Genomic DNA, 57,671 nt, shown 5'->3' with positions numbered 1-57,671 from the left:
CTTTATACGCAATGTACAGTTTCTTGAATTCCTCACGGATTGAACTATCCAAATTGCAAATTCTTGTTCGCAATTGTTCAAACAACTTTAACATGTCCCCCTGAAGGTATTCAGCATGATCGGCAAGCGAATAGATTTTATCTTTTTCAGTTCCTTTTTTAGTATACTTCAGCAATACGTCAGCATCTAGATGAGGTAGCTTCCACACATGGCGTGCCTGTTCTGCCAATGACATTGCGCGCTTACGAATCTCTGCTTCGTTCCAGGTATGTAATTGCGCTAACTCACGATTCAAACGAAGCGGACTATCGGCGAATCCTCCTGCTTGATCGCGCTTGACCTTAAACGGCTTATCGCTTAATTCTGAATTATAGCGTGTTAAGGTTAGATTACCAATCGTATGCAAATACGTTTTATGTACCTCTTCCCAATTGGAACCGAGCTCTTGTCTCCACTCGGGCGAAAGGTTCTCATTTTGAGGCATGATATGTTCGATCGTGTAGCTCTCAATATTGACGATCTCTTTCCGGTTATCATTCTCCAGCTTGCGAAGCAAATAATTGCGACTTCGGAAATTATAAATATCCTTAACAACAAATTCTCGTATAAACTCCTCGTCGTTAGGCATTCGTTTATATGAATTTTTCAGCAAAAATGCAGCCTGTATGCTCCCCAAATAATGATCTTTATCGATTTCCTTGCTTAACGTTGCAAAAGTCTTATTTAATGAGCTGGTCGGAACTCCGCAAATGGCTCGCCGAAACACGTAGGATTCAACTAACCGAAGAATAAATATCAATTCTTGTTTGCCAATCTTATTTGCTGCATAATCATCATACACTTCAAGCAAGAACGGATAAGAAACCTCTACTCGTAATGCATTGATATCTTTTAGAGCTTCTGTGATTTCTTTATCTGGGTCTTGTTGAAAGTTTAGAATGGCAAAATATTTAGAATATCGATAAATATCTTTCACAATTTCATGAAGACTTCTTCCCTCTTGGCTGTAGACATATGATTTGAAATCTGCATATACATTATTTTTATTAGGAATACGCCCTGTTTTCAGAGTTAAATAGTCTCGTATAAAACGATCAAACACCTCAGTTTCAGCCGTTCCAAAGGCCTGCTCCATGGGATACCAGTAGTTTTGGTAAAGTTCGTTCTGCTCCCTAGGTTCCAATCCCATCAATACATAATTGCGAATCAAGTCTGCCTGTGACAGATCAAGGCCGGTAGAATTCAAGCTTTCAAATATGAGTTGCGGATTATCGTGGTCACGATCAAGCGAGATATCGACAACAATTAATTTCATAAGCCCATGAAATAAGGCACTTAGACTCATATTCACCTTTCTTATTTCATCCAAAAAATAATGATAGTTCTCTATGATACGTTGTGATGGTGCAGTAGGCAGTTCTTTGTCCTCAATGAGCCGAATTAACGTTTCTTTGTCCGTTTTGGTCAATACCAATTTATGAAACAAGTCACCTTCTTCTTCATTGTTAACCAAATAATAGTTAATAATCTTCTTTTTCGTCATTTCAAATTCTTCATTCCGCTCTTCAATTACCTTCGCAAATGCTCTCAACAATAGGCTTAGTGTAGTCAGTCGTTGTTGTCCATCAATAACAAGCAATTGGGGTATAGAGGAAATTTGGTAGATCCCTTTTTCGACATATACGACTGAGCCAATAAAGTGTCCTTTGATGTTCTCATCATGTGCCGCTCTTAGAATATCGTTCCACAATTGTTTGCATTGATTGATGGTCCAACTGTACTTTCGCTGGTAAATCGGGATGATAAATTGCTTCGTTCCTTGCAAAAACTTTAGGAAATTCGTTTCCGAAGCCTTCATGGTTACTCACCTCATACTTCCAGATGCTCTTAGTTCAATAGTACCATAAATTAACTCCCCCCTAAATAAAAACTGCCGCTCAATGAGGAGCGACAGGAAATATATGCTTCTTCAATTTATCAGTTCTCCCTTCACCCCAACTCCATCTCCGGCAGCTCGTCGAGAGCCGCCGGTGCCTTCGCTTGAACAGGCTGGCCATTGGCGCGGACCAGGGTGTAGTATTCGTAGTCGCCGATGACGGTGAAGTTCCCGTCCATGACCCCGGGATAGGCGCGGTTCACGGAGTAAATCTGGCTCCGGTAGGCCTGTAAAGCCCGCCCCTTGTGCTGGCGGAAGCCGCGGATATCGGCTCGCGCCGTGATCGGGCAGGTCTGCTGCGGGCCGGAATCCGGACAATGGTCGTAGTAATGAGGGATCGAGGTATAGTAGAATAATGGCTTCCGGCCCTCCGGATAATGCGCTTCGGACAGCTCGACCGCCCTCGCCGTGGCCCGGGATATCGCGATATGATCGGGATGTCCGGTCACCCCGTCCGGCGGAAACGTTATAATGACCTCCGGCCTTAGCTCGACAATCGTAGTCTGAATCCGATGCGCCAGCGCGGACGGGTCAAGCGACTTCAGTTCTCCGTCCGGATACCGGTACAGCGCGAGTTCAGCGATGCCGAGTATGGAGCAAGCGTTCCGCAGCTCCTGTTCCCGGAACCAGGCCAGTTCTTCGCGGCTAGCGAATCGGAATTCCCCTGACCTCCCCTTGCATCCCGAGGTGGCGCATGCGAGAATCACGTCATGGCCTGCACTGCTCAGCTTGGCTATCGTCCCTCCGGCGGCAAAGGATTCATCATCGGGATGGGCCGTCTTCATTTCCCTTCAGCCTCCCGCTGTTGATCGGTTGCCCGCCTGAAATGTGGATGGCTCAACGTTATCATTGGCGTTTCCCCTCCCCTTTGTCTCCAAATAAGATAATCCCATGGCGATAACACCATAAATCGGCTCTCGGCGGGCCTCGTCCCATTGGACATGCGGAGCGTATGCTTCGATGCGCCGCAGCAGCGCTTCCCGGACATAACCTTCATGCTGCAGCACACCGCCCTGCATAATGGCAACAAAGGGGTCGCGGTGGAATGACAGATGACGAATCACTGCGGCTGCGGCGTAGAACAGCTCGTCAGCGGCTGCCGATAAAACCCGCTGCGCTTCCTTATCCCCTGCAGAGGCGGCCTGCCCGACCACGCGAGAGAGCTGGCCTACTTGCTCGATGGAATAGGCTGAACCGTACATCCAGTTGAATAGATCTTCTTCCCGCTCCATCCCTAAAAACGGCAGCACCCATTCTTTAAGCTTCGTGTCTGCTCCTCTTCCGTCGTAAGCCCTGAGAATCGACAACACCGCCTGCTTGCCGATCCAATAGCCGCTGCCTTCGTCGCCAACACGATGGCCCCAGCCTCCCGCTCTGGCCGTCCTTCCATTCTCGTCGATCCCGTATATAATCGAACCGGTTCCCGAAATCACCAATATCCCCGGCTGACCGCCGGTCGCGCCGAGCAAGGTGGCATAGCCGTCGTTCTCCACGATCAGGTGCCCGACTTGAAGCGGCAGCAGCGCGAGCGCCTCTTGCACCATTCCAGTGATAGCGACCCTGTCGGCTTCGGTATCCAGGCCGGCCAGGGCGAACACGGCGCATTCCACTTCCACGACGGTGCCCGCATTCGACTCGATACAGGTTCCGCCGCTGTGTTCCAGGTTCGCGCTCGCCCCGCGAATCGCCGCCGCGAGCCCGAGCATGGCTCCCTCTGTCCCGCTGCCGTGGTAATTGGACGGGCCGCCTTGCCCTCGTCCGAGCAACTGACCCTGCCTATCTGTGAAGACGGCAAGCGATTTGGTCCCCCCGCCGTCGACGGCCAGCAGGGGGATACGGCGTATTGCCATCAGCTCCCACTCCACTCCAGGATGACTTGATCCACATGCTGCATCGCCCGCTGAATCTTGTCCTGCGCCTGCCCAACCCATTTCAAATGCGCCTGCTGCTCATTCATCCGAATCTCAATCATGCGCTTGACTTCCTTCGGGCTCGGCCCTCCTGGCAACGAACGAATATCTACAAAATGCACAGGGTCGAGCGCCTCACGCAGCGTTTCTTCATTAAGCGTCGTCTCTCGCCCGATTTGGCGCCGCGCGCTCTCGTTGACGAGAGTGAGCGTAATCTGATCCGCCGCCAATCCTTGCGCCAAGGCCTGCTGCACCACGTCGCTGACGATGTGATGGGCTTGGCGGAACGACAAGCCATCCGTCCGAACCAGCGTATCCGCCAGCTCGGTCACCGTGGCGAAACTCCCCTGGGTGCGCTTCCGCAGCACCTCTTTGTTCACTTCCATCGTGCCGATGACGGCGGCGAACAGGCGGTAAATGTTGTCAATCATGCCGAGGCTTTTCCAGGCATAAGGCTGCATATCGTCCTCGGTATCCACGATGTCGCCGAACGGCGTATTGTGAATCATCGTCAGCACCGTGTTCGTATTACCGACGCAGCTCGACAGCAGGGCGCGCATATGCTCGAACGAGACAGGATTGCGCTTCTGCGGCATAATCGAGCTGATCTGTACATACGGGGCCGCCACATGCAGGGCGGCGAACTCCTGCGTGCACCAGAGCAGCATATCTTGAACGACCCGGCCCAAATTGATCGCCGCGAGCTGCAAGGCTGTCGCGATCTCGCCCAAATAATCGGCGCCGCCGATGGCGTCATAGGAATTATCGATGAGTTCGTCAAAAGCAAGCAGCTCCATCATCTGTTCCCGGCTGATTGCAAAGCCCGATGTCGTGAGCGCCGCGGCGCCCATGCTGCTGCGGTTGCAATTGGCGTAGGAGGCCATCATGCGCCGGATGTCCCGGTTGAGCGAATCGGCGACCGCCATCATATAATGCGCGAGTGTCGTCGGCTGCGCCTGCTGCGTATGCGTGTAACCGATCATCAGCGTCTCGGTGTGGTCGCTGGCGAACAGAAGCAGCTGTTCCTTCAGCTTCAGCGCGGAAGTCAGCGTCACGAGCAGCTTCTCCCGCAGCACCATCCGGTAGATCGCGATGCCCATGTCGTTCCGGCTGCGCGCCAGATGCAGGTTCCCGGCGATCTCGCCCGCATGCTCCAACAGTTGAGACTCGACCTGGAAGAACAAATCCTCGAACTGCCCCGTATAGCGGACTTGGCGCAGCGCCTCCGTATCGATGGCCCGTATCGCCCTGGCGATCTGCTTCGCTTCGTCAAGCGACACCAACTGCTGCCGCTGCAGCATGATGAGGTGGGCCTTGTTGATCGCCATCATCGGACCGAGCAAATGTGTTTTCGCTTCATTAAAAGCCGGTTCGAGCACCACCTCCGCGTACGTTTTGCCGGGAAATGCCGTTCCTTCAGCTTCCATCCATTTCTCACGATATCCCATAGCGTTCATGTCACTCCTTCTTCTTGTCTGTTCTCCTCGCCAGCCACTCCTGGATGAGCAAATTCATATTGCGGCTCGCTTCCTCCACGATGATCTGTCCCGCCTCAAGGGAGCACTGCCGAATGCGGCCGGTATAGCCATCCCACCCTTGCGGAGTTCCTTCAACCAATACATAGGGCACAGGACATAAGGGAGAACCTGCATCGAATTCCAGATCCGATTCCTGTACGGTTACCATTTCCGGGCGAAAGGCCTTGACGACAGACATTTCGTACGGTCCCCCATGTCCACGGCCAGCCGTTCCTTGAAAAAGCCCCATCCGCTGCGTGAACTCGACACTCGCCATCTGCCACCAGTTGATCAAAAGAAAGCTTGCGTCAGGATAGGTACCTGTCACCTGCTCAGCTGCGGTACGGGCTGGCCCCATATTGGCATCGTGTGCGTTCAGCAGCACGATATGGCGGATGCCGAGCCGGCAAATGCCTTCCACGACATCGGTGAGATAGTCGATAAAGACCGTAGGGCGAACCGGGATCGTGCCCGAATAATGCCGAGTCTTGCCGGGGCAGGCCGAGAACGGAACGGCCGGAAAGATCAAAGGATGCAGGGAAGGGTCAATCCGCTCCGCAAAGCTCTCCGCCAGGATCGTATCCGTCCCGAGCGGCGCATGCGGACCATGATATTCCACCGAGCCCAACGGGACGACGGCGAACCGCGTCTCCCTTGTCACTTCCTCGATGTCCCGCCCATGAACTCCGATTGCCTTCACTTGCTTTGCACCTCCTCTTTTGAGCGAAAATGGGAGAGGGCCCCGAAAGGAGCTGAAAGCTGGAGCTGTTCTCTTCCGCAACGAAAATTGGATGGTTGCTCGTGCTGCCGTTCTCTCGCGGAAATCCGTCCGAGTTGACGGCTTATGATGCCGTCTGTTCACGATAATCCGTTCGGGGCCCTCGCCGATGGTTCCATGCTGCGCAGATAGCCATATCCGGTTGACCGTTGTCAAGCAAGCTATCAGCCTGCTATCAGGCAACTATCGAAGCCGCATGGTTGCGAATGTGTGTACCGCTTTCCTATTGATGCTGGCTAATCATATTGACGAACATCCGTATGGAGCCCGGAACGAGCGCCGGAATCTGGCGGTACCAGACCAGGGAGCTGTACGTATACACCCCTTTGCCATAATGTGCGGTCAGGAACGTGCCCGTGAACTCCTTCTCCCCCGGGTCGCCGTTCGAGATGAGCGCCGAATACTCTTGGCCCCAATGCGACGGATTGTAGGCGGAGCGATCTTGAATCCAACCGTTCCAATCCTGATCCGTAATCTTGTTCGGCGTGTTGAATATCGGGTGATCCGGCGCCAGCATCGTCACCTTCGAATTCTCATCCGTGACGCGCCACTGAATCAGCGGCGTTCCGATCGTAATCGGATACGGAGCCAGCTCCGACGACCATTTGTCCTCCGGCTTATGATACTGGACGACCAAATTGCCGCCATCCTTGACATAGCTGAGCAGGCGCTGATTGCTCGGAATCAATTCCGGGCGGAAGGCGTACGCGCGAATGCCCAGCACGATCGTGTCATATTGGGACAGATCGCCGGATTCGATATCCTTCGCATCGAGATTGACGACATCGACGCCCGCCTGGCGCAAATATTGATCGATGTTGTCAAAGCCGCTGGACACGTAGCCGACCTTTAATTGGTCCGGCACCTTCAGATCGAAGGCCTGGATGCTGAGCTCCGCCGGCTGTACCAGATACGTCCTGCCGATATGAGGGTATTCGATCACCTGTGCCCCCTGCGTGCTAAGCACGGTGCCGTTCTTCGCTATCGCCTTCACGGAAAAGGTACCCGGCGCCACGTTCGATCCCGCCTTGACCGTAAATGCAGCGGATTTCGTTTCGCCCTTGGCGGCGAAGCTTAGCTTTTCCACGGCCGGCTCGACGTTCCAGCCTTCCGGCACGTTCAGCGACACGGACGCCTTGGAAGCGCCCGGCGTATAATTGCGCACGGTCACCTTCACCGGAATCGGTTCTCCCGTCCGCAGCGTATTCAGAATCGTTGAGCTTGGGCTTAGCGTCATCGAGTACGGCGGCAGCACGGCGACGGCGTTCTGCAGCGTAACGTCCAGCGTCGTGGCGGTGCCGTAGGCCTCATACTCGACCTGTCCCTGGAATACCGCAGGGTTATAAGGCTTGAACAGCGGTGCGTTCGCAGGAACTGTCACCTCGAACACGACGGATGCCGTCTCGTTGTAGCCCAATTGCTCGAAGCGGGCCGCTCCGGCCGGCGACGCCTTCCAGCCTGCGGGGACGCGAAGGCTTAAGTTAACGTTGCGCAAGGTCGTGGAACCGCCGTTGAAGGCCGAGACAACGACCTTCGTCGTCTGGCCCGCCACCAGTTCACTTTCGGCCGGCTTGACCTTCGCCACGATAGATGCCGCTTCCATGCTGGCCGTATTCAACTGCGCTTCCTTGACCTGAAGCCGGTGAAGCAGATCCTCCTTGGCTGCCGCCTCCAGATCGGATGCTTTGACGTCGGCCAGCGCGGTCTGTACATTGGCTTTCATCTGATGGACTTGCTTCAGAACGTTGGGGAAGCTCGGGTAGTCGGCAATCACTTGATTCGCGTCCTTGTGGAGGATTCGCAGATTGCGGACGACCTTGCCCTTGCTGTCTGTGCCCTTCGCCTCGATCTCTTGCGCCAAATCCTCGAAGGTGAAGGCGATGCCGTCGAAGAAATCAGCCTCTTTCTCCTTGGATGTGACCGTGCTTAGCTCGAGCTTGTAATACTTGCTGAACAGTTCCCCTTGTACGGGGCCTTCGTCATACACCCTGCCCATGCCCTGGCTTCGGTGCATGAAGCGGGATTCTTCTCCAAGCTGAAGATACGAGGCGCCGTAGATTTCATTGTATTCGCCGATCGGCGCATTCACGCTGTAATCCTTGGAGTTGGCCGGCACGTACAGCTTCTTGATTTGCCAGGGTTGAAGCCCCTTTTTCAGATGCTCAGGAAAAATGTCCGGATTCGCCGCATCCTTGAATGCCCTGACGGTAAGCACATTGATCGCGCGGTGATGTCCGTGCGTGGAGGCTTCGTTCAAGAACGAAGGAATGATGACATCCGGGCGCAGCTCGCGAATTTGCCGAATCAAGCGCTCGTAGACGACCGAGTCGCCCCATTGCTCCAGCGTCTCCTCCACGCTCTTCGAAAAGCCGAAATCGTAGATCGGATCGTCCAGCTTCTCGCCAAGTATCCCTAACGTCACGTTGGTGATGCGGGATGCTTCCTGCAGCTCGCGGGTCCGAATGACGCCGAGGGCCTGCCCCAGTTCGCTCCCGATCTCGTTCTGCCCGCCTTCCCCCCTGACCGCGATGACGCTGGAGGTGTTCACGCCTCGCCCCAAGGACAGGTAGGCCAAGGTCGCGCTGTGCTCATCATCGGGGTGAGCCCCCGTGTTCATGGCGCTCGCGATCGTCGTCAATGGCCGAATCGCCTTCCACAGATCGGCTATCCCGCGATCCGCATGCACGGGTTGGGCTTGTGCGGCTAGCAGGGTGCTGCCCGCCAGCACCACGCTCATGACCATGGAACAGAACCTCCAAGCTGACTTGCCTTTGATCATCAAATCCCTCCTCATAATGGTGGATTGTTTGTCAGCAGGGAATGGCCTGTTCCCCACTGCATATCATCACGTGGATGCGAACCCCTAGGTGTTCCCACGAAATGACCGTCTGTTCAACTAACCGCCCGTTACATAGCTGTGCTGTCCCCCGTTATTTTGCGCGAAATGAAGAGCACAATGATGATCAAGGAAATTTGGAGCACGCCGTACGCGCAAGCGGTGCCGAATTCGAACGAATACATCCGTTGAAAAATTTCGACGGACAACGGAGTGCTTTTGGCGGTAAAGAGCAAAATGGAAGATACAAATTCCCCAATGCCCTGCACGAACGCGAGCAGGGTTCCCGCCAGAATCCCGCTTAACACCATCGGGAACACGACCCGCCGGAAGCTGTACCACCACGATGCGCCCAGATTGCGCGCCGCCTCCTCGACCGATGCGTCCATCTGGATCAGGGTAGCGGAGGTGGAGCGGAACACTAACGGCAAATGGCGGACGAAATACGCCAACGGAAGTATCCAGAAGCTGCCGATCAACACCTGATTGAAGCTGAATACGGTGGGCTCGCTGAAGGCGGCGATCAGGTTGACCGCGACAACCGTGCCGGGCAAGGCCCACGGAAGCATTATCAGCGTGTCAAGCAGCGTTTTTCCCCGAAAGGACAAGCGAACCATCGCATAAGCGGCAGCGACGCCAAAGATCACATTGCCGATGGTGGCCACGAAGCTCATCTGGAAGCTGTTCGCAATCGGCCGCCACGTTTTGCTGTCGGTGAACAGCTTCACGTAATGGTCCACCGTATATTCGGGAGGCAAAATTTGCGTCGTCCACCTGCCGTCCGCCGAGAACGAGATCAGAACGAGCACGAGAATCGGAAGCATCAGCACGATTACCCCTGCGATAGACAGAAGCATGGCGACATATTTGCCCGCGGCGCTCTTCACTTCCGTCCGATGCACGCTGACCCCCTTGCTCATGTTCTGGTAATTGCGCAGGCCCTGATACCAGCGCATGACGAGCAGGAACACGATCGACACGACCGAGAGGATGGTGGACTGCGCTGCCGCCATATCGAGATTGCCATTCGTCCGGGACAAATAAATCTGCATCGTCATCGTCCGCTCAATGCCGAAAATAAGCGGAGCCGTATAGGAAGCCATCGCGATCATGAACACAAGCAGCGACGAAGCGACCAAGGCCGGGGTCAGCATCGGCAAAATAACGCGCCGCCATATGTAGAGCCGTCCCGCGCCGAGGCTGGCCGCCGCCTCTTCCAGCGACGGATCGAGATTGCGAATCGCCGACGATGCCGTCATGTAAAAATACGTATACATCGTGAACGTATGGACGACGAGCACGCCCCAGATGCCTTTTAACGCAAACGGCACCTGTTCAAGCTGAACCAGCTCCTTGAGCGCCCTTGGAATAATGCCGCTTTCCCCATAGAGAAACGTAAACGACAGCACGCCGACGAGCGGCGGCAAGGCCATCGGCACGAGCACGAGGACGGCCAGGATTTTGCGGCCGGGGAATTCGTAGCGTTCCAGTAAAAAGGCCATCGCAACACCGACAATCGCGCAGGTGATTACGCTTAACACCGAAATATAGATGCTGGTCCAGAGCGCTTCCAGATTGGAGGTATGCTCCAGGCTAAAAAAACGGGCATAGTTGTGAAGCGAGAGTTCATCCTCTGCCTGAATGCTTTGTATAAACGTCTGGAATAGCGGATACACGACATAAGCCAACAGCACCAAAAACAAGGGCGCGACCAGGACATAGACAAAATACGGTGACTGCGTAATGGAAATGGGCCTGAATGGAGCAATTCCCGGTTTCCTCGGTTTTATGTTCCGCTTCGTTATCATCGTTCATCCCCTCTCTATCCCAAAAAATAGATGCTTTCTTTTGGAATAAACAAGGAAATGGCTTCCCCTCTTCCGCGCACCTGATGCCCTTGATTGACGAACATCGCCTTCAATTGCCGCCCCGCCGCTTGCGACACATAGTTCACGCTCACGCCCGTAAATTCGGAGATGACCACGCTGCCGTGAACCACATTGTCCGTGGGCTCTCCCGGCAGCGATTCCCGGATCGATTCCGGACGGATGGACATCGTGACGCGCTTGCCCGCTTCCAGCTTGCAGTCCGGCGAAGCATTCGCAGCCAGCCCCGTGAGGACAAGATCCGGAGCGATGCGGATGGCCGCTTCTCCGTCTTCGATTCGCTCCACGGTTCCTTCCCACAGATTGGATTCCCCGATAAAAGACGCGACAAACTGGTTGATCGGGCGGTTATATATTTCCTCCGGGCTCCCTATCTGCTGCACCACGCCGCCCTGCATCACCATAATCCGGTCCGACATCACCATCGCTTCGGCTTGATCATGCGTGACATAGATCGTCGTGATTCCGAGCTCCAGTTGAAGTCTTTTAATTTCGATTCTCGTTTCTTCTCTCAGCTTCGCATCCAGATTCGATAACGGCTCATCCAGGAGCAGAATTTGCGGCTCGATCACCAGCGCGCGGGCCAACGCTACCCGCTGCTGCTGGCCGCCAGACAATTGATCGATGCGGCGGCTGCCGTACGCCTCCAGGTGAACTTGCTTCTGCGCGCGTTCGACGCGCTGCACGATGTCGGATTTCGCGACCTTTCTCACTTGCAGCCCGAATGCGATATTTTCGAACACCGTCATATGCGGGAACAACGCATAGTTCTGAAACACCATGCCCGTATTTCGTTTGTTCGGGGGGAGTGTCGTCACATCGTTGCTGCCGAACAGAATGCGGCCCTCGCTCGGATAGTAGAAGCCCGCAATCATTCGCAGCGTCGTCGTCTTCCCGCAGCCGCTCGGCCCAAGAAAGGTGAAGAACTCCCCGGGTTGAATCCGGACATGAACGTCCGCGACTCCCTTTACGTTTCCGAATTGTTTGCTCACATGATCCAGGTTGACCTCTATCAAGTTGCTTGCCCCCTTGGTAATGTGCTCAGGCGGAGGAACCCCCGCCCGAATGCCTTAGTTGGACCCTTTGCCCTTGATGCTCTCATCCCAATGCTGCATCCATTCCTTCTCCTTCTCCGCCATAACCGCCCAATCCAGCGGCAGCGGCTTCAACTCCAGTCCTTGCAGCCATGCCGGGAGCGTCTCCTTGCTAATATCCGTTCGCGTCGGAATCTGATATAGCTTCTCCGCCAGCTCCACCCGCAGGTTGGAGTCGAACAGGAATTCGTAAAATTTCTTCGCTGCTTCCATGTTCTTGGCGCCCTTGACTATGCCGACCCCATCGACCAGAATCGGCGCGCCGCTGGCCGGATAGATGAAGTCGAACGGCTGCTTCTGCAATTCCTTCTGGATCATGATATCCTGCAGATTCCACAGCGACAGCGTGCCTTCCTCGCGCGCCAGCTTCAGATACAGGTTGGTTGGATCCTGGGCGTATTCCTTCGTATTGGCGTCGAGCTTCTTCAGCCACTCATAGCCTAAGGCAGGATCGTTCGCATCTTGACGGTAGATCATGGCCGAATATATCGTTCGCATCGTTCCGGAAGCGAGCACGCCGCGAATAATGATTTTCCCTTTGTATTGGGGCTCCAGCAGGTCATCCCAATCTGGGGGCGCTTCTTCTTTTTTCAACGCCGCGGAGTTGTACATAATCACTTCCGGCAGCAGCATTTCGCCATACCAGCGATCCTCGTTGTCTTTGTACAGTTCCGGAATGCTGTCGGCGAAGCTCGGCTTCACGCTGTCGAGCAGCCCTTCATCCGCCGCCGTCATTAAGGCCGACTGCGTTCCGCCCCACCAGAAGTCCGCCTGCGGGTTCGCTTTTTCCCCGCGCACGCGCTCCAAAATTTGCTGCGCCCCCATCGTAAGAACCTCCACCTCGACCTCCGGATGCTTCTCCTCGAACTTCGGTATGATTTCCTCGACGACGTTTTTGTCCCGCGCCGTATATATCACGAGCTTCTGTTTCTCAGTGCCGTTATTTCCCGAGGGCTGGCCGCCTTCGGAAGCGGTGCTGCCGCTGCAGGCCGTCACCAACAGCATGACCATGCTGAGAAATGCCCCTATGAACCACTTGAGTGACTTTTTTGTATGCACCATCATTTACCTCCCTATAAAATCGAATTTTTTGTTTGTATGAAAAATTCTTCTTTTTCATACATCTTTGATCTGTTACAAAATAACTTAAAAGTTAATTAATAGTATTTCTTATTAATAAAAGCTCGCTGGAAATTATCAAAAAAAAGCCCGTCGCAGTCTCGGTACCTATTCAACTTTCATATCTAGCGGCTATCCCTTCAGAACTTTTTTTGGAATCTTGGTGTTTTTTCGCTGGGAGAGTTATCTTGAAGTTGCTGCTCTTCGTCATGATGAGGAATGTCTGAACCGCCCAAATGGAGGGCGGCAGGATGATGTGAAAAGAGCGGATAGAGTTGGTTGAGTACTACCTTTTTACATTTGAAGATGGTGAAAAAGCTTCAAGCGCGCAATGGATCGCCCCGATAAGTCCCGCCTGATCGCCAAGCGCAGCCATTTTGATCTCAGGAACGGAAGGTACCCAATCATTGAGCCATTGCCGGATGGCAGCGATCCCCTCGTCCCCGATATGCAGCATTTCTCCGCTCAGAATGAGCAGCTCTGGATCCATGACACTCGTAATATTGGCAATGCCATAGGTCCAGTGCCGGCACACGTCGTCGAGCAGTCTCCGGGCTCCTTCATGTCCGCGGCCCGCCTGATCGGCGATCTGCTTCATCATGCTCGTGTCCTCGTCAATCGCAGGAAGGACGCTTCTGGCTTTGTCGCGGATCGCCCGTACGGAATAATTCCGCTCGTATACGCCGTATTCTCCCTTGGCCTGCTTCCCGACGGGGCCGACGACCATATAACCAATCTCGCCGCTCGCTTCCTTGGCTCCGCGGTATAGCTGCCCGTCGATCATAATTCCGGCGCCGATTCCCGTACCCGCATACATATACACCAGATTGGAATGCCCGACCCCGATCCCCTTGTAATATTCACCGAGCGTCATCAGGTTCACGTCATTCTCAATCGCTACGGGCAGTCCGAGGACGGCCTCGATTTCGCGCTGCACCGGAAGCCCCATCCACCCCGTACTCGGAGCGTAGCTTACCGTTCCGGAGCTTCGCCGGGTAATGCCCGGCAATCCCAGCCCCATGCCAAGCAGCCATTCTTTGTGCAAGCCGCTCTCTTCAAGCAGGGCCGCCAGCCCTTGCTCCATGCTCTCGATGGCCGCTTCCCCATTCATCGGATGAGGCAGGCAAGCCGTGCGCTGGACTAGCAGTTCTCCTCGCAGATTAGCAATGGCCAATTGCAGGGTGCTGCCTTCGAACACCGCGCCGATAACGCCGTATGCTTGAAAGTTATATTCGAGCAGAATCGGTTTTCTCCCGCCCTTCGATTCTCCGAACCCCACTTCGTTGATTAACCCTTCCGCAATCATCTCATCAACCAAAGCGGAGACGCACGGACGGCTCAGCTCCGTTAATTTCGCCAAATCGGCTCTCGATACACGCGGGTGTTCTCTGAGCTGATGAAGAATTCCTTCCCGGTTCATCTGCTTCACCAGCTTGGCATTTCCCGTCTGGCCTCTGCTAATCAATTCACTCCCCCCTTTCCGCTAAGTTCGTAGTTTGTTAAAGTAATTAACAAAGTTTGGTTGCATCCATTCTATTGTATCCGCTTACAATATGTCAACCTTAATTTTTCAAGATCTGTAATTCTGTTCTTCTCTCGCCGTTCCTTGTCTGCATTTGTCTTCCCTTGCTTTCCCTTTGTCTTCCCTTTCCCTTACCTTCACCCGCAAGCTTCGACCCCCAGCGACCGGATCACCTCCTTTTCATCGATTCAGGTTCTTATGTAGTATACAAGATGCAGGAAAAAATGGGTGATCAACGAACAAAAATGGGAATTAGATTGCAACTGGTTCATAACTTCTATATTACTTCGGTTGATGGCGATGTCAATTCGCAGGTGATTTATAGACAGATTTAAAGACAGGGCGGAGGTAGAGCAAAGGCGAGCGAAGGCAGGTACCCGGGACACCCGATTGGGCAGAGCAGGTAGAAGCACGCCATATGCCCTATGCCCTATCCCATATTCTCTGATGGGCAACCATTTGGGCTCAGGTGCCCCGAAAATGCTGCAAAACTACATCTTTTCATAGACATCGATAATCGGAAAAGGGAATTCCTGCCTAGATGCAGGAATTCTAACCGTTATCGCTTGGATGTGAGCCAAAACGGGTAAAATCATGTAAATTTGCAGGAATTTCCTCGAACCTCCCCTTAGAAGAGGGAAAATACTGCACATTTGCAGTATTGCTGACCTAGGAGCTTCATCCCCATGTCCACCCAAGAAAAACTCGCCGATGACAACAAGTCACCGGCGAATTCGTCATTGCACGGCGGAAATGTGCTCTGTCTCGCCCCAGATCACGTCTCGTGAGCTTCCGCCGAAGCTATCGATAACATGGTCATCCGATGTGTCGGTATGCTCAAACACAAGCACGCAAATATGCTTGTCCTGGCGGTTGCCGCCCAATCTGGCAATGACGGGCGCTTGAGCACTCCGCAAAGCTTCATTGACAGGCTCGAGAAGCTCGGAAGTAAAAAGCTCCAGCCTCGTCGCATACGTTCCTTGGGGAATGCTCGCCTCGTACTCGACACCGTCCACCTGGAAATTCAGCGTGTTGTTCGTCCCCTTGATGACAATCGGTTCGGGATGCAGGGCCACCGAGCCCCATACCTGCGTTCCTCTTCTGCTCATTTGCTCATCCTTCCTCTCTGATCGTTCTCCTGTGCATGTTGTAGCTGATCGTGATCCTGATCATGCTGTCTCTGATCGTTATCCTGTTCATTTTTCCTGTTATCTTGTTCAAGTTGCTCGTTATCCCACTCATGCTGCCTCAATATCCCGCTCATGTTGCTCGTTATCCTTTTCTGTTGCTCGATATTCTGTTCATGTTGCCGCTGCTGCTGGTCCTTGGTTTTCAAAATCGCAATAATCTGCTTGATCTGCGGCGGCAAAGGCAGGCCAATCCGTCCGTAGTTCTCCGCAATGCTGATCACCTCATTGGAAATGTAAAACCATATCGCGCCGTACATGAGAAAATCGCTCTCAAGCGCCACATCGGCGCGATGGGCGAGAAGCACGACGACGAACATCAGGCCCTTTTTGGCGAGTCCGGCAAAGCCCTTCTTGCTGCTTAACCCGGCCTGCGGCATGCCTCTAGCAGCTTCCATGACGGAGGCAGCATAGCCGCTGATGTAATCCATAAGCGCCAACAGCGCCAAAAACTCAAGCAAGCTGCTCTCTCCCCCATACATATAGCTCATCAAGCCGCCGATGAATCCGATACTGCTGTTCACTATTTTTTCGTACACCCGATCCCTCCTCATCATCGACTGCAATCTCTCCTGAAAAAGAAAGGAGCCATCCGGTGAAGGACGGCTCACAATATGGGTTCCTGCTACAAAATATAATAATATGCGCCGCCTGCGCTGCCGACGGTAATGACACCATGCAAATCTCCCGCATCCCGCTGGCGGATCAGGGCTGCCGCGGCGCAGTCCTCCTCCCCAATGACTCTTGGGGCAAGATAGCCGTGAAGCTCCGGAACGCTGACCTGAAGGGCGGCCTCCACCTCATCAAAAGCGTGAACGACAAGGAAGGCTTTCAGCTCCGACGGCAGCTTAATCAGGATGGTACTGTCCAGCGTGTGTTCATGCTTCACATAGAGATACGTCTCGATCGAAGAAGCATGCTTCACGTCCACAGCGGCCGGAACCTCTGGGCGAGATGCCGCAAGCGAGGCATGATGATCCTCGTAGTGAGGAACCTCGATCTGGCCTGCCATCTCCCGCTCACCCAGCGCTCGAATCGTCAGCGCCGCATGCATATCCGGCTTGGATACGATTGCCCGGGAGCGGATATCCGAATTCCTCTCTTCCCGAACACTCAGGCTGGCTACTGTATCGTCGTAATGCTTATGATAGCGCGACACTTCCACATATGCAGTCAGAGCAGGGACAGAAGCCGTAATAGATGATTCCGGACCCTCGGATTCCTTCTTCATAACCGTAAGGGAGCAAGCCAGGCTTATGTTCGGATCAACCGTGATGCAAGCGGGCTTGTCCGGCGTGCTGGCCGCCATGATCACCCTTCGCTCGCTTGCCATGTTCTTGCGAATCGTGCAGCTTGCCTCCAGTTCCGGGTACTCCCGAATCGCTACCGTCACCGCTGCCGGGTGAACCGGCCTGGACACGAGCAGGAAGCCATCCTGCCATTCGAACATCGGATCGGCAGGCTGATGCACATAGAGAGTCGCTGTCCGATCATCCGCGCCGCGGTCGCTATGGACCGTAAGGCTGGCTCTCCGCTCGGAGCCTCCAACTCCGTAGACGAATACAGAGGCGTCAATCGCGCTTCTGCCGATGCTGTACACTTGGTTCGGGATATAGCGGAGCTGGAGCACGGGCGGCTTGTGAGATTCCCTCGTATAAAATGTGACCGCGTAATCGTCTTGCGTTTTCACAATAAAACCGTAGTTGTCCAGTTCCCCCTGAAGCCAGCGCTCGACGATGCGAAGCACATCCACCTCAATGCAGCGCTCAGCCGGGTGAAGCGTGTATTCATCTACGAGCAGCTCTACCGAATTGGGCTTGTTCGCGTGGGTAATCCCGAGCTCTCTCCAAATGCTGTGCGGCTGATGCAGCTCAATGCTCGTCCCGACCGGGAACGCGCCGGCATAATAGAGCTTCATCGTCGCCTTTTCCAAGCGGTACACATCGGGGAGCAATTCATTCAATGGGCCGAAATGAATAAAGGCCTCGAACGATTCATTGCTGCCCTTCCCCGTAACCATGCTCTTCATATCGCCGTAATTCAGCGTAACGAGCTCCGGATCGCTGCGGGTCGTCGAATCGGCGACCGGAGGCAGGCTGACGTCTTTGCGCGGCGTCTCCAGCAGCTCCACCCGTCCAACCATCCGGTTATGGGGCCGAATCTCGACCGATGCAGGCAGGTAGCTGGAAGCCACCGCTTCGATCGCGGCCGTCACATCCTCATTGCCCCGGTACTTGATATCCAGGACGGCCGGCAGCTCCGCCCCTCGCGGCACTCTCGCGGAGATTGCGGCGTCTATGCCCTCCTTCACCCGGGTTGCCGATACGAGAGCAGCTTCCACCTCGCTTCTTCCGGAGCCATACAAATAAAAAGCCCCTCTCATACGGTTGGAAGGGGATTTAACATGCAATATTCCATTTAGAAAATTCTCATCTTCGTGAATCGTAATTGTAATCACTTCCAATCTCATTGTATTGAGACTGTCTATATCCGATTGGCATAGGCCCGAATCTCGAAGCGGCCATCCGGCGTCGGCTTGGCGTCAATCTCTGTGGCAATCCGGACATAACATTCAACCGTGTCTCCTTGATGCAATACTTCACTGTACAGCAGACTATCGACGGGAATGAACGGGCTCGACTTCCGGGACAGCTCTATTGCGACGCCATCAGGCAGCGACTCATTGACCGTCTTCAACGTCAGGTTCGTAATCGAGTAGCCTAGCTGGTTTTTGACGACGACCTTCTGATCCAGACTGGTCTGCCCGGCAATCAGCATATCGAAATCCAAGTATTTCAGAATCCCGCCGAACGTGTCGGAATAATAATTCCCCGTCTCGTCCATGAACATCAAGCCGGAGTAAGTGCCGATGAACTTCGTCTCCCAAGACTCGGTCTCGCCCCAATAATCTTGATATTCGACGCGCAGCTTATTCTCCTGATTGAACACAACATCCCGCTCCGAGATCGTCAGGTTAATATCGACCGGAGAAGCGGCCAGGCGCGTGAACTCCCCGTTGGCCGGGAAGTAAGGCTTATCATTCAGCAGAACTCTGTACTGAACCTTGCCCTTATCGGCATCATCCAAGCGGCCGGTTAATTTATTGCCCGTCAGCTTGAGCTCAATCGATGCCTTCGTATTCAGGAGCGATAGCGACAGATCCTTGACCTTAACGTCGTCCAGAGCAGACCTCACCACCAACCGCGAATAATCCAGCTTCACTTCCTCTTCGCGATGGATGCTGTCGTCCAAATAATAGCCAATCCGAAGCTGGCTGCCTTTATCTTGGAAGTGAGCCTCTTTAATTTTGGCGAGCGCTTTGAAGCTCATGCCCAACTCACGCACCTTCACCATATCGGCCGCATTCACCGATTTCCATCGTCCATTCCGGAACACTTCCCACGTCACTCCGCCATCGAACGACAAAATAAACTGGCATCGACCCTCATACGCCTGCACAGGAAGCTGATTCGCAATGATAGCGAGCAAGCTGCCATGCAACTCAAAATCGGCTGGCTGCACGACAAGCTGCTCGAACGGCAAAGCCTTCATGTCGATGCGCAGGGGGATGTCCATATACGTCTCGGTAAAAGACTTTACCTTATTGCCCTCCGGCACGTATGTCACGATTTCGACTGCGGGAGAGTGTTGGGCCAACTCCTGCCATGCCTCCTGCGGAATGATGGAAAGATCGGTCATGCCGTGTTGAGCGAAGGTTTTTTCATTAATGGTGGGTTCAAGAACACTTTCCCATTCGCCTGTAATATTTCCGCCATACAATTTCAATTCGTTAACGTCTGTATAATGTGTAAGCCCATTGTTTGCAGTCCAATTCAAACGATACATTTTAAAAGATTTCTGATTATAAATGTAGTAATATTTATCTGTTATTGTTGTACTCCAAGTTTGATTCTTTTGCGTGTCTAAAATATACCAATTAACGCCATCATCACTTCCTTCAAACGTCCAATCTTTTGGCATAGCATTCAAAGCACCAGATGCTGTCATACTCCAAACAGCATATCTCTTAATGACTGTTGGTTTATCAAACTCGTATCCTAAAAAGCCAACTCCACCACTTCCACTTTTAGATGCATAACCTTCATAATCATCAACTTGATTAAATGCATACCAAGCATCATAGTTTGTCGAATAGATATCCTTAGCAAATGCACGTCCGATAGGGGTTGTATTTGAAGTCATTTTGGGAGTTGCTATTATTTCATCTATCGAAATAACCTTGTATGTTCTATACTCACCATTACTCAATCGAATTAGACTTTTATTTCGACTTGTGCTTTCTGCAAACCACTCATTGAAAGTCACATAACTTCCCATCGGGGTAATTTTATATTTCCCTGCTATCAGGTTTGGGCATAAGAGATACCAATAATTTGAAGACGTAGTATTATAAAGTCCAACGTCTTCATACTTTTCCCCATCCCACTTTTGCAGCTTGATTTGTTTTCCCGCACTACCACCACTGTCCGAATAGCTGCCGCCAACAGCCCACAAATTACAGTTTCTTTCTATAGAGAATTCTAAGTATTGAGAATAAGTGGTGGACATTGCAACCGCATTGTAGCTTCCTTGTTTAGTTGTTATGCCATCAAGCAGTGCAGATGCATCTGTTGCAGTATTGGGTATATCTACAGATGAACCTTTAAAGGAGATAAGTTTAATTTTTACCTCATCCCCCAAATTCTGTACACCAGGTTTTGCATTACCTGCCACAAAATCAGCTCCTTTCAATAATTTCGCAAAATAAAAGAGACAGCCCTTTGATGACTGCCTCACTTAATATTTATAGTCCCTTTTGATAAATCCACCGTTACACCGTATAGATCTCCATCTTCAATTTTTTCTTTAAATATTGGTTTAAGCTCCTCTTGAACTTCCGCCTCTTCTTCCATTGTCCATGTCACCAATTCAAAATCTCCATCCAATTCGTCCAGAGGCGAATAATTATGGCTGATTTCAAGTTGAGCTTCGGTCTTATCTGGATCGTCGGTGTAGTAAAAAACATCAAAGCTGTCACCAAACTTATCGTAAAAGGTGAAGGGTTCGGTTTCTAAAGTTATGGTTGAATCTTGTTGATCAGGATTATCGGTATATTCGATTATTTTGATTGTTTGATCATTAAATTCTTCAGCAAGGATAAATGGTTCGGTTTCGATGTTAAAGGAGGCTTCTGTTTTGTTCGGAACATCTGTATAGTAACAGAGTTCAATTTCACCTTTAAGCTCTTCCCATGCGGATTCAGGGATTAATTCTAAGTCCTTAAGATTAATGCCACCTTTTTCAAAGTCATCTTCATTTGGAGCATCATTTGAAAATAAAACCCATCCATCCTTATATGTTTTATACCCATCCGTATCTTTTACGAACATTGTTTCTGTGGCAAAAGTAAAATATAGCGAGTACATTCCTCCATAGCCATTTGAAGTATTTTCACCTATTTTTTCATAGATACTATTGTCTGTTGAAATAAGTATATCATATGATTTTCCATAAGTAGTATTCGCCCAATTCCATAATTCTAAGTTAAATTTTTTCTTATCACTATTAATTTTAAATATATAGTATCCCTTACTCGATCCTTGATAGTACGGAGGGTAGTCCCCTGTTGTAAATAAAACATCAAGTTGTTCGGGTCGAACATTCATGTTGTGGTCAATTATATTTGATGAGTTAAGTGAAAGATATTCCCCTGTCACGTAATCTTTTAGGCTAACAAAACCAACAATACCAATATTGCCAGCATTTTTTGCAATAAGCTTTATATAGAAACTAGACAATTTTTAAACCTCCTTTCTAAATAAAACCGTCATTCAATTGACACTTTCTTGATAGGAATTTTTGATGTGTCGATTTTTTGTTTGAATACTTTTCCATCTCCCAAAACAGAAGACTCCGTTTTAATCAATGATTTTTGAGTAAACTCGGTCTCAAAATCTATAACAGATGATTTACCCATTCCATGATTAACAAAAATTTGTTCGTCTGCATTTGGGATATATTTAATCCCTACTGTATCTAGGATACTATGATATAATCCATCTTTAGATTGAATTAAAGACTTTCCTTCGATATTAGCCAGACTAATCTTATTTACTTCATATTTCTTTAAATCGATTTCATGCTCAAATATTTTTCCTTCATTTACATTGCTTTCTTTATTGGATATTAGCTGCACCTTACCATAATTACTTTTAAGCGTTTTTTCCGTTATTTTATTCATTCCATATTTGGAAAAATATCTTTCATTAAATATGGGAATATACGAAACCATACTATCACCACTATACATCTTTAATTCATTAATGCCCGTATACCCTGTATGCCCATTGTTGGCAGTCCAATTCAAGCGGTACATTTTAAAAGATTTTGGGTTATAAATGAAGTAATCCTTATCTGCATTTATGGTAGTCCATGTTTGATCTTTTTGCGTATCTAAAATATGCCACCTTTCTCCATCATTACTTCCTTCAAAAGTCCAATCTTTTGGCATGGTAGTAAGTGCGGTAGAATTACCCATGCTTCGTAATGCATATTTAAAAATTGGAATTGATTGAACAAACTCATACCCTAAAAAACCAACTCCACCACTACCACTTTGAGAACAGTATCCTTCGTATTCATCAATTTGATTAAATGCTTTCCAAATATCATAGGTAGAACTCCAAACATTTTTTGCAAATGCACGTCCAGAAGGCGTTGTATTTGAAGTCATTTTAGGGATAGCAGTTAGCAGCTCAATATTATTCTCAAATGAAAGATACTGGCCTTGATCGGCTTGAATCAAAAACTTATTTATTCTCCATGCAAACTCCCCAAAATAAACTCCAATTCCATCATAAGGTATTTTATACTCAGAATCATAGACAGGAGCACTCGTGATTATGTTATTTCTTTTATCCCAACTACTATTGTTTGTAGCGTATCCACTAGTGAACGCGCCATAACAGTTAGTCAGTTCAATAATTCCCCAATCAGTTCTTAGTAAATTTTTAGACAGGCTAATGTTTATGCAATTGTATAATTTGAGTGATCCACCACCGGGCAGAAAGACCGAATAATCATTTGACGGTATTTCAACCATTACAACATTATACATATTCCAATGAAATCCAAAGTTATTCAGATTATACTGTGTTAAAGCAGCGTCCATTGTGAAAAGTAGCTGTATAAATTCAAGTGTAAAAGTGAAACTGCCACCAGTATTATTGCCTGAATATAATCCTACGATTTGTTTCAAAGTCGTTCTAGCTTTATTCCCTAAAATAGTTACTCTACAATTTGAAAATCCATCCGATATATCTCGCCCAAACGTATACTCTCCATCTTCCAATTTAATAAGACTGTTTTTATCTTTTGGTATGACTTGCAAGAGTTTAGATAAGGTTTTAAACGGTTTTGTAATGCCATCTCCTGAAGCGTCATCTCCATTGATAGCATCTACAACATATTTTTTATCATAGGTAAAATTATTCCATATTATAGCCACTTTCCTCACCATCCCATCCAAATAAAATCATTATTCAATACAAAAAGAAGCAGAACCATTTCGGTTCTACTTGACATCAATGGTATTAATATCAAAGTATTTCTTGTAATCGACCTTTGCTTTGAACACCTTACCTTCACCCAATGCAGAGGATGTCATAGGAAGAGAAACCGTTTGCTCTTTTCTATCGAAAATAGACAAATCATTAATGCCATCATTCATAAAAGTGTCTTTTGAAGGTAAAGTTGTTGAAATTGTCTTCCAGCCATTGTTGTACGCTTTATAATTGTTATCGTGATAAATGAAAGACGGAGATGAAAGGGAAGTAATTAATAACATTGGTCTGAATGCACATAATAAAGTTTTCGCATCGCTTGGATAGCTATTTAAATAGCCAGGTTTGCTAGAGCCACCTCTCATAGTTCGGGAAGCTGGACTATTATTAGTAGCAAAAAATCTCGTTGTTAAAGTCCAAGCAAAATTATTTGCCAAATTCCATTTGGTGTAATCTTCCCCGTTGTTAATATATTTATCCCACTCATTATCTGTATCGTTTTCATCAATTCCACCAGTTAGTAAACGAATTGTACCATCTATTTCATTATCAATTCGTATGGGCAATCCACTTCCACTAGCTACTCCAGCACTATTTAGAGTGTCCCATGAAATAGTATGTTGTATGGATCTATCAGCGATGAGTTTCCATCTTCCTAGATGATCCTTATCAACGCATATAAAATAAAAATCCCCATTTGGTGAAGCAGCAGATGATGCTGTAGGTGAAATGAAGTCGGATGTTTCTTTCCCAAGTCCTGAAAAAGTACCTAATGTATTTGATATTGCTTTGTATTGACATCTTATTTTTTTCCCAATTTTTAATTGTTCAACACTTTTTACCTCTTCTAGCACTTATATCCACCTTCTTTCTATTCTTGATATTCGAAGACGGGACGGAAACCAACTGAAACATCGGTCTGAGAAGATGGCCCGAAAGATAGTTTTTCCGGGTTTGTAATATCTACACCATAACCTCGTCTAATTCTATTGGTGTTTGTGGCCGTTGTGGCTTTATATATTAATCCATTAACGGGCGTTTCCTGACACCAGGAGAACATCTTATTCCAGTGCCATACAGCATCCTCTCCAGCAGCAATGGTACCATCCAGAGAGCTTTTGACTATATATTTATCCCACTCATTATTAGTAGGCCACCCACCATAGCCTTGATCGGTTAATGATTTATTTCCGTTAACATCCGCATAAGCAACGCCGCCAGTAAGGGAACGAAGGATACCCTTCACCGTAGATATTGTCGTATTAACCCCTTCGATATACTTCACACTATTCAAATAGTCCCATGACCATTGATTTCTAAGAACTCTGTCGGAAATAAGCAAGCCTTTATCTACTTTTATTCCATACCAGTACTTACCTTTTGAGGTTTCCCCATTTGGAATTCCTTCTAATGGACATTCTGTATATCTTGACGTGTCCGCGCCAAATTCAAAATAGTCATCATTGTGATAACTCCAAACTATATAATCTCCAATCCTCATATCCTTCACATGTTTTCTCAATTGTCCCGTAGTCGCTGGAACTGGCATCCTTATCCCTCCACTCGTAACGAATCAATCTTCTTCATCTTCCCGTTCGGTATCCTCTTCCTCAAAAGCACGCCTTCATCTTCCCAAGTTTCGTCCCTTTCGTACTTATAGCGATAATGCTTTTTCAGCTCCAGCACGCCCTCGTCGGAGTTGACCCATTCGTTGCTGTATTTGGCTGTGTCGGTGAAGTCGTCTACGGTAAAGGTGGCGTCGTGCAGGGCGGGGATGAACTTGATTTTGAGCTGGGCGTATTTAGCGAAGGGGGCGCTGTCGAGATTGCCGGCCGTTTTGTCGATGGCTGCGTATTCGTTCCAGGTGCTGTTGTCCGGTGAATATCGGATGTATAGCTTATAATCGGCGGCACCCTTCACGTCTACGGTCTGTGTCATCCGTTGAAAGGCCGTGAACCGGTCCTGGATGACGATCGGCAGCGACTCCCAGGAGCCGGAGGGAGCGTAAACGATGTTTCCGTTGTCGTCTTTTTTGAGTTCCTTCAGTTGTAGCTTGCCGTCTTTTATGGCGGTATTCGTAAACGTGCCTGCTGCCAAATCAACGGGAATGATTACTTCATGCGTTGCGTTTGTCATCGAATCACCTCATCGTATCGTCCAATTGATTTGTCCGGCATGCTTCGCCTTCAGGGGCGCTTGAATCTCGTCCACCAGGAAGCCGTTTCTGCGAATGTGCAATATGCCGTCCAGATCAATGTCTGACGTTATTTTAATCTGCATGAACGCCGCATCATTATAGGGAATCGAGAGAATGCATTGAAAATCGATGTTGGCGTCGTGGAGCTGCATTTGTTTTTTGTAGCCGATATTGTACTGGGTAATCGAGTCGGAGAAGGTGCCTTCCTTCCCGCCCGCCGTGAACAGCTTGGCGTCGGAGACGGCGTTCTTGTACGTAATAATGTTGTTATACAGGAAGGTCCGCCCGGTCAGCGGATATTCCTGCGAGGAGGCCGAGTAGGACAAGGACAGCCGATGGCCGTTCATCGTAAAGACGCCGTTGCCGACATCGAAGTAGATTTGCGAGCCTTCCCCAATCAAGCCGAACCGGATCAGTTTGGTTTTGTCTATATGATAAAAGCTGTTTGCTTTTCGGTTGTCGAAGTTATATTCAGCGAGATGCGAGCCGTCGGCATATTCCGCCACCCAGATGAACGACTGGGCGACCGGCGAACGTGTTATCTTATTCTGAAAAATCATGTGTAACCTCCCATTGTATTGTGAGATAAATCGTTCCATATAGCAAAACAGACGGGACCCTAACGGCCCCGCCTGGATACATCATCTTGGTTCAAATTGTTGCTCTATTTAAGGTTATACATAGCGATAGGACACGCGCAGCTTGAATTCTTGCCGGCCGCTTGACGCGTCCAGCGGAATTTTCGGCTGCACCGTCACGGTCACATAGTTGCCGGCGGCGTCCATCGGGTTCCCGTTATTGTTGACCCCGAGAATCTCCTGGCTGGCCGGAGTAAGCGGAATCGACAGCGGGTTGCCCTCATGATCCTTCGTCGTCTTGCCCGTCGTGCCGATCGGCTTCATGCGAATCTTGCCGACCGCCGATGTCTCCTCCTCGATATCGGTCTCGCCCAGGGAGTCTACCTGAACATGGAACCAGTTGTTTTTAACCGCTTCGACGTTGTTCTCAGGCGTATCGCCGGTACCCCCGCCCATGTCGCGCGTCGTGAACGTGCAGTCCTCCATCTTCGAGACGTCGGTCTCGCCGTTGCGGTTGTTCCAAATGTTGAACGTATGCAGCGGACCCAGATCTCCGGCATCAATGACGCCAAAATCAAACGGGGCGGCAATTTCGGCAGTATGAGCGCTGTTGAACCAGCTTACGATCGGTTTGGTCATCTTTTTTCCTCTTTTCTCGTTATCGTTATATTTTGACGATGAGCTGCAGCGTGACATGCTGGATGTTCACGCCTTGCTTCACGACATGAAGCCGGAACATATCGCCGGCATTCACGATCTTGTTATCGATGACGGCACTGCGATCATCGACATGCTGATGGGCCTTGATGCGAACCGGATGGGACATAATCTCGCTCCAATTCGCCCCATCCAGCGATTTTTCCACCGTAATCTCGGTATCGGATTCGCCGGCTACCCCGCACAACGCTTCGACGCCGACCAGTTCTCCCTGAAAAGGAAACCTTGCAATGACGCTCTGAACCCCCTGATATAAAGAATTCGGCAGGCAGAACACCATCACCCGATCCTTCACTTCCAGCGGGATGCTTTTTAGCTTCAAATGCTCGGCGACCGTCATCAGGCCGTCCGCATGCTCGCTCACCGGCTGAATGCTGCGGCCGAAGATGTCGATGAGCACCCATTCCTTGCCGTCGAAGCGATAGCGGTTGCCATCCTCGTACGTCTGCACGGTCCAGCCGATATGCGGATACGGATAGGTCGCGATCAGCTCCTTCATATCCGCCACGGGAGGCTTGAAGACCAGGAGCGTTGACTTGTATGCCAACAGCGCCTGCTCGGTAGCGAGCTTCGCCTCATCCGCAGCCTGGTTCGCCTGATCGGCGGACCGATCGGCAGCATGAGCCGCCTCCTTCGCCATCGCCACGGCCTCGTTGACCTCCGCGATGGCCAGATTCGTCTCCTGCAGCCGCTGCAGCATCTCGTCAATCATGTCCTGCAGCGTCTTGACGACATCCGGATGCCGGCTGACCATCGCATAGATGCGGGAAGCCGGATAGAGGATCAAGCCTCTGCCCTTATATTTGCACAGCAGTGTCTTGCCTTCCTGAGATGGATGGAACTGAATCGTTCCATTCGCATAGTTGACCAGAAATTCATGCGGCGACAATGCCAGCTTCTTATCGAATCGTTCAGGGTCGACCTCGGTCAATCCCTCGATGCGGACCTTATCGGTCTGCGAAGGAATCTCCAGCAGCGTAATCTGGTTGTTAATGACGGGGAGCGAATCGATATGCTCCTTGTAAGGCTCCTGTGGCGTGCCTTCCCGCCAAATAATGGTCACCGGATCATGCAGTTCAAGATGCGTCCGTAATTGGGCCATCCTATCACCTCCTTACTCTGTCGATGAATTCGAAATGCAGGCATACCCTGCAACCCAAAAACGCCTCTCGTTGAAGAGAAGCGCTGGCATGCCTACATATTGATCAATGAATTTCCTTCGCTAATCGTCGTCCCATTCCCGAGACAGGTCGTCACGCTTGAGCCTTGGACGGCAATCAGCTTGCCGTTCAAATACACTCGCTTCGCGTTACCGCCCGCTATCGTGCCTTGACCGCTGCCCGACTTGCCCGGGGATATATTGATGTACCGCGTCCTATCGGTATCCGAAGGAACCGGAGGGCTGGCTTGCCAGACTTCGTTCACCCGATCCCCGACGACCGCGGCAGACACGCCGTTCACATAGAAGCGGGAGCTCGCCGCAATGCCGCGGCCGGTAATCAGCGCGCCGGTGCTGCCTGAGCCGCTAGTAGTCCAGTAACCGCCCTGTGGATTATTGCACTTTCCCGTAACCGGATCATAATCGTCTTTAGGACACCACGGATCTACATAAGTCTCTATCGTATAAGTCACATGCCCATCCTTCACGACCGGGGCGGTTGCGCCCCCATTCAAGGCGATGGCAGCCATCGCATCCCCTCCCTTCACGGTGAACCGGCTCGCCCACGAACCGGTGCATCCTTTCTATACGATCAACTGTTCACAAAATCAAACTGGACCGCATGGAAGATCATTTTGCCGTCCGCGGTCATCTCAATATAAGCCCGCTCGGTGCCGAAGCGGCCCGCGCCGCCCTTGGCGATCGCCTCGATATCTTGGCCGTCCAGCACGATGCCGCTCTCCTTCGCGGTCACGTACACGCCTTCATCCTTCAAGTCGAGGCTGCGTTTTTTGCCCGTGGCGCTGGTGCCGTATTCCAGCATATAACCGCCGGAATACTTTTTCTCGACCGCCACGCCGTGGCCTTCCCCGGTACCGTCCCCGATGCCAAGATACCGAGCCGGCTGGGCGCTGCCGTCGGGCTTGTCTCGCTCGAACGTAATCTTCTGCTTCACATTGATGCTGTCGAAATTGTACGTGTTGGCCACAATCCCGGTATTTTCCGTCGTCAACACTTTCTTGTCCGCATCCTGCCAATAGAGCGGACGGCCGCGCGAATCATGAGCGGGCTCGATCTTCGACACCCTGGCGGTGATGAACTGAATCGCATGCTCCTGAATCTCGATATAGTCGACATATTCCCCTTCCTTCATCACATCCTTCGGCAGCGTCTTCACCTTATTCACCGTCAGATCATTTACATACGTCTTGTCGGCCAGAATCGTGTTCACCTGGATCATTTCCGGAATGAGCTTGCCCACATTGATAATATCGAGATGATCCATATCGATGTAGCCGGCTTCCGTGTCGATCAGCACATCGCCCGCAGGACCGACGAACTTTCCTTTGTAGGCCGTCAGATTGCCCTTCATATCGACGCGGAAGGGGGCCTTCCCGAATTCGTCGTGCCCGGCCCAGATGCCTATGCTCGGATAGACCTTGAACACATCGTTGCCCTCGCCGATGACGAGGCTGGAGCCCTCGATATGGCCGTTCTTGAACAGGGAGCTGTCAATCTCGGCGTCCTTCGCGAACAGCTTGTTCATCCAGACATTCCCCAAGTAATCGGCGTGAAAAGGGGCCTGCGACCATACGGAGGAACCGAGCGCAAGCCCCTGCTTGTCAATCGTAAACACTTGATCGTCGACCCCGGCCTTGACGAACAGATCGCCGTCCAGAGAGGTGCCGAACGTCTTCTCGTACACGCCGTGGCGAATGCGCTCGATCGTGAAGCCGTCATCCGCGGTCATCGAGACCCGGTTCACCTTCGTGTCGCTCCCGCAATCGCCGGAAGCGTACCGGTTCACGATCATGCCGAACCGATCGGGACGCTCCGCCAGCAGCCCGAGCTTCACGACCTCCCGGCCGCAGCGGTCGTCGATCATGAGGCGGGAGCCCTCGATGGTGAACACCCCGGTCGTATCGCCGATGACGACGCGCTGCCCGAGAATGATCTTGCCGAGCACCATCTCCGCGATCAGGCCGTCCGGCGTAATCGCCGTATCGTACCGCAGCCCGCCCGAGCGCGTCAGGCCCAGCGCGCCATGCGTCGCCCGCAGGAAGCGGTCCGGATCATTCGGATCGGTAATCGTCAGCCCATTCCGATCCAGCGTCACGAACTCATTCGACGCCATATTGATGTCGTCCGTGACCTTGTTCCAGAAATGGTCGAACAACCGGCTCATATCCGACGTATCGACAACGGCCTGCCCCCACTTCTTCTTGTTGCTGTCCACGACAATCGACGTGCTCTTGCTGTCGTAGATGAACTTCTCCAGCCGCTTCTGCGCATCGGACACATCTCTGGCATTGCTGATCGTGAGGCTGATATTGCCGTCCTCATAGTCATAAGTCATCTCCGCAATGCGGGCTTCGATCTCAATCTGAAGCCGCTCATGCTTGATCGTGACCCAATCGCCGACGACCAGCTTGTCCCAGTTATGCTGCTCCTCGACGATCTCGAGGAAGTTCACAATATCGATGCGGAATGTCGTCCGGGGACGCTGCAACTCCTTGAACTTCTCGAGCGCCGCCTCATACAGATCTTGCTCGTCAATGTACTTCTCATCGCTGAACTCCCGCTCGATGACATACAGGTTCAGCTCCTGCAGCAGCTCCGGGGCGAAATTGCTGTCGGCGGACAGCGTCTTCTGCAGCTCGGCCATGTTCGCTTTGACATCGTCTAACTGCTGCTCCAAATGCTTGATCTCGATTTCCTTCGCGGCGATCTGCATTTGCTTATTATCGAGACTGAACTTTTCAATAATGTCCGTGCCGTTGTTCGCCCCGTTCAGCTCGTCGAGGGAGATGAGCGCCACCTGCAGGAACACCTCGGCCTCGGCGCCGCCCCGCACCTCGACGACCGCCTTGTCCGCATGATGCCGCTTGCCGAGCAGCATCCACCGGTCCGGAGCCGCGGCTTGATCCGCGCCGTCGAGCGCGACCGTGAGGCCCCCTTGGCTGACCTTGCACAGAACCGCGTACGGATATTCCGGGTTCAACGCGAAGCTTCGCGAGCTGCTGCCGCGGTGCGTATACTTTTCGAAAAACATCTTCTGCTCGAACTGCTGCGAAATCATCGTATCGGTAATGACCGCTTCGTTTTTTTTCAGCTTATCCAGCTCAATGCTTCGTTCGGTCAGACTGTCTTCGATTGTCTTGCGTTCGGCCAGCAATTCCCGGAACTTGTCCCGCTTGCTCTCCACAAGCTCCTCATAATCGAGCAGCGCATGGCATAATTCATCGGACATGTACTGGCTGTGCCGGATCACCTGCCGTTGCTCGCCCCGCTCGAACGGATACAGAAAATAACTGAAATTCTCAATGTAATTCTGCCCCGTCGGGTTGACCTTTTGAATCGTAAGCCCGTCCTGGCCGAAGGCCTTCAACCGCGTGACCATCTCATCCGCTCGCGCTTCCTTGCCGATCGACTTCAGGAATTTGCCATAGGAAAAAGAAAGGCCCTTGTTCACCCCGAACAGCTCCGGCTTGAGCAGCGACACAGTTCGCTGATGCGTGTCCCATTGGACGACCGCATTGTAGGTCTCGGCCACTTGATAAACCGCATCCAGCACCGTCGTGTTCCCGAACTCGAAGGCGCGGTACGTCAGCTTGAAGTCGGCATCGAGATAGCCAATATTCCAAATCGTGTTATGCAGCAATTCCGTCAGCACCTGCTCGGCATGATACGACTCGACACTGTAATCCCGAATCGATTTATCACTCAGCTCATAAGGAAGAGCGAAGCAGGCGACCTGCCGGTGCAGCCTGTCTTCCTGTCCGCTGTCCTCGATCGAGTGAATCATATACCACTCGCTCTTCGACCCGAGCGTCACCCGGATATGATACCGCTCGCGGAGCAGACCGATATTTTTGTTCGGCACGAGCCGGTGATTCACGTCCAGGTACAGCGGAATTTTGAAGGTCAGCTCGTTCACGGAGGACAGCGAGATGTTCTGGCTGATGTCATACGCTTCGCTGATTTTACTGATAACGCTGCCGTTCGGCTTGGCGAGGAACAGCTGCGGCCGATACGGTTTCTTGAGATAATCAATATCGCCCAGCAATCATCATCGCCTCCTTATTGAATTCTCCGGAACTGATAGCGAAATTGGAACGCGGCGTTCCCGCGCACCTTCAGCACATTCCTTCCGGGCGGCAGTGACAAATACCCGTCGTTGAACCCGCTGTAGCGGTACGTGTTCACCAGACTGGTCTCGATATGCTGCCGATCATTGTTCACATACACCTTCTCTTCATCCAGCAGCTGCTCGAAGCGGAATGCGGCGTCTCCCTGCGACGTGTTCACGATGGCGAACTCGCCGCTGCCTTCCTTCGTGATCCAGATCTCCGGGGAGCAGCTCACATCTCCCTTATTGTCGAACACGACAACCGGCTCCAGCCGGAAGGTGATCGAGCGGAAGGAAGGCATGACGCCCGGCATCCCGGATTGCAGAATGACCCGGTACCGCAGCATCGCTTCCCGAAGGGGCGTCCCGGCTTCGATATCCGAAATGCCGCCTCCGTTCACGCACGTTTTCCAATCGCTCCAGGTCCGTCCCTGATCCAGGGAGAGCGAGGTCTGGACCGCAGCCCGGCAGGAGGGCGGAACATCGCCGTCCCAGGCCAGCTTCGTCAGAGCCCCGTCTCCTTCGAGCGCAATCGGCAGCGGCTCCGAGGTGTACACCCCGAGCAAATTCGATAATGCAAGCCAATTTGCCATCACATCCACCTCTACTCGATTTTCCCGAAGGGACGGAACAGAGCGGAGATGCCGCTCTCCTTCCACTTGGCGATGCGATAGCCGAGCCATACGGCGGCGCCGTCATAGATGCTCGTTCCGTCCGTCAATGCCCATTCCGGTTCGGTCCCCCCGGATTCGCCCGCCGTGATGCAGACATAAAAACGGCCGTTATCGACCGTCGGAAATACGATATCGTGCTTCTCGTACCGCTTCGAGCGCTGCCAGCGCTGCGCTCCCCGCGTGTCCTGCACCTCCTGGCCGGACGCGGTCGGGAAGACCGGCTCCATCGCGCCGGAATGCCCGGCTTGAATGCATATATAGACATGGGCGTTATCCGTCTTCGGGATGACATACTCCCCTGTCTTGTAGGAGGTAAGCTCCGTCCATGACGGTGCCGTGCGGCCTGTCCGCGTGTTCACCCAGCCGGCATAATCCCCGATTGCCGGCTCCGCATTCCAGACGATATGCCGCTGCTGCCACGTTCCCGCGACTGGCGGCGCCGTTCCGTAGTCCGGCGAGACCTCATCCAGCTTGGCGAAGTTCTGGCCGAGCTGCTCGATCGTCTCGTAAATCTCATCCGTATAGTCCGGAAGATGCAGCGCTAATTTTTCCGTTGTAGTTGCCATTGTTTCGTCCTCTCTCCTTTCGTTCACCCAATGTCAGACCATCTCGTACCCGAGGCGTAATCGCTCCAGCGCGGTCTCTGCGAATCGAGCAGCAACTCTCCTTGCGGCCCCAGAATCACCGCTTCCCGGATTCCCTGGGCGAAGTCCCGCTCCGCAATGTCCGCCACGGTCTCCTTCCATTCATACCGCGGAGAGTAGTAGACCGGGGAGTAGGAATACGGAGAATCGCATTTAAAGGTCACGTTGATATACCCTTCGGATAATCCGTTATGGATCAGCATCGGCTCGTCGATGACCAGCGCATAGAAGACCCGCTCCGGATCCGAAGAGAAGACCAGCTCCCGGTAATAGCTCTGCTCGGTCAGCCAACGCGCCACTTCGCGAATCCGATCCGAGTTCCATGTTTCTTCGAATGCGCATGAGACCTGGAAGCGCAGCGGTTCTTTGGCGATGTTCTGAAAATAGGGCCGGTCTCGTCCCGCGATGCTGACCTCGCGAATCGAACGCGGGGCCGCGAAGCTCTCCTCCAGCATGCCGGAGCTAATATTGACGTTCCGGATGCCGAAGTCGATGCTGGATACCCCGGCATAGACGAAATAATCCGCGTCTCTAATCGTCATGTTGCCATTCACCTGCCTTTCCTATAATCGATGCCCCCGGGCCCGGAGCGCCGTATCGAGCGATTTCGCGATATCATCCCCGTCCTTCTGCGCGAAGTTCCCCGTAATGGAAATGTGGAAGTTCTGGGTCGGTGCTCCCGCCAGGGCAGGCTGAAGTGCGGGAACGGAAGCGAACGGCCTTTTGATGGAATCGATAATGTTTCTCGTGATATCGACCACCTTCAGCAGATTGAACGAATCGGATTGGTTCAGGATCATCTCTTTTTCATGGGCGAGCAGGAACTTGCCCTGCTTATCGCCCCACGCCGGAGTCATGCCGCCGGATTCGGCGGAGAAGAGCTTTTTCTCCTCACCTGCGCCCGGAAGCATGGTTCCCGAGGTCGTTCCCGGCTGTTTGACCGTGCCTGAAATCGACGGGACTAAGCTCTTCCCATACTGCTCCAGCTCGTCATAATCCTGCTCGAATCCATACTTGATGTTGTCGGCGATCGTCTGGCCAAGCCGTTCGCTAGCCTTGGCTAGCTCCGCGAAGAACGAGTCGTACTTGCCTTTGATTTCGTCCAGCGCCGTGAACACGACGTTCTTGTCATTGCTGAGCAGTTGCTGCTTCAAGTCATAGAAGTACTTTTCATCCTCCAAAATTCCCTTATAATGCTGCTCGGTTTTGCGCTTCTCTTCATCCAGCTTATCTAATTGATTGCGGTGCTTGTTGTCTTCGAGCTCTTTTTCGTTCTCGATGATCTTGCGCCGGTCTTCCAACTGATCGGAGAGGGACTGTTTGCGCAGCTCCCGTTCCCGGTCCAGCTTGAACTTGTCGATCTCCTCGTCTTTGGACTCAAGCTGCTCCTGAAGCTGCTTCTTCTTCGCTTTCGCTTCGAAGGAATCGTCCAAGGCCAGAACGTTGAGCCGATCCTGGATATCCTGCCGCTCCTTCATCAGCTTGCGGAGCTGCGTATCGTAATCCTCCTCCGCATTGGCGCGGTCCAGCCCCTTGAGCTGGGCATTGATATTCTCCTCGGTCTTCTTGAGCTCCGCATCCAGGTGCTTCATCTTCTCATCGTGACGCTTGTTCTCCGTCCGAATCTCTTCCTCGATCGCTTGGGTACGCAGTTCTTTTTCCTGCTGCAGCACTTTTTTCAGGTTGTCAATCACCTTGTTCGCGTTATCGAGCCTTGCTTTTTGTTCCGCTGCCTGATTGTCTGCGATTTGCTTCAGCACGGTGCGCTGGTATTCTTGCAGCGCTTGCCGCTTCGATTCGGCGCGGCGCTTCTCGGCCAACGAGTCCGCGTTAGCTGCCTTGCGCGTCAATTCAGCTATCTGGGATTCGATAGTCCGGCCCGACTCTTCGTAAATGGAGATGATCTGATCATCGATTTCTTTGGCTCTGCGCTGCTTCTCCTCCGTGTCCAGGCTGCCAAGCAGGCTGTTCTCGAATTCGAGTTCCTCGATTCGCTCCTTGTACCCGGCAATCAAGGCTTCGGCTTGCTGTTGACCGGCATGCTCGGCTTCGGCCACGATCTCCTCTTGCTTGCTCCGATCATTGTCCCGCAGCCATTCCAGATAGATCGTGGCGGCCCGTTTCTGCTCCGGCGGCGTCTTGCTGTTCCGGATAAGCTGCTCCGTATCATCGATCTCTCCGCGGATGCGCTTGCCTTCCGTCACCAGCGCGTTCATGTTCTCGGCCGCGTTCTGCGCGGCAAGCCGCTTCTCTTCGGCCGTATTGATATCGCCAAGCAGCGCCAGTTGATGCCTCAGCTTCTCCCTCTTCTTCTCGCTCGGCTGCTGCAGGCTCTCGAAGCGGCGCTTATAGGCATCGGCCAGTTGGATGACGTTCTGATCGATTTTGAGGTCCGTGTCGCCGATATTGCGGGTCAGCTCCATATATTCTTCGACGAACTTCTCATAGTCCGCAGCTGAATAGCCCGTCTTGCTCCCGCGCTTGCCTATCGACTCGAGCCGCGTACGGACATCCCCGACGACTTCGCCATTCTTGACCAGCCCGGCAGATCCGAGCAGGGATGCCAGCTCCGAGTGGCGCGATGACTGCGATTGCCGCAGCTTCCGCAGCGCCTCTCCCATGTCATTGTACAGACCGATCCGTTTTTCCAGGAGCTTGTCGTACTGGCGCCCGGACGCCATTGCCTCTTCCATTTGCTGCTGATTTTTCTCCAGGGACGCATTGACCCGCTGAATCGCTTCCTCGAATGGGTTGAACCGCAAGCTCGGCTGGTAGGAATCCTTCTTGCCGGAAGAAGAGGAGGACGTTCCTTTGCGGCTGACTCCGTAGTAGGCATCATCGAGCAGTGCTTCATATTTTTTGTAAAAGTCTTCTGTATCCTGGATTTTCTGTTTCATTTCATCCAACTGATTGTCTTGGAACTGTTGAACCGGATCCAAGAGGACCTTTGCGCCAGGAACAATACTTGTGATAACGTTCGTTAACTGCTTCGTCGTCTCCCGGTTCTTCTCGACTTCTCCGATTCTCTTTTTGGCATCGGCAAGATCCGTAATGCTGCCCATCTCGATGCCGTAGATGCGAATCCGGCTCTTCGATTCAAAATAAGCGGCCAGCGTCGAACGTTTTTCGTTCTCCAGATCTTCCTTCGCCTTCTTCAGCTTTTCTTCCCGTAATTCTTGAATGCCCTCTTTCTCTAGCTTCCAGCCGTCGGTCGCCTTGCTGATATGCTTTTGCAGCTCCGGATATTGGGCCATCAGATCCAGCATGGCCTCGGTAGACATCGATTGGCCCGCCTCCAGATCGGCCAAAATCTGATTGAACGATTTAAGCTCGTCCTGCGTGCTCTTGATCCGGTTGCGAAGCTCGTCGCTTTCCTGCTTGCCTTTCTGCAAAGAAGAAGTCAGGCCGTCCAGGCCGTCGGCCGCGCCGCCGGCGCCGAGCTTCATTTTGTTGAACTGTTGTTTCAAATCCGTCAATGAGCTTCCGGTGATTTGGATATTCCCGGGCAGCTTGGCGAATAAGTCGACAACGTCTTCGACCTGCTGAATGTCGGCCTTCTGGAAGGCTTGAAAGATCGCGGCGAAGTCACTCTCGCTAATCTCCACCTGATTGGCGGCAGCCCAGGAGGCCAGCACATCGGTCAAAAAGCGCGTATGCTCGTTCAGTTCCTCCCCTTTGGATTCGAAGGCGTCGACATAGGACTGGAGCCGCCCGTTGATCGCGTTCTCCGCCGTGCTGACCGCTTCCGTAAATTCGGTGTTGGAGGCTTCCCATTTCTCGCGTGCTTTCTTTACTTCCGTGGCGAGCTGTTCACCCATCACCTGAATCGCTGTGGCATGATTCGGATTATTCGGATCAAGACCGATACCCGAGTAGACATTCGAGGAAAAATAACCGTTGGCGTTGCTCATCGGAATTTTGTGATCTCTGTTTTTCAAAAACTCCTCATACTTTTGCGATCTTTCGTTAAGCTCCTGCTCCGCCTTTTCCCTCTTCGTTGACGCCTTCTCGATTTTGCGATCGATTTTGGATTTCTGGCTTTCGTATTCCAGCTGCGCCTTCTCCCGCTCGATCCGGACCTCTTCCTGGAGAAACGCGATCCGCTGCCGAATCAGCTCATTGTTCTGCTCGTACGCGTCGGCACTCCCTTCCAGCGACTTCACGCTGATGCCGAACTGGGACTGTAGCGTACTCTCGATCTGTGCGAGACGCGTCTTCGTCTCGATCGTTTGTTCCTCGCTTGCGGCCAAGCGCTCATACTCGGCGGCCAGCGTCTTCAGATGACCAGCCTGCGCGGCGGATGCATTCATGCGCTCCAGGGATTGGCTAACCTCCTCCGCGCCCTCTCCCGCATCGCCGAATAGCCCGATCAGTTCGGATACGCCCCAAGAGATCAGGCCAACCAACGCTCCTATACCTGTACTGATCATCAAGCTTTTAAAGGCTCTGCCCAACATTTTAGTTGCAGCAGCCAGTCCTCTCAGTCCGGTAGCCGCCGTAGCCGACGCCGGAGCAATACCGAGAAGACCGGCCGCTGTCTGGGAGATGCTCCCGATGAAGGATGCAATCGCCGTACGGACCACTTTTACCGTTGCCGCCATCGTCCCGAGCAGTAGCGGCAGCGTACCGATTCGCTCCGCGAGCCAGACGAACGCCTGTCCCAGCGCTGTTGCGGCGCTGATTAGCGCGATAAGCGAGTCGCTGATGAAAGCCTCGCCCATCGTGAGCGCCAGCTCCTGCCACGCGGTCCGCATATTCGCGAGCCGTGCCTCCAGCGACTGCATATGTGTCTCATTATCCCTCATTGCCGCGCCTTCGGAATAGAGCGCTGCGTTCGCCGCATCCAGCGCCACCGAATAATTGGCCATCAAGGCCATGAAGCGGTGCATATGATCCTTGCCGGCGATCGTCTGCGCGATAAAGCGCTGCGTCCCTTCCGAGAGCTGATTCCATTTGCCGGCCAACTCCTCCACAATCTTCGAGGTCGATTTCATCGCCCCTGACGTATCCTGCAGCGACACCCCCGCCTCCTGCAGTGCGACCGCAGAGGAATCGGCCTTCATAATGCCCTCATATATCGTTTCCAGGCTGCTGCCGATGACGGCGCCCGATTCCTGCGTAATGCTGCCGATGGCGGCGGCATGCCCGATCAGCTCTTCCATGCTGACGCCATAGGATCGCGCCGCTGCGCCGGCTTCGGTCAAGGAGAGCGCCAAGTCCCGCGTTGAGACGGCGTAGGCTTGATCGACCGCCTTGAGCGAATCGAGGATCGTCATGCTTCGGCTTGCCTCGATCTGGAAAGCGGACATGGCGGCGGTCAGCGCGGCGATCGCTTCATCTCCGCTTAAGCCCGAAATATTCCGGGCCAATTGCACCGTCTCCGTCAGCGCCATGACCTGCTGTTCATTCCAGCCGGAACGGGCCAGTCCGTGCATCGTATTGAGAACATCGTCCAGCGAGCGGCCCAATTCGCCCGCCAGCGTGACGGAGCGGTCCAGCATGCGGTCGAAGTTGGTATCCGCGTCCATTTCCCGCCGGAGAGCGGCCATTTTGGAATCAACCTCGATAACCGTCTGCACCGCCTGCCGTGCCCCTTCGATCGGGGCATTCACCAGTTGTTTCGCTACATTCTCAAGCACAGATTGTTTCACTTTTTTGAGATTGTTGGCGAAGCTGTTCTGCCGTGGCGCAGACGAGTCAGGCTGTGAGCTTGAAGAATCGGCCGCTCCGCCCTCGGCCGCTTTTTGATTGGCCTCCTCGATCTGATCGCCCAGCTTTTTATAGCTGTCGATCGCATCCTTGACTGCCTCGTTCTGCTTCACGATGGCCGTGCTGCACTCCTTGAGCGATTGGAGCACGGCGGGATCGATGCCGGCTCGCAGTTGAAGCCTTTGGAGCGACGGGCTTTTTTCCAATTCCCTAATCGCTTTATTGATCGCCTTGGTCGAGCTCCTCATATCGAGCGACGCCGACAGCCGCAACGTTACATCATTCACGCTCTTCCCCACTCCTTTCTGTCCATGCCAAAAAAGAGCGGTTCGTCCCGCTCCTTTGGGCACATTTTCTGAAGATTCTCTCTCCGTCTTGTCCCGCTTCCCTCTCGGTTCTCTTCCGCCTTATTTCTTCGGCTCGTCTTCCTCAAGGGGCTTCGACAGCACATACCGAATCTCATACATCGCATCCTGCTCGGCGAACCCCTCGACTGTCGTCCGGTTCAAAAACTGCAGCAAATTTTTCACCATATGATCCGATAATTCATACTTGGCCATCTTATTTCTCCCCCTTTGTTCCGTATGCCGATGCCCGGGAGGATGACCGCGTTAACGGGGATGCCGCTTCCGGCTTCAAGTCTCCCGCGCTTGCCGTAGTCTCCTTGCCTGCCTGATCTGCGCTGCGTGACTTGCTGTGCTTGCCCGCCTTCTCTTCCGTCCCTGCTCTATAGGCTGCCTTATCAGTCTTCTCTGCCTTCCCTGCCTTATCTGTCTTACCTGACTTCTCTGTCTTACCTCTTTTATCTGTCTTCGTCTTGCCTGTCTTATCGGCCTTCCCTGCCGTGCCTGCCTTGCCGACCGCCTTAATTGCCTTGACTGGCTTGCCCGCCTCGTCTGCGGCGTCCGCTCCTTTCGCCTTGGCTAGCTCCGCTTCCATTGCCCGGTTGAACATCTGCAGCGCGTCATTCAGCTCGCCATACAGCGCGGCCAGCTCCTCCCGGTCGAAGGCTTCGAGGATGCACTCGGTGTAGCCGCCGTCATGCAGCACATGCAGCATTTCCATATAATCGTCGAGGGTCGCGGCATCCGTTACGAGCGAGGTGAAATGCTTGATCGCGAGCATCGTCTGCAGCCCGAGCAGCATGCCCGCATCCAGCGGCTTATTTTGCTCCAGCGCCTCCGTCAAGACGCGGAAAAGCTCCTTCTTCACCTCGTTTTTCAGGGATGGACGAAACCGTACATCGACATCCAGCTTCTGATTTTCCCCGAATTCAACCCGCTTCTTCTCCTTGAACCGGTCCTTCATCTCTTTTTTCACTTGCTTGATTGATAAATTTTTCATGGCGCTCATATCGCTTCTCTCCTTTTCGCTGGTAGAATAATTGATATCAAAAACTCTGACTCCGGCCAGAGTTTCTCAATCCAAGCATTCTCCATGGAAAAGGGGGAGTGCCGCCACTCCCCCCGCAGAATATACAATCGATTATTCCTCGTAAATGATCATGTCCGCCAACGTATCCGTTCCATTTACCTTCACCGGGAAGATATCGAAGGTCAGCGTAAGCGAGCTCGGATCGCCTGTCGGGCTCATCGCCAAGGTGAAGTTCGGCTGCAGCTTCGCCTTGTAATACGTCATCTGCATCGGCACCATCTCGCCGGCCGCTTCATCCGCATAGAGCGTGTCGCCCACAATCTTCACGTATTTCGGGAAGCCCTTGGCCGTGAAGGAGAGCTTGTTCGCGGAAGCCGATTGGAATTGGTAGTAGACTTCGACTTCCTCGCCTGCCGCTACGGTCGCTTTGTCCGACAAGGCGATTTCACTGCCGGTGACGGTTTTCACTTCTTGCGCCGCCCCTTTGACGCCATTGGTGAAGGCGAATACCGACACGGCCGTGCTGCCGCCCTGCGGAGCTTTGTTCAGCTTTACTTTGTTGCCGCCGGAGCCATCCTCCTGAACGGTGATCACTTCCCGCTTATAAATGGTCTGCGGGCCAGTCACAATCTCTTCTCCCGCCAGGAGCGCAAGATGCTCCATCGTGAAGATTTGCGTCTCGATAGTCAGCGTCGCTCCCTTTTCCCCATTCCACGCAATGCGCTTCGGGTTGCCGTTGCCGCCGCGGGCATAGACCGTCTCCGACGTCCATTCATTAGTGGCCGATGTGGCATAATCCATATACATGATCGGTTCATTCGTCGCATAGTCGATAACCTGCGTATTCAAAATCGCTCTAGATCCGTAACGTCCTTGTTCCATAAATCGTTTCCTCCTCGTCATTGAAGCCCGCGCTTCATCCATGCTTGTTCTGATTTACAATTTCCTTTTACAATTTGCTTCTTGTCATCCATTCCGGCAGCGATTCATCGCGGCCCAAATATCCATTCGCCCATACCTTCAGCAAACGGGTATGGCGCTCGCGCACATTCAAGCGCTCAAAATGCTCATACACCTGATAAACCGTCAATTCACCCACATTAAAAATATGGATGCCATTGCCCTCCGCATGGCAGAGAATAGACAAAATATCCTTCAGATGAAGCGTATTGTCGTTATCCCGGGCATACTTCGCCTTGAAGTGCTGAAGCTTGCCGTACAGCTCCTTCGCCTTGTCGTTCTTGAAGCGAACCGGCGCCGTCTCGGCAGCCGCAATGCCGTTCACCAGCTTCACGGCGCGAACGACGTCCCGGTAATTCTGCCTATCGATAATCGCCTCGTCGCTTACGAAGGCTTGAACGTCCTCATCATAGACGAACTCGCTTCTCGTAAAAAAATGCAGCGCATCGCAAAGACTGCTATAAAGCGCCGGTATCGAGCAGAGCAGCAGGAAATCATCCTCCGCTTCGAGCTGCGCCCAATCGTCATCATCTACCGAGAATAGCCGCCTTACAACCTCCTCCTTGTCGAAGGTCGCCAGCAAAAGATACAAATTGTACAGCGGCTCGCCTATCTCGCCGATCTGATCGACCGTGGGCGAATAGACGCTCACCTTGCCGGCCGCAACCGGCTTCCCGAGAAAACAACGCAGCCGTTCCGTCATCGTTCCATATCTGCACTCCTCTCTAGCCCCATGCATCGGGGAATGGTCGGGGGAGCGGCCGCTCCTGTCCGGTTGCCTTGTTAAGCCAAGGTCCGGCGATGATCCCCTGTACTATAGCTAGTGTCTGAATTCAAACCTGTTTTGCCTGTTTTTTGTGCGTCCTTCTTATATAAGCAAGAATATTTGATCAATTGATTGACATGATGCTGGTTCTCCTTGAGATACTGCCTGAAAATCGTCCCGACCCGCTCCATGATTCGCTTTTTCTGCTGCGCCGTCAGAATCGAGAGCGGAGCATCATGATGCACGATCTCGGCCACCTGCCCCCAATAGGTCGCCAGCTTCTGCTGCAGCAGCCGGTTCAACGATCCGTACCGCTGGTTCAACCAATTTTCCACAACCCACTCATAGGGAGAATCATCGAAGCTGTAATCCCGCTTGAAAAAGTCAATCTCCTCGTCATCCTCGTCCAGATTATCCTTCAACCAATTGACGAAGATCTGGAACAGCAGCGGGTATGCTTTCGTCTCCTCGCCGATGCTGTGGTACACGGTCATATATTCATTGATTTTTTGCGGCAAAGGAACTCGCTTGACGAAGCGGTATTCCTTCCATTTCAAGTACGCCTTGCGAATCGTCTCTTTAATCGCGAGCTCATATTTGCGCACCATCTCCGCCGAGATGCGCCATTGGTACACGCTATCGAGCTCCGCCGCAATTTGCTTGTACGGCAGCTTGTCCTGCCGCTCGAAGCTCCGGCCCCGATCCGCACCCGCAGGTTTATACTCGATATTGCTTTTGATCAAAATGTAGGGATACACCCGCAGCTGCTTCTCCGTCAGCAGCGCCTCAATCTCGATTTCCCGCAAAAATTTGGCGAAGCTGCTTTCTCCCCGGATTTGCTGAAATCTTGCAAAAGCATACGTATCATAAGGAGAGTACGCCTTGTCTTCCAGATCCTTGCTGTTCCCCGCCGCCTCGCCATCCTCGAAGCTCCGTTCCCGGCGATCCGGCTCCTGCTCATTGCCCGGAATGATCTTGCCGAAGCTCTTCTCCGTGAACCGCTCCAACGAGTACTTCACATGATGATAGAGCCGGGCCCGGAGCTGGGATTCCGTGTACAGCAGGTTCCTGTTATTTTCGAGAAATTCGATCACGCATTCCACGAAATATCCTGTCATCTCATCGGATCCGAAATATTTCATATATTTGCGTTGAATCGAGTTGTACATCTTGCGCACTACGCTATGCTTGATGTCCAGCCGGACCTGCACCCCTTGCTTTTGATGAAGGATGGTTTGGACAAAAATCCGCTTCAGCGCCGACTCCTTGCTTCCCGCCTGATATTCGGCCACAATGAACGCGAGATCGCGCTCTTGACGAAGACAAGGTTCATGCTTCCGGAATTGGTCATCCATCCAGCACTGGAATCGCTGCGGCAGCGCCTCAACGTCTGTCACCGCCCGCGCGGCCTGCTTTTCCAGGAACAGGAGCAAATATTCCATGAAGCGGATATCGATCTCATCGCGCTCCATACCGGCGTATTGCTGCCTTATCGCTTGCAGCACCTCCTGCACATCTTCCAGCTCGAACCGTATGACGCGATTGCGCTCGGAGACCATTCCATTCAGCACCGCCTTGTTGCCGCGACGATATTCTTCCTGCAGCCATTTCAAATTCCGTAGTTCCATCGCTCTCAACCCCTTTCTTTCTATCGTAAAGCTCTTTTCGGGATCGAACTTAAACGGGAACGATAGATTTGTTATTATTATTTAACAGAAATATTTAACGTTATTTTTAATAACCTTATAACGCTTTTTGTCGGATTTCGGGTATACTATACCTATACGCGTATGTGTGTGAGCAGAAAGGAGGGAAATCGTATGAATCATTACTCGGATGATGTGAAAAAACGGCTGAAGCGGATTGAAGGACAAGTGCGCGGAGTGCTGCGCCTGATGGAAGAGGGAAAACCGTGCAAGGAGGTCGTCAGCCAGCTGTCGGCTGTGCGGAACGCATCGGACAAGGCGTTGGCCCAGATCGTGGCCGATAATCTGCAGCACTGCCTGCTGGAGGAGCAGGCCTTAGGCGGAGATACGGGGAAGATGGTGAAGGAAGCGGTCGAGCTGCTGGTCAAGAGCCGATAACGAAAGGGAGGGCATGGCTGCCGCTCCCTTTCTTCTTGCGCTGATCCGCTGTACGTGCACTGAACGCGAAATATCACTTGAAAATAAAACGCACTTCTTATGAATGCAGGGATGATTCTACGACCTGACTAATATGTTCGTACATTTCCAGATACAGATCCCGCAGCTGGTCATGGGCCTGCACCGCCTCCAGCACGATCTCGTCGAGCTGCCGCTGAATGGTCCAATAGGCGCTGGCGGGGTTGCCTTCGCGTAGCGGGTCCAGAATGCAATTGAATTCAGGGAGCGCCCGGAACCATTGCTCCCTTCTCGCGGCAAGCTGATCCGCTTCCTCGTCAACCCGCGGCAGGTCATCAAGGTTCAGAAATACTCCCTGCCGATCCAACATCAGGTCGCCAGCCGGGAGAGAGAGCTCGCAATGGGCGACCAACTGCATTCCGGATGAATCTCCACCGTCCTCCTTGTCACATTTCAGCACGACCAGCCGGAAGCCGTCCGCTTCCCATGCTCCCAACGGCACCGTCACCTGATCCGCTCCGGACACGGCCTGAAAGCCATAGACTTCGCGCACTGTGACCGACCGATCCGGGATGACGGTCAACTGCAGCGGCTCCCCCGCTCCTCGAATGGCCGGGCTGCCGAATGACATCTCATGTCCCCTGGCCCAGATGAGAATGATCATAAAAAAAGTGCGGGTCCGCCCCATAGACACATGTTCGCCGCTGCATACGATGCGCATAGAAGGGTTGACTGACAAGTCGCATTCCTCTTTTCATCTCATAATATTTGAAAATTTAAAGAATTAGAATGAATACGCATATTTTTCTATTATGGACCATTCTCCCTGTATAGTCACCCTTATTTTCCCCGGCTGCGGGAAGCGCCCGGAAACGCCGAACAAAGCGCTCATAAAACGAAGCACAGAACAATTTATAAAGGCAATTGAAGCTCTATCCTTCTCGTATCTCATGATCAAATGTTTATTGACTTAGTGGCAAATTATGTATACACTATAGAAAAGCAAACATTTAAGATATAAAAAAATAAGAGAAGGGCTATCCCATAAGTCGGTTCGACTTAGAGACGCCCTTTTATTGCGTCAGATCGTCTAAGCTACTTCCTGTTCACCGTCATTTATCCAGTCTTTACCTTCAATTACACGACTTACAACCATTGCAGTTCCTACATCTCCTGTGGCATTAATTGCAGTTGCCGGAGCATCAGTGATTGTTCCGATGAGTACCATAATTGGAATCGCAACTTCTGGAAAACCAAATGCAGAGACGATGAAAATTTCTCCAACGTATCCGCCACCTGGTATAGCACCCATTACACAAGAAGCGACAACCGAAACCATAATTGCAGTAATCAAATTTCCTGGTTCTAAAATATTTATATTAAAAATACTACACATAAAGACAATTTTTAATATTTGAATCAACACAGCTCCATCTTTATGCAAGTTTGCTCCCATAGGAATTGTGATATTAGCAATATCATCGGGAACACCAATTTTTTTGGCCGCGATAAAATTTGACGGAATCGCCGCTGCACTTGAACAAGTTCCTAATGAGGTCAATGTCGAAGGAATGATATTTTTCCAAAAGAGGGACACGCCTTTTTTTCCTCCGCCAATATATGCGAACAACATGCTAGAGATAAAGTAGTAACCAACAGATGCAATGAGGAAAATAATAATTGCCCGAGATAATGGTCCAGCAATTTCTGAGCCATACTCTCCAATTAATGTTGCAAAGAACGCTCCTAAACCAATCGGCGCTAGATACATGACATAGCTGACAATTTTTATAACAACTGCAGTAGCTCCTTCAAAAAGCTTGACTACAGGTTTTGCTTTTTCACCAGCTGACACTGTAGCGAGTCCACATATGATAGAGAAAACAATTAATGCCATTAAATTTTGCCGAGACCATAATAAAGGAAAATCTTCTACTGTAAACATACCTAAGAAATTCATACTGCTAGACGCGTCAACAGCTTCGTTCATAACAATGTTGGTACCCTTAGCCGGGTCAAATATAACACAAACGATTAGCATATAAATCGCTGCGATAATTCCTGTAAAGATAAATAAGGAAAACATGATTCCTAAAATTTTTCCAAGTTTCTTTGTGCTTTCCATATTCGCAATGGCAGACACTAAAGAGACAAAAATTAATGGGACAACACAGCAAAATAGTAAATTTAAGAATAAGTTAGCTATAGGGGAAAAAATCTGAGCTTTTTCCCCCATTATTGCACCAGCGATTGAACCAATGAACATACACCCTAGTAGGATTAGTGAAAATTTGTAGTTTTTTAATATCCTCATTAGTCATTACTCCTAACATTCAAGTTTTTTTAGTTCAGTAATGACGCGTTGCGTGCCTAATTCTACAAGTTTCGGATCAGTAGCCATATTTAAACGAACAAATCCTTTACATTTATCACTAAACCACTCACCAAAATCAATAGCTAAGCCGCATTTATCTTGGATAAACTCCTTCGTGTCTTCACAATTTACATACGGCCTTAAATCAATCCAAGCTAAATATGTTCCTTCTAATTCTGTTACAATCGCTTTTGGTGCATGTTTTTCCAATTCATTTTTTAAATAATTGAAATTATGACGAATGACCTCGAGTAAACTTTCTACCCACTCTTCTCCATGTGTATAAGCTGCTTCAGCAGCAATTTGGCCCATAAGACTCTTTTCTGTTTGATTAATAGTCTTAATCCCTTGATCATATTTTTCACGAATTTTTTCATCAGGAATAATCGTGTGTGCATTTAATAAACATGCTAAATTGAATGTTTTAGATGGTGCAGTGACAACTAATAAATTATCACAATATGTTCGATTTTTCACATTCAGAGCAGAAATAAATTTTCGTTTTCCTAACATAATATCTTGATGAATCTCATCAGCTATCACAAATACATGATGTTTTTTACAGATTTCGAGAACTGCTTCTAATTCTTCTTCAGACCATACACGGCCTACAGGATTATGAGGGGAGCATAGGATAAATAATTTCACATTGTTTTCTACAATTTGTTTTTCAAAATCATCGAAATCAATACGATATTTTCCCTCTTCATTAATTAGTTCAGAACGCACTAATTTGCGATTGGTATCTTTGATAGCATTATGGAATGGATAATATACGGGAGTAATAATGATGACCGCATCTTCTTCTTCAGTAAAAATGTTCACCAAATTATAAAGCTCTTGAACAACACCAGTTGAAAAACGAATCCACTCTTTTTCCAGATGGATGCCATGACGTTTTTGCTGCCAATTGAAATAAGCTTCATAATAAGAATCAGGTGTTACCGAGTATCCAAAAACTCCATGCTCTGCTCGTTCTACTAAAGCTTCTGAAACAGCTTTAGGAGCCTTAAATTCCATGTCGGCCACCCACATTGCGACTAAGTTAGGATCTCCAAACCGCTCCTCCAATGCATCCCACTTTAAACAGCGTGTATTTCTACGCTCTACACTATACATGTCTACGAATTTTTGCATTTCCATTATTTTTCCCCCTCCAAAATAGCCATTGCTTCAATTTCTACTAACGCATCCATAGGCAACTTTGCTACTTCAACAGTTGTTCGGGCAGGACATTGCATTCCTTTGAAAAATTCGTCATATACTTCATTCATTTCCGCAAAATCATCCATATGTTGCAAATAAACAGTAGTTTTAACAATGTCTTTTATCTGACCACCCCCTTCTTCCAAAATATTTTTAATATTGGTAAGTGAGCGGTAAGTCTGTTCCTTTACTGAAGCGCTTTCAATTATTCCGACATCGGCATTTATCGGAAGTTGACCAGATGTAACTATCATGTTATTGAACTTGACACCTTGTACATAAGGTCCTATCGCTTCAGGTGCTTTTTTCGTATTTATTCTTTTCACAATTTCCTCTCCTTTTGTTTAATCATTAATATATCCTGATCAAATTGTAGATCAATAATTTTTTACAGTCAATATATTTTATTCTCATAACAATAATTTTTTATTACAAGGAATAAATTGGCACTACTTCGTAAACTTTATATCATATAAACGCATATAAGCGATTTCAATAAATGTTAAGGAAGCTTATTTCATATATTTTTTACAAAAAAGTGCGAAAAATCAGTCGAAACAGAAATTACTTGCCTAGATAATAAATTTTTACTACAATGTTAATGAAGAAATGGGAGGATATTATGAATAACAAATTAGAAAAATATATTCCTATTGTTGATTTTTTAGCTGAAATTCTTGGTAGGAATAGTGAAGTTGTTCTTCATGATCTGAGCAACTTAAATCATTCTATCGTCGCAATTAGAAACAATCATATCTCAAATCGCCAAGTAGGTGCCCCAGCCACCGACCTAGTGTTAAAAATATTGAAAGAAAATAAACACCAAGACAGACATTTCATCTCAAATTACCACGGGAAAACAGCTGGAAATAAAGCTCTAAAATCCTCGACTTTTTTTATTCGTGAAAAAGGCGAATTAATTGGAATGATTTGTGTTAATACTGACGAATCCTTAATAAATAACTTAGAAAAGATTGTTGAAGACATCGTTTATTCATACAACAAAACGAATAGTAAAACCCAAAATATTCATGATGAAAACATAGAGTCGGAAAACTTGTCTCATTCGATTGAAGAAATGACCCGACAAATAATCCATGAGATTACGGAGGAAAAAGGAGTTAAGATTGAATACTTAAAACAAGAAGATAAATTAGAGATAATCCGCGACTTAAACAATCGTGGTGTTTTTCTTTTAAAAGGGGCTGTTCCTGAGATTGCTAATATTATGAAAACTTCTGAATCTAGCATCTATCGTTATCTTCAAATTATTAAACGAGAAGAAGCTTCAACGAATTGAAGAGACAATTCAGCGAGCGTATTCTTTTTCATAGAGACACCTTTCTTGAGTTTGTTTTCGGTAAACTACATTCTACAAGAAAGGTGTTCTTTACTTCAAGCAGGCGCATATGGAAATTCTAAGTAAAATGCAATTCTCAAGCGATCAAGTCTGGACTTTAAACCGCAACAGCATTCGCGTACGGCGCCCAGAGAATTACAGCGCATTATTTACTTATCCGTACTCCCTCTTTCGGCGTTCCTTATCACAATTACTCCCTGCACCGCTGCTCCAAAACACGTACATCATCTAGCTCACCGCTGCACCTACACTCACCGACGCACCAGCAAGACGCCCGCAACACGGCTCAGCCAAGCGCATAAGTTCCGTTATACGCACAAAAACCGGGAGCCCTCGGCTCCCGGCTTGTCCCGCGCCAGCTGCGGGTTCTCCGCCGCTGGCTGCACATTCGCCCACGCTGGCACCTGCGCCAACTGCAGACTTGCTCGCACCAGCACCTTCGCAAGCTACCAACTTGCTTGCACCATCACCTGCGCTAGCTACAGATTCGTCCGCGCCACCGCGCGCCGATGCCGCCCCTGCCGCACATACGCGAGCTGCGGCAGACAGATGCCCGCGAAGATCAACGCGATCCCCGCCCATTGTAGCCAGCTCACCTGCTCCTGCAGCACGATGACGGACATGATGACGGCGGCGGGCAGCTCGGCCGCGCCCAGAATCGTGCCGAGGCCAGGGCCAATCTTCGGCACGCCTAGGCCGAAGAAGACCCCGGGAACGAGCACGCCCAGCAGCCCCATGACGAGGCCGTATTTCCACAAGCCGGACACAAGCGCGCCATCGGCGAGGAAGGTGGGCGGGAACACGAGGAACAGGCTGGCCGCCGCTCCGGTGGTCAGCGACAAGCTCTTGTTCAAAATGGGCATATCGGTCGCGACACGCCCGTTCACCATAATATAGAAGGCGAATGATACGGCGGAGATCAGCCCGAAGATCGCGCCCTTCGCCGTTATGCCGGACAAGCCGTGGTCGGCGAGTCCCCCCGCAAGCACCGTGCCAACGAGCAGAATCAGGACGGAGAAGAGCTTGGCCCGATCCGGCCACGTCCGGTTGAGAAGCGCCTCCATCAAGACGCCGATCCATGTGAATTGGAACAGGAACACGACGGCGATGGAAGCGGGCAACTGTTCGACCGCGATCCCGTATGAAATGGAGGTGCAACTGACCGACAAGCCGCAAGCGAGCAGCACCATCACCTGCTTCCCGCTCACACGCCGCCGGGAGAACAGAAGTGCGGCGGAAGCCAGAAGCAGCCAGCCGAAGAAATACTGGCTCCCGATAATCTGGGGCACGGTGTAGCCCTCGCCTATCCCGAGCTTCATAACCGAGGATAAGGTTCCATAGCTGCAAGCCCCAATGAAGACTAGCAGCGCATAACGAAATAATTTCATAGTCTATTACGCTCCCTTCTTGGTGAAAAATCCGTATATCCACGCAAAAAACCCCCTGTCGCTTGACAGGGGGCGAACGAAACCAGATGCGCTCACGAAGCGGTAACCCGTGCACGCACCCGCAAAATTTCGCCGCTCAATCCATTGGACTGAGTTTGGTTGCTGAAGCCGAACGTTTCTGCACGTTTATTGTAAAGAGCACAAAGGACAATGTCAATCCTTTGGGAGCCGATCCGGCAGCTTGCTTCCATCCGCTTCTGCTATAATGAGGCTTTGCTCGGCGAATAGAAACGGCCATGCCGGCCAACTGCCGTGTTGAACCGGATCCGTGGGCAACACAATCACAGCCGCTTCGGACCGCCGTACAGACAGGAATGGGTTAATTACATTATATGGAATCCCGTTTAAGAAAGAGCGCTTTCATCGTAGATTAGGTCGTATCGGGCAAAATGAGAAGTTGATAGAATGGTGGCAACGCTTACAACTAGGAGGTCTCAATCAATGAAAACTAGATTCATGAAAGGGGCAGCCATCGCCCTGGCGGCCATCATGCTGCTGGCCGGATGCTCCAGCCGCGCGGGAGATACGGCAACCGACACCGAACCGGCCAAAAAGAACACTTCGGCATCTACGAAAATCACCGTCGACAGCAGCGTGAACGATCCGGTTGTGCAACGCACGTACAAAGACATCGTGGCCGCATTCGAGGAAGAAAATCCGGACATCGAAGTCGACCTGCTGGAGCAATTGAATATTCCCGTCCCGTCCACATTCGACGAGCTGATGGCGGCAGCCGATAAGATCGTGAAGGAGACGAACGGCGAGACGGTGCCTTTCCCCTTCTCCGGCATCGACGATTGGACGATCGGCCAGTACTTCGATCTGATGGCGACCCCGCTCCTCATCAGCCCGGTTCAGAATGAGAAGAAAGCGCTCCTGAACGGAACCTTCGACTGGACGAAATGGACGCCGCTCCCGGAAAAATTCCAGGAGATGAACAAGAAGGGCTATATCAATAAAGATGTCATTACGGCAAGCTCTTTCCCCATCGACGCAGTGGATTATTTTAACCGGATTCTCAGACTTCGACAGCGCGCGCGAATCGGTCAAGCTGGGAGCAGCCGATTACTTGCTGAAGCCGTCCAGCGCCAAGGAATTGGAACAGGCGCTGCTGCGGGTCGCCGGGATCGCGCGGGAGCAGCGGAGCCTGCTCCATAAGCAGTTCGAGAGCAACTTGAACGCAGCCTTCTCGGGCTGGGTCGATCCTCACTTGTCATGCCACGATCCGTTTATCGAGCAGGCGCAATATATGGGCATCTCGTTCGCGATCGACAGCAGCCTGAAGGAGCAGGAGAAGGCCTTCCATCAGCAGTACTTCTCCCGGCTGCGCCTGAAGATGGAAGCGGCCGTGTCCGAATCCTTCTATCCGGCGCTGTTCCTGCTCCCCCATGGCCATATGGCTCTTATCGGCGCCTGGCTGCCGGAGCGGGAGCAGGAAGGAAGCCGCGCGATGCGCAGGCTGCTTCGCGAGCTGGAGCAAGAGGCGCAGACGGGCTGCGGCCCGTTAGCCGCCGTGTCCGTGATGCTGTTCTCTACGGGAATATGCGCCTCGCTGCAGGAGCTGCGGCACGAGTTGAACGAATGTGCCCGGTGCGCGGCCGGTACCGCGATCGGGAGCGGCCGGTGCTCGTCAACAATTGGGAAGCCACCTATTTCGACTTCACCGCCGGCAAAATCGAAGCGTTGGCCGGCTGCGCCGCTGAACTGGGAATCGAGCTGCTCGTGCTGGACGACGGCTGGTTCCGGAAGCGGAATGATGACCACAGCTCTCTGTGGCCGTCCCTAACCATCAGATCGGGCGCATTACCTCCCTGGAGATGAGAGGACATGTGGCCATGTCGGGGAACTACGGCTATGAGCTTGACCTGACGAAGTTCACGGAGGCGGAGAAGACCGAGGTCAAGGAGCAGGTGGCATTCTACAAATCGGTGCGCGCCCTCGTGCAGCACGGGGACATGTACCGCCTCTCCAGTCCGTTCACCAGCCCCGTGACGGCATGGATGTTCGTCTCCGCGGATCGCAAGGAGGCGCTGCTCGGCCATTTCCGCGTACTCGCCGGGCCGAACCCGGCGATCGGCCGCATCAAGCTGCGAGGTCTTTGTCCGGATGCGATGTACCGCCTGGAACAGACCGGCCGCATTTACGGCGGCGATGAACTCATGTATGCGGGAATTTATGTGCCGCAGATGGATCATGATTTCTGCAGCATCCTGTACCGCTTTACCGCTGTGTAAGTGATAGACCGCCTCTTTGCCCCGCAACGGCAGAGGCGGCGGTTGCGTTTGACGCTCACTCGATTAAGGCCGGTTCCTTCCCTTTCTCTAGCCTCTCCAAGTAGTTCCTTCCAACCTGTCTTGTCTTTTATGGTAAAATACAGAGAGACTAAATGAACAGAACAGGAGTAAGCCCATGTTAGCCATCATCTATGACCTGGAAATGACCGTTAAGCGGAAAAAAGGGGAATTCGCGGAGATTATCGAGATCGGTGCGGTAAAAGTGGCGGAGCAGGACGGCAAGGCCGCCATCGTCGACACGTTCCAAGCCTTCGTCAAGCCGACGCTCTCCCCCAAGCTGTCGCAGGATACGGTCAATTTCACGGGCATCCGCCAGGAAGACGTCAACGCTTCTCCCGTCCTGCAGGATGTGCTGGATCAATTCGTCGCCTGGATCGATACCAAGGATTACGCGCTCTGCTCCTGGGGACCGGACGACAAAGCCCAATTCCTGAAGGAATGCCGCATGAAGCGCATCCCGCTCCACTGGCTGCGCAACCACAACAATTTGCAGAAGCCGGTGTCCCTGGTCATGAACCGGGGGAGCCACCAGCAGGTCGGACTGAAGACGGCGCTGGACACGCTGCAGGTTCCGTTCGTCGGCACGCAGCACCGGGCGCTCGATGACGCATACAATACAGCGCTCATCTATATCCGTATGATCGATCATGTTCAGCTTCAACGGAATGAAGTTCAGGAGCATCCGAGCTACGAGAGCGCGGTGGTCTATCGGGACGAGCCGGAAGACGATACGGACGCGAATCCGTTCGCGGCGCTCGCCCGGCTGCAGCTGCCGAAGGAGTGAGCCGGGGCGAATCGCCGGGCACGGGCGGCCGAACGAACCGGATCGTTCCGCCCCCGCCCTGGCTGTCTGCTCTTTGCACGCCGCTTGTCGCTGATCCAGGCGAACGGAATGCCCAACAGGAGCAGCCAGCAGGAGATGACGAAGGTACGGCTGAAGGGACATTAAGAGCGCCAGCAATAGCCCTCCCCCGCCGAGAAGCAGCCTAATCTGCAGAGAATCCCAACCGTATTCACTTGCTTGAATCAGACCGTACGTCAGACAGAACATCGCATCGGTGATAGCCAGCGTCCCAGCATAGTCGATGCGCCGGCCTGAAGTCGGATCATACGACTCCTTAATGAAGACAAGCGTCAACAGCATACAGATGAGACCCAGCGGCACATTGACATAGAAAATCCACTGCCAAATCAGCTTCGACATGATTGCGGCTTATTTGCTCGGGGTGAAGGAGTAGAGCCGCTCGTTCCCGGCTCCTCATTCTCCAGGCACAAGCAAGAACCGCCCGGCATCAGCCGGACGGTTCCTTGTCTCCGGGACGTAGGTCCCGCATATATCAGCTATCCTTATGCGTTATTGAATTCATCCGGATTCGGACCGACGCGCTTATCCTGATTCAATCCGTTGATATCGGCCATTTCTTCTTCCGTAAGCTCGAAGTCGAATACATCGAAGTTTTCCCGGATGCGCGATGGGGTGACCGATTTCGGAATAACAATGTTGCCCTTCTGCAAATGCCAGCGAATCACCGTCTGCGCAGGCGTCTTCCCATGCCGGCCCGCAATCGCCCCGATCGTCTCGTTCGTCAAAATATCGCCGCCCTGCATCAGCGGGCTCCAAGCCTCCAACACAATCTCGTTGCGCGTGCAGAATTCCCGCAGCTCGTTCTGCGCCAGGCGCGGATGGCATTCCACCTGGTTGACGGTCGGCTTCACGCTGCACTCCTGCAAAATCCGCTCCAGATGCGGAATATGGAAGTTCGATACGCCAATCGCCCGCACGCGGCCGTCGGCATACAATTTTTCCAACGCCTTGTATGTATCGACATACTTATCATTCGCAGGCACCGGCCAATGAATCAGATACAGGTCGACATAGTCAGTGCCCAGCTTATTCAGACTGGTATCGAACGCCCGCAGCGTCTCGTCGTAGCCTTGATCGGAATTCCATACTTTGGTCGTCAGGAAAATATCTTCACGCTTCACGCCGGACTCGCGCATTCCCTCGCCTACGCCTTCTTCATTCTGATAGATCGCTGCCGTATCAATGAGGCGGTAACCAGTCTCCAGCGCCGTCTTGACCGATTCTTTGACTTGCTGCCCTTCTTCTACGCGCCATACCCCCAGGCCAAGCTGCGGCATGCGCACACCATTATTCAAAGTAACGATCACGTTAACAACCTCCTCATGTAGTAAAAGTGATTCCTGCAGATACTGCGCGATGGCGCTTTCTCTATCTAGTATAGCCCCTTGCCGCGCCCCAGATCAAACGCTGCCGCCAATCCCCGACGGCGCCGCATTCCACCTATCCGTCCTGCCTGCCCCCGGACAAGCCTGCGCAGAAGAATAGCCGCATCCATAGGAAGCGGCCTGGACTCACGATTACGCCTCATCCTCCACGCGTGGCGTGAAGCCCGGATATTGATAGGTCAACGGCTCATCGAAGGTTGCAAAATCGAAATTGACCATCAGCATAACGATGCGCTGCCCTGTATTCGGGTCGCTGATGATGATATGATCGCGTCCCGCTGCCTCCAGCCTGCCGCGGAACACCTTCGCGTTCCATTGGGAGTTGTTCTCGTAGGTCATGTAAAAAGTGCCGATTTTGCCCAGGTTCAGCCGGAAAATGTTTTCGATGTAGGATTGCTCAAAGAGCTGGGGCGGCCTCGGCACGACCGTTCCGGTTGGCGTCATCGGGCTGCCGCTTGGCACCGCTGGCGGAATGGCAGCGCCCTGCACCTGCTGCGGCATCATGTACCCGGATGGCGTCGGGGCAGCCATATATGGGGTCGGTGTCGGAGGGGCCATACATTTCGACCCACCCCAAGATCCGCCCCAAGTACCGCCCCAAGATTGCGGCTGAGATGCCATTGGGTTGGAAGATCCATACGTGGAATAGCTGTAACTCATCTTACACTCTCTCCTTTTCAGCCTTTACGGCTTATTCTTTGTTGTGTCACAAGCGATGGTCATGCTGAACAGCTACTGCAGGATGGAGACTTACCGGTACACATCCGGACAATCGTCGCCAGACGGGGCAAAGAAGCAATGGGCCTTAAACCGCCCGGAATTCGGCTGATTGTACCAGGTGGCCGGACATTCTCCCTCCGGACGGAAGAACCACAGCGCGTAATTAGCCGGCCAAGTACGCTCCCCATTGATTGCCCGTCTGGCCAGTCGGATTTCGGAATCACGCGCCCTTTGATAGAAATAACTTTTCTGTGTCGACTCGAATCCTCCTGGACTCTGATAGACCATATCCCTCACATTCCGCACTTCAGTAAAATCAAGACAATCCACTAAAATGCGATTCACTCCGACATTGCCAACCATCAGCATGCCGAGTTCTCCTTCCCCTTCCGCTTCTGCCCGCAACAGCTGAGCCAGCAGCCTCACGTCTCCGGAGTTTGCTTTGATGACCGCCATCTTCGTCCACTCCCCTCCTTTCTTTCGATATCCTTATCATATGTGCAGGCGCCTATTTGGTGACAACGGACAATGACGGGGAAGCAGAAAAGGACCGGCTCTCGCAAGAGCCGGTCTGGTATGACCTCTATGAATCCTATGATCCAGATACAAATCGGTTTCTCTTCGTTACACGGAAGCGTACAAACGTGCTACGCTTTCTTCTGCCACGCGCTTGGCGTTCTCCAGCAATTCTTCGGCACGGTCCGGAACGGCGTTCATGCCTTCCACGACAATGTTCTCATATTCCGTAATTCCGATGAATCCCATAACCGCCTTCAGATACGAATTCGCGAACTGGAACGCCTGAGCCGGTCCTTCGGAATAGAAGCCTCCGCGCGCTTCGATATGCACGACGCGTTTGCCTTGCAGCAGGCCTTGAGGCCCTTCTGCCGTATACTTGAACGTACGGCCAGCAATAATTACGTTATCGATATATGCTTTCAGCATCGTTGGATAGCTCAGGTTCCACATTGGCGTAATGAACACGATCAGGTCGGCGGCAAGGAATTGCTCCAGAATCTCGTTCATGCGGCCGAGCACTTCCGTTTGCTGCGGAGTCAGCGCTTCGCCATTCGCAGCTTTGCCCCAGCTGTCCAGCACGCTGCCGTCAATGAGAGGAATCGTATCTTCATACAGATTAACGCGTTCGATAGCAACGTCACCCTTCGCTTGCAGCGCAGCCAAATAATGCTCGCCCAGACGGAGTCCATAGGACATTTCCGTCGGTTTTGGATTGGAATTAACAACCAATACTTTTTTCATTCGTCTTTCACCTCTGTGTCAAATTTGCTATCAATGATCGAGTTGTTGATGTTGACTCAGCACTGTCGCTCATTTAATAACATGAACTTACTTTATGTAAGTATAATAACGAATGTTACTTACGAATGTCAAGCTATATTTTTATTGCGAATTTGAAAATAGAAAGGCGGCCCCAGAGAGCCGCCGTGTAATTACCCCAATTGATTCTCGGACTGAACGCTTTGCACAAGCTCCGCCGTGCTGGATGCAGAGCCGCTGGAAGACAGCGACGAAGTGATGCTTTGCGTTTGGCCGCTTGGCTGGAAGCTGCTTGGCACTACATTCTGCTGCGCGCCATGCGTTTGCGCGGTAATGCTTTGCGTTTGGCCGCTTGGCTGGAAGTTGCTTGGCACTACATTCTGCT

49 protein-coding genes and 1 pseudogene (1 of these 50 running past the window's edge) are annotated in these 57,671 nt (G+C 51.6%); 5 read left to right on the top strand and 45 right to left on the bottom strand.

Features of this window, described 5'->3' with window-relative positions:
- From DQX05_RS20785 to DQX05_RS20635, 33 genes are all read right to left on the bottom strand, one after another.
- On the bottom strand, positions 1–1,858 hold the 5' portion of the coding sequence (locus tag DQX05_RS20785) for a DUF262 and DUF1524 domain-containing protein (RefSeq protein ID WP_119795395.1). It extends 224 nt beyond the left edge of the window; only the first 1,858 of its 2,082 coding nucleotides appear in the window; it begins with the start codon at positions 1,856–1,858; the stop codon falls past the left edge of the window.
- A 131-nt stretch (positions 1,859–1,989) separates the two neighbouring features.
- Positions 1,990–2,721, bottom strand: a complete 732-nt coding sequence (locus DQX05_RS20780) for a PIG-L deacetylase family protein (protein ID WP_119795394.1) — start codon at positions 2,719–2,721, stop codon at positions 1,990–1,992.
- A gap of 6 nt (positions 2,722–2,727) precedes the next feature.
- On the bottom strand, positions 2,728–3,786 hold the full coding sequence (locus tag DQX05_RS20775; RefSeq protein ID WP_119795393.1) for an N-acetylglucosamine kinase: 1,059 nt from the start codon (positions 3,784–3,786) through the stop codon (positions 2,728–2,730).
- Complete coding sequence (gene argH / locus DQX05_RS20770) at positions 3,786–5,294, bottom strand: argininosuccinate lyase (protein ID WP_119795415.1); 1,509 nt, start codon at positions 5,292–5,294, stop codon at positions 3,786–3,788. Before argH ends, DQX05_RS20775 begins: the two co-directional genes overlap by 1 nt.
- A gap of 10 nt (positions 5,295–5,304) precedes the next feature.
- Positions 5,305–6,063 carry a creatininase family protein gene (locus DQX05_RS20765; RefSeq protein ID WP_119795392.1) on the bottom strand — a complete coding sequence of 253 codons (759 nt, stop codon included), beginning with the start codon at positions 6,061–6,063 and terminating at the stop codon, positions 5,305–5,307.
- A gap of 301 nt (positions 6,064–6,364) precedes the next feature.
- Positions 6,365–8,920 (bottom strand): NEW3 domain-containing protein, encoded by a 2,556-nt coding sequence (locus DQX05_RS20760; RefSeq protein WP_119795391.1) that lies wholly within the window; start codon positions 8,918–8,920, stop codon positions 6,365–6,367.
- Between the two features lie 128 nt (positions 8,921–9,048).
- Positions 9,049–10,785 (bottom strand): ABC transporter permease, encoded by a 1,737-nt coding sequence (locus DQX05_RS20755; protein ID WP_119795390.1) that lies wholly within the window; start codon positions 10,783–10,785, stop codon positions 9,049–9,051.
- A gap of 14 nt (positions 10,786–10,799) precedes the next feature.
- Positions 10,800–11,879: an ABC transporter ATP-binding protein gene (locus DQX05_RS20750; protein ID WP_119795389.1), complete on the bottom strand. Its 1,080-nt coding sequence runs from the start codon at positions 11,877–11,879 to the stop codon at positions 10,800–10,802.
- Between the two features lie 54 nt (positions 11,880–11,933).
- On the bottom strand, positions 11,934–13,022 hold the full coding sequence (locus DQX05_RS20745; protein WP_397335797.1) for an extracellular solute-binding protein: 1,089 nt from the start codon (positions 13,020–13,022) through the stop codon (positions 11,934–11,936).
- A 340-nt stretch (positions 13,023–13,362) separates the two neighbouring features.
- Positions 13,363–14,541, bottom strand: coding sequence for an ROK family transcriptional regulator (locus DQX05_RS20740; RefSeq protein WP_119795387.1), 1,179 nt, complete (start codon positions 14,539–14,541; stop codon positions 13,363–13,365).
- Between the two features lie 794 nt (positions 14,542–15,335).
- Positions 15,336–15,707 carry a hypothetical protein gene (locus DQX05_RS20735; protein ID WP_119795386.1) on the bottom strand — a complete coding sequence of 124 codons (372 nt, stop codon included), beginning with the start codon at positions 15,705–15,707 and terminating at the stop codon, positions 15,336–15,338.
- Complete coding sequence (locus DQX05_RS20730; protein ID WP_259392148.1) at positions 15,704–16,324, bottom strand: phage holin family protein; 621 nt, start codon at positions 16,322–16,324, stop codon at positions 15,704–15,706. Before DQX05_RS20730 ends, DQX05_RS20735 begins: the two co-directional genes overlap by 4 nt.
- Before the next feature lie 86 nt (positions 16,325–16,410).
- Positions 16,411–18,150: a DNRLRE domain-containing protein gene (locus DQX05_RS20725; protein ID WP_182914841.1), complete on the bottom strand. Its 1,740-nt coding sequence runs from the start codon at positions 18,148–18,150 to the stop codon at positions 16,411–16,413.
- Between the two features lie 119 nt (positions 18,151–18,269).
- On the bottom strand, positions 18,270–19,442 hold the full coding sequence (locus tag DQX05_RS20720; RefSeq protein WP_147385216.1) for a hypothetical protein: 1,173 nt from the start codon (positions 19,440–19,442) through the stop codon (positions 18,270–18,272).
- 1,136 nt (positions 19,443–20,578) lie between these two features.
- On the bottom strand, positions 20,579–21,583 hold the full coding sequence (locus DQX05_RS20715) for a hypothetical protein (protein WP_119795383.1): 1,005 nt from the start codon (positions 21,581–21,583) through the stop codon (positions 20,579–20,581).
- A 29-nt stretch (positions 21,584–21,612) separates the two neighbouring features.
- The gene (locus DQX05_RS20710; protein ID WP_147385215.1) at positions 21,613–23,292 is read right to left on the bottom strand and encodes a hypothetical protein; all 1,680 of its coding nucleotides are present in this window, start codon (positions 23,290–23,292) and stop codon (positions 21,613–21,615) included.
- A 66-nt stretch (positions 23,293–23,358) separates the two neighbouring features.
- Positions 23,359–24,201 (bottom strand): hypothetical protein, encoded by an 843-nt coding sequence (locus DQX05_RS30375; RefSeq protein WP_147385214.1) that lies wholly within the window; start codon positions 24,199–24,201, stop codon positions 23,359–23,361.
- A 17-nt stretch (positions 24,202–24,218) separates the two neighbouring features.
- On the bottom strand, positions 24,219–24,896 hold the full coding sequence (locus tag DQX05_RS20705; protein ID WP_119795381.1) for a hypothetical protein: 678 nt from the start codon (positions 24,894–24,896) through the stop codon (positions 24,219–24,221).
- Positions 24,897–24,898: 2 nt separating this feature from the next.
- Positions 24,899–25,483, bottom strand: a complete 585-nt coding sequence (locus tag DQX05_RS20700; RefSeq protein ID WP_119795380.1) for a hypothetical protein — start codon at positions 25,481–25,483, stop codon at positions 24,899–24,901.
- Between the two features lie 9 nt (positions 25,484–25,492).
- Positions 25,493–26,104: a hypothetical protein gene (locus DQX05_RS20695; RefSeq protein WP_119795379.1), complete on the bottom strand. Its 612-nt coding sequence runs from the start codon at positions 26,102–26,104 to the stop codon at positions 25,493–25,495.
- 114 nt (positions 26,105–26,218) lie between these two features.
- On the bottom strand, positions 26,219–26,761 hold the full coding sequence (locus DQX05_RS20690) for a hypothetical protein (RefSeq protein WP_119795378.1): 543 nt from the start codon (positions 26,759–26,761) through the stop codon (positions 26,219–26,221).
- A 25-nt stretch (positions 26,762–26,786) separates the two neighbouring features.
- Positions 26,787–27,941 (bottom strand): hypothetical protein, encoded by a 1,155-nt coding sequence (locus DQX05_RS20685; RefSeq protein WP_119795377.1) that lies wholly within the window; start codon positions 27,939–27,941, stop codon positions 26,787–26,789.
- Between the two features lie 92 nt (positions 27,942–28,033).
- Positions 28,034–28,528 carry a hypothetical protein gene (locus DQX05_RS20680; RefSeq protein ID WP_119795376.1) on the bottom strand — a complete coding sequence of 165 codons (495 nt, stop codon included), beginning with the start codon at positions 28,526–28,528 and terminating at the stop codon, positions 28,034–28,036.
- A gap of 62 nt (positions 28,529–28,590) precedes the next feature.
- Positions 28,591–32,064 (bottom strand): phage tail spike protein, encoded by a 3,474-nt coding sequence (locus DQX05_RS20675; protein ID WP_119795375.1) that lies wholly within the window; start codon positions 32,062–32,064, stop codon positions 28,591–28,593.
- A 14-nt stretch (positions 32,065–32,078) separates the two neighbouring features.
- Entirely contained in the window at positions 32,079–32,720 is a 642-nt protein-coding gene (locus DQX05_RS20670) for a phage tail family protein (protein ID WP_119795413.1), read from the bottom strand.
- Positions 32,721–32,731: 11 nt separating this feature from the next.
- The gene (locus DQX05_RS20665; RefSeq protein WP_119795374.1) at positions 32,732–33,367 is read right to left on the bottom strand and encodes a hypothetical protein; all 636 of its coding nucleotides are present in this window, start codon (positions 33,365–33,367) and stop codon (positions 32,732–32,734) included.
- Between the two features lie 23 nt (positions 33,368–33,390).
- Positions 33,391–33,987, bottom strand: coding sequence for a distal tail protein Dit (locus DQX05_RS20660; protein ID WP_119795373.1), 597 nt, complete (start codon positions 33,985–33,987; stop codon positions 33,391–33,393).
- A gap of 21 nt (positions 33,988–34,008) precedes the next feature.
- Entirely contained in the window at positions 34,009–39,441 is a 5,433-nt protein-coding gene (locus DQX05_RS20655; protein ID WP_119795372.1) for a phage tail tape measure protein, read from the bottom strand.
- A gap of 120 nt (positions 39,442–39,561) precedes the next feature.
- Complete coding sequence (locus DQX05_RS30965) at positions 39,562–39,714, bottom strand: hypothetical protein (RefSeq protein WP_182914840.1); 153 nt, start codon at positions 39,712–39,714, stop codon at positions 39,562–39,564.
- Position 39,715: 1 nt separating this feature from the next.
- Complete coding sequence (locus DQX05_RS20650) at positions 39,716–40,507, bottom strand: hypothetical protein (protein ID WP_119795371.1); 792 nt, start codon at positions 40,505–40,507, stop codon at positions 39,716–39,718.
- A 132-nt stretch (positions 40,508–40,639) separates the two neighbouring features.
- Complete coding sequence (locus DQX05_RS20645) at positions 40,640–41,410, bottom strand: hypothetical protein (RefSeq protein WP_119795370.1); 771 nt, start codon at positions 41,408–41,410, stop codon at positions 40,640–40,642.
- 67 nt (positions 41,411–41,477) lie between these two features.
- Entirely contained in the window at positions 41,478–42,191 is a 714-nt protein-coding gene (locus DQX05_RS20640; protein ID WP_119795369.1) for a hypothetical protein, read from the bottom strand.
- Positions 42,192–42,271: 80 nt separating this feature from the next.
- On the bottom strand, positions 42,272–43,882 hold the full coding sequence (locus tag DQX05_RS20635) for a hypothetical protein (protein WP_119795368.1): 1,611 nt from the start codon (positions 43,880–43,882) through the stop codon (positions 42,272–42,274).
- 192 nt (positions 43,883–44,074) lie between these two features.
- Between DQX05_RS20635 and DQX05_RS20630 the strand changes: the two genes are divergently transcribed.
- A complete protein-coding gene (locus tag DQX05_RS20630; RefSeq protein ID WP_119795367.1) occupies positions 44,075–44,338 on the top strand; it encodes a metal-sensitive transcriptional regulator in 264 nt (87 codons plus the stop codon).
- Positions 44,339–44,435: 97 nt separating this feature from the next.
- On the opposite strand, the gene DQX05_RS20625 is transcribed toward DQX05_RS20630, so the two are convergent.
- The 4 genes from DQX05_RS20625 to DQX05_RS20610 all read right to left on the bottom strand — a co-directional run bounded on the left by DQX05_RS20625 (position 44,436) and on the right by DQX05_RS20610 (position 48,262).
- Complete coding sequence (locus DQX05_RS20625; protein ID WP_119795366.1) at positions 44,436–45,095, bottom strand: topoisomerase II; 660 nt, start codon at positions 45,093–45,095, stop codon at positions 44,436–44,438.
- Between the two features lie 351 nt (positions 45,096–45,446).
- Positions 45,447–46,670, bottom strand: coding sequence for a dicarboxylate/amino acid:cation symporter (locus DQX05_RS20620; protein ID WP_119795365.1), 1,224 nt, complete (start codon positions 46,668–46,670; stop codon positions 45,447–45,449).
- A 12-nt stretch (positions 46,671–46,682) separates the two neighbouring features.
- Positions 46,683–47,873 carry a MalY/PatB family protein gene (locus tag DQX05_RS20615; protein ID WP_119795364.1) on the bottom strand — a complete coding sequence of 397 codons (1,191 nt, stop codon included), beginning with the start codon at positions 47,871–47,873 and terminating at the stop codon, positions 46,683–46,685.
- Positions 47,873–48,262, bottom strand: coding sequence for a Rid family detoxifying hydrolase (locus DQX05_RS20610; RefSeq protein ID WP_119795363.1), 390 nt, complete (start codon positions 48,260–48,262; stop codon positions 47,873–47,875). Before DQX05_RS20610 ends, DQX05_RS20615 begins: the two co-directional genes overlap by 1 nt.
- A 296-nt stretch (positions 48,263–48,558) precedes the next feature.
- On the opposite strand from DQX05_RS20610, the gene DQX05_RS20605 reads away from it, so the two are divergent.
- A complete protein-coding gene (locus tag DQX05_RS20605; protein ID WP_182914839.1) occupies positions 48,559–49,236 on the top strand; it encodes a helix-turn-helix transcriptional regulator in 678 nt (225 codons plus the stop codon).
- Positions 49,237–49,604: 368 nt separating this feature from the next.
- Here DQX05_RS20605 and DQX05_RS32405 read toward each other — a convergent pair whose 3' ends face one another.
- The gene (locus tag DQX05_RS32405; RefSeq protein ID WP_259392147.1) at positions 49,605–49,733 is read right to left on the bottom strand and encodes a hypothetical protein; all 129 of its coding nucleotides are present in this window, start codon (positions 49,731–49,733) and stop codon (positions 49,605–49,607) included.
- Positions 49,734–49,775: 42 nt separating this feature from the next.
- Positions 49,776–50,684, bottom strand: coding sequence for an EamA family transporter (locus DQX05_RS20600; RefSeq protein ID WP_119795361.1), 909 nt, complete (start codon positions 50,682–50,684; stop codon positions 49,776–49,778).
- A gap of 501 nt (positions 50,685–51,185) precedes the next feature.
- Here DQX05_RS20600 and DQX05_RS20595 point away from each other — a divergent pair.
- Positions 51,186–51,902 (top strand): extracellular solute-binding protein, encoded by a 717-nt coding sequence (locus DQX05_RS20595; protein WP_259392146.1) that lies wholly within the window; start codon positions 51,186–51,188, stop codon positions 51,900–51,902.
- A 55-nt stretch (positions 51,903–51,957) separates the two neighbouring features.
- Here the strand turns inward: DQX05_RS20595 and DQX05_RS33265 are convergent, their stop codons facing one another.
- Entirely contained in the window at positions 51,958–52,224 is a 267-nt protein-coding gene (locus DQX05_RS33265) for a hypothetical protein (RefSeq protein WP_397335789.1), read from the bottom strand.
- A gap of 98 nt (positions 52,225–52,322) precedes the next feature.
- On the opposite strand from DQX05_RS33265, the pseudogene DQX05_RS20585 reads away from it, so the two are divergent.
- Both DQX05_RS20585 and DQX05_RS20580 read left to right on the top strand, forming a co-directional pair.
- A pseudogene (locus tag DQX05_RS20585) lies at positions 52,323–52,978 on the top strand (GH36 C-terminal domain-containing protein); the annotation flags it as partial.
- Between the two features lie 175 nt (positions 52,979–53,153).
- Entirely contained in the window at positions 53,154–53,822 is a 669-nt protein-coding gene (locus tag DQX05_RS20580; RefSeq protein WP_119795360.1) for a 3'-5' exonuclease, read from the top strand.
- A gap of 563 nt (positions 53,823–54,385) precedes the next feature.
- On the opposite strand, the gene DQX05_RS20570 is transcribed toward DQX05_RS20580, so the two are convergent.
- From DQX05_RS20570 to DQX05_RS20550, 5 genes are all read right to left on the bottom strand, one after another.
- Positions 54,386–55,210 carry an aldo/keto reductase gene (locus tag DQX05_RS20570; RefSeq protein WP_119795359.1) on the bottom strand — a complete coding sequence of 275 codons (825 nt, stop codon included), beginning with the start codon at positions 55,208–55,210 and terminating at the stop codon, positions 54,386–54,388.
- 210 nt (positions 55,211–55,420) lie between these two features.
- Positions 55,421–55,819 (bottom strand): spore coat protein GerQ, encoded by a 399-nt coding sequence (gene gerQ / locus DQX05_RS20565; RefSeq protein ID WP_259392154.1) that lies wholly within the window; start codon positions 55,817–55,819, stop codon positions 55,421–55,423.
- 219 nt (positions 55,820–56,038) lie between these two features.
- Complete coding sequence (locus DQX05_RS20560; protein ID WP_119795357.1) at positions 56,039–56,464, bottom strand: cell wall hydrolase; 426 nt, start codon at positions 56,462–56,464, stop codon at positions 56,039–56,041.
- A gap of 168 nt (positions 56,465–56,632) precedes the next feature.
- Positions 56,633–57,268, bottom strand: coding sequence for an FMN-dependent NADH-azoreductase (locus DQX05_RS20555; RefSeq protein ID WP_119795356.1), 636 nt, complete (start codon positions 57,266–57,268; stop codon positions 56,633–56,635).
- A gap of 191 nt (positions 57,269–57,459) precedes the next feature.
- Positions 57,460–57,671: hypothetical protein (locus DQX05_RS20550; protein ID WP_220483223.1), on the bottom strand; the 212-nt coding region annotated here is incomplete at its 5' end.

The sequence above is a fragment of the Paenibacillus thiaminolyticus genome (genome assembly GCF_003591545.1).
Classification (GTDB): domain Bacteria; phylum Bacillota; class Bacilli; order Paenibacillales; family Paenibacillaceae; genus Paenibacillus_B; species Paenibacillus_B thiaminolyticus_A.
Note: the sequence above shows the minus strand (reverse complement) of the source record. Positions and strands in the feature narration are given on the sequence as shown.

Excerpts from the sequence above, each read along its gene's own strand:
- DQX05_RS20650 (WP_119795371.1), bottom strand. The coding sequence starts at position 40,507 with ATGAGCGCCATGAAAAATTTATCAATCAAGCAAGTGAAAAAAGAGATG.
- DQX05_RS20690 (WP_119795378.1), bottom strand. The coding sequence starts at position 26,761 with ATGACCAAACCGATCGTAAGCTGGTTCAACAGCGCTCATACTGCCGAA.
- DQX05_RS20755 (WP_119795390.1), bottom strand. The coding sequence starts at position 10,785 with ATGATAACGAAGCGGAACATAAAACCGAGGAAACCGGGAATTGCTCCA.
- DQX05_RS20620 (WP_119795365.1), bottom strand. The coding sequence starts at position 46,670 with ATGAGGATATTAAAAAACTACAAATTTTCACTAATCCTACTAGGGTGT.
- DQX05_RS20685 (WP_119795377.1), bottom strand. The coding sequence starts at position 27,941 with ATGGCCCAATTACGGACGCATCTTGAACTGCATGATCCGGTGACCATT.
- DQX05_RS20670 (WP_119795413.1), bottom strand. The coding sequence starts at position 32,720 with ATGGCAAATTGGCTTGCATTATCGAATTTGCTCGGGGTGTACACCTCG.
- DQX05_RS20660 (WP_119795373.1), bottom strand. The coding sequence starts at position 33,987 with ATGACGATTAGAGACGCGGATTATTTCGTCTATGCCGGGGTATCCAGC.
- DQX05_RS20605 (WP_182914839.1), top strand. The coding sequence starts at position 48,559 with ATGAATAACAAATTAGAAAAATATATTCCTATTGTTGATTTTTTAGCT.
- DQX05_RS20695 (WP_119795379.1), bottom strand. The coding sequence starts at position 26,104 with ATGATTTTTCAGAATAAGATAACACGTTCGCCGGTCGCCCAGTCGTTC.
- gerQ (WP_259392154.1), bottom strand. The coding sequence starts at position 55,819 with ATGGCTGCCCCGACGCCATCCGGGTACATGATGCCGCAGCAGGTGCAG.
- DQX05_RS20705 (WP_119795381.1), bottom strand. The coding sequence starts at position 24,896 with ATGCCAGTTCCAGCGACTACGGGACAATTGAGAAAACATGTGAAGGAT.
- DQX05_RS20600 (WP_119795361.1), bottom strand. The coding sequence starts at position 50,684 with ATGAAATTATTTCGTTATGCGCTGCTAGTCTTCATTGGGGCTTGCAGC.
- DQX05_RS20630 (WP_119795367.1), top strand. The coding sequence starts at position 44,075 with ATGAATCATTACTCGGATGATGTGAAAAAACGGCTGAAGCGGATTGAA.
- DQX05_RS20780 (WP_119795394.1), bottom strand. The coding sequence starts at position 2,721 with ATGAAGACGGCCCATCCCGATGATGAATCCTTTGCCGCCGGAGGGACG.
- DQX05_RS30965 (WP_182914840.1), bottom strand. The coding sequence starts at position 39,714 with ATGGCCAAGTATGAATTATCGGATCATATGGTGAAAAATTTGCTGCAG.
- DQX05_RS20595 (WP_259392146.1), top strand. The coding sequence starts at position 51,186 with ATGAAAACTAGATTCATGAAAGGGGCAGCCATCGCCCTGGCGGCCATC.
- DQX05_RS20745 (WP_397335797.1), bottom strand. The coding sequence starts at position 13,022 with ATGATGGTGCATACAAAAAAGTCACTCAAGTGGTTCATAGGGGCATTT.
- DQX05_RS20700 (WP_119795380.1), bottom strand. The coding sequence starts at position 25,483 with ATGACAAACGCAACGCATGAAGTAATCATTCCCGTTGATTTGGCAGCA.
- DQX05_RS20775 (WP_119795393.1), bottom strand. The coding sequence starts at position 3,786 with ATGGCAATACGCCGTATCCCCCTGCTGGCCGTCGACGGCGGGGGGACC.
- DQX05_RS20560 (WP_119795357.1), bottom strand. The coding sequence starts at position 56,464 with ATGGCGGTCATCAAAGCAAACTCCGGAGACGTGAGGCTGCTGGCTCAG.
- DQX05_RS20615 (WP_119795364.1), bottom strand. The coding sequence starts at position 47,873 with ATGGAAATGCAAAAATTCGTAGACATGTATAGTGTAGAGCGTAGAAAT.
- DQX05_RS20635 (WP_119795368.1), bottom strand. The coding sequence starts at position 43,882 with ATGGAACTACGGAATTTGAAATGGCTGCAGGAAGAATATCGTCGCGGC.
- argH (WP_119795415.1), bottom strand. The coding sequence starts at position 5,294 with ATGGGATATCGTGAGAAATGGATGGAAGCTGAAGGAACGGCATTTCCC.
- DQX05_RS20640 (WP_119795369.1), bottom strand. The coding sequence starts at position 42,191 with ATGACGGAACGGCTGCGTTGTTTTCTCGGGAAGCCGGTTGCGGCCGGC.
- DQX05_RS20735 (WP_119795386.1), bottom strand. The coding sequence starts at position 15,707 with ATGAGCAGAAGAGGAACGCAGGTATGGGGCTCGGTGGCCCTGCATCCC.
- DQX05_RS20645 (WP_119795370.1), bottom strand. The coding sequence starts at position 41,410 with ATGGAACAAGGACGTTACGGATCTAGAGCGATTTTGAATACGCAGGTT.
- DQX05_RS20665 (WP_119795374.1), bottom strand. The coding sequence starts at position 33,367 with ATGGCAACTACAACGGAAAAATTAGCGCTGCATCTTCCGGACTATACG.
- DQX05_RS20555 (WP_119795356.1), bottom strand. The coding sequence starts at position 57,268 with ATGAAAAAAGTATTGGTTGTTAATTCCAATCCAAAACCGACGGAAATG.
- DQX05_RS20760 (WP_119795391.1), bottom strand. The coding sequence starts at position 8,920 with ATGATCAAAGGCAAGTCAGCTTGGAGGTTCTGTTCCATGGTCATGAGC.
- DQX05_RS20680 (WP_119795376.1), bottom strand. The coding sequence starts at position 28,528 with ATGGCTGCCATCGCCTTGAATGGGGGCGCAACCGCCCCGGTCGTGAAG.
- DQX05_RS20580 (WP_119795360.1), top strand. The coding sequence starts at position 53,154 with ATGTTAGCCATCATCTATGACCTGGAAATGACCGTTAAGCGGAAAAAA.